Source organism: Bacillus sp. SA1-12 (genome assembly GCF_000981385.1).
Lineage (GTDB): Bacteria > Bacillota > Bacilli > Bacillales > Bacillaceae > Metabacillus.
Genome location: NZ_LATZ01000010.1, coordinates 57,672 through 115,342, shown reverse-complemented (window position 1 = coordinate 115,342; position 57,671 = coordinate 57,672). Strand labels below are relative to the sequence as shown.

At 37.6% G+C, this 57,671-nt stretch carries 44 protein-coding genes (1 of these 44 only partly in view); 13 read left to right on the top strand and 31 right to left on the bottom strand.

What is annotated here, in order from left to right; translation table 11 throughout:
- Positions 1-308: 308 nt before the first annotated feature.
- Entirely contained in the window at positions 309-791 is a 483-nt protein-coding gene (locus WQ54_RS09165) for a hypothetical protein (RefSeq protein WP_046515268.1), read from the top strand.
- A 162-nt stretch (positions 792-953) separates the two neighbouring features.
- Here the strand turns inward: WQ54_RS09165 and WQ54_RS09160 are convergent, their stop codons facing one another.
- Positions 954-1,973, bottom strand: a complete 1,020-nt coding sequence (locus WQ54_RS09160) for a DUF6528 family protein (protein WP_052737725.1) — start codon at positions 1,971-1,973, stop codon at positions 954-956.
- Positions 1,974-2,279: 306 nt separating this feature from the next.
- Here WQ54_RS09160 and ftsZ point away from each other — a divergent pair, with 306 nt between their 5' ends.
- Entirely contained in the window at positions 2,280-3,422 is a 1,143-nt protein-coding gene (ftsZ, locus tag WQ54_RS09155) for a cell division protein FtsZ (RefSeq protein ID WP_046515265.1), read from the top strand.
- 74 nt (positions 3,423-3,496) lie between these two features.
- On the opposite strand, the gene WQ54_RS09150 is transcribed toward ftsZ, so the two are convergent.
- A complete protein-coding gene (locus WQ54_RS09150; RefSeq protein WP_046515261.1) occupies positions 3,497-3,718 on the bottom strand; it encodes a YdbC family protein in 222 nt (73 codons plus the stop codon).
- A 213-nt stretch (positions 3,719-3,931) separates the two neighbouring features.
- Positions 3,932-8,287 (bottom strand): alpha-amylase family glycosyl hydrolase, encoded by a 4,356-nt coding sequence (locus WQ54_RS09145; RefSeq protein ID WP_052737724.1) that lies wholly within the window; start codon positions 8,285-8,287, stop codon positions 3,932-3,934.
- Positions 8,288-8,562: 275 nt separating this feature from the next.
- Between WQ54_RS09145 and WQ54_RS09140 the strand changes: the two genes are divergently transcribed.
- Together WQ54_RS09140 and def are read left to right on the top strand one after the other, a co-directional pair.
- Positions 8,563-8,754, top strand: a complete 192-nt coding sequence (locus WQ54_RS09140) for a helix-turn-helix transcriptional regulator (RefSeq protein ID WP_046515258.1) — start codon at positions 8,563-8,565, stop codon at positions 8,752-8,754.
- Positions 8,747-9,325, top strand: a complete 579-nt coding sequence (gene def / locus WQ54_RS09135; RefSeq protein WP_046515255.1) for a peptide deformylase — start codon at positions 8,747-8,749, stop codon at positions 9,323-9,325. The genes WQ54_RS09140 and def overlap by 8 nt, the downstream gene beginning before the upstream one ends.
- Before the next feature lie 103 nt (positions 9,326-9,428).
- Here the strand turns inward: def and WQ54_RS09130 are convergent, their stop codons facing one another.
- From WQ54_RS09130 to WQ54_RS09100, 7 genes are all read right to left on the bottom strand, one after another.
- Positions 9,429-10,361, bottom strand: a complete 933-nt coding sequence (locus tag WQ54_RS09130) for an aldo/keto reductase (protein WP_046515251.1) — start codon at positions 10,359-10,361, stop codon at positions 9,429-9,431.
- A 162-nt stretch (positions 10,362-10,523) separates the two neighbouring features.
- Complete coding sequence (locus WQ54_RS09125) at positions 10,524-11,390, bottom strand: glycerophosphodiester phosphodiesterase (protein WP_046515247.1); 867 nt, start codon at positions 11,388-11,390, stop codon at positions 10,524-10,526.
- A gap of 265 nt (positions 11,391-11,655) precedes the next feature.
- On the bottom strand, positions 11,656-12,534 hold the full coding sequence (locus WQ54_RS09120; RefSeq protein WP_052737723.1) for an endonuclease/exonuclease/phosphatase family protein: 879 nt from the start codon (positions 12,532-12,534) through the stop codon (positions 11,656-11,658).
- A 540-nt stretch (positions 12,535-13,074) separates the two neighbouring features.
- Entirely contained in the window at positions 13,075-14,457 is a 1,383-nt protein-coding gene (locus WQ54_RS09115) for an L-cystine transporter (RefSeq protein ID WP_046515244.1), read from the bottom strand.
- 143 nt (positions 14,458-14,600) lie between these two features.
- Entirely contained in the window at positions 14,601-15,362 is a 762-nt protein-coding gene (locus WQ54_RS09110; protein WP_046515242.1) for a GTP cyclohydrolase II, read from the bottom strand.
- A 137-nt stretch (positions 15,363-15,499) separates the two neighbouring features.
- Complete coding sequence (locus WQ54_RS09105) at positions 15,500-16,996, bottom strand: triacylglycerol lipase (protein ID WP_046515237.1); 1,497 nt, start codon at positions 16,994-16,996, stop codon at positions 15,500-15,502.
- Between the two features lie 154 nt (positions 16,997-17,150).
- Positions 17,151-18,134, bottom strand: a complete 984-nt coding sequence (locus WQ54_RS09100; protein WP_084821916.1) for a DMT family transporter — start codon at positions 18,132-18,134, stop codon at positions 17,151-17,153.
- 114 nt (positions 18,135-18,248) lie between these two features.
- Between WQ54_RS09100 and WQ54_RS09095 the strand changes: the two genes are divergently transcribed.
- The gene (locus tag WQ54_RS09095; RefSeq protein WP_046515234.1) at positions 18,249-19,652 is read left to right on the top strand and encodes a PLP-dependent aminotransferase family protein; all 1,404 of its coding nucleotides are present in this window, start codon (positions 18,249-18,251) and stop codon (positions 19,650-19,652) included.
- Between the two features lie 135 nt (positions 19,653-19,787).
- On the opposite strand, the gene WQ54_RS09090 is transcribed toward WQ54_RS09095, so the two are convergent.
- From WQ54_RS09090 to WQ54_RS09035, 12 genes are all read right to left on the bottom strand, one after another.
- A complete protein-coding gene (locus WQ54_RS09090; RefSeq protein WP_231597488.1) occupies positions 19,788-21,197 on the bottom strand; it encodes an alpha-glucosidase/alpha-galactosidase in 1,410 nt (469 codons plus the stop codon).
- Positions 21,198-21,376: 179 nt separating this feature from the next.
- Positions 21,377-23,854, bottom strand: a complete 2,478-nt coding sequence (locus WQ54_RS09085; protein ID WP_231597487.1) for a glycosyl hydrolase — start codon at positions 23,852-23,854, stop codon at positions 21,377-21,379.
- A 72-nt stretch (positions 23,855-23,926) separates the two neighbouring features.
- Positions 23,927-25,207: a Gfo/Idh/MocA family protein gene (locus tag WQ54_RS09080; protein ID WP_046515231.1), complete on the bottom strand. Its 1,281-nt coding sequence runs from the start codon at positions 25,205-25,207 to the stop codon at positions 23,927-23,929.
- Positions 25,208-25,863: 656 nt separating this feature from the next.
- The gene (locus WQ54_RS09075; protein WP_052737721.1) at positions 25,864-28,200 is read right to left on the bottom strand and encodes a helix-turn-helix transcriptional regulator; all 2,337 of its coding nucleotides are present in this window, start codon (positions 28,198-28,200) and stop codon (positions 25,864-25,866) included.
- Between the two features lie 143 nt (positions 28,201-28,343).
- Positions 28,344-29,852, bottom strand: a complete 1,509-nt coding sequence (locus tag WQ54_RS09070) for an extracellular solute-binding protein (protein ID WP_084821915.1) — start codon at positions 29,850-29,852, stop codon at positions 28,344-28,346.
- A 71-nt stretch (positions 29,853-29,923) separates the two neighbouring features.
- On the bottom strand, positions 29,924-30,769 hold the full coding sequence (locus WQ54_RS09065) for a carbohydrate ABC transporter permease (RefSeq protein WP_046515332.1): 846 nt from the start codon (positions 30,767-30,769) through the stop codon (positions 29,924-29,926).
- A 40-nt stretch (positions 30,770-30,809) separates the two neighbouring features.
- Positions 30,810-31,787 (bottom strand): sugar ABC transporter permease, encoded by a 978-nt coding sequence (locus tag WQ54_RS09060; protein WP_084821914.1) that lies wholly within the window; start codon positions 31,785-31,787, stop codon positions 30,810-30,812.
- A 642-nt stretch (positions 31,788-32,429) separates the two neighbouring features.
- Positions 32,430-33,320 carry a carbohydrate ABC transporter permease gene (locus tag WQ54_RS09055; RefSeq protein WP_046515227.1) on the bottom strand — a complete coding sequence of 297 codons (891 nt, stop codon included), beginning with the start codon at positions 33,318-33,320 and terminating at the stop codon, positions 32,430-32,432.
- 18 nt (positions 33,321-33,338) lie between these two features.
- Positions 33,339-34,229 (bottom strand): sugar ABC transporter permease, encoded by an 891-nt coding sequence (locus tag WQ54_RS09050; RefSeq protein WP_046515224.1) that lies wholly within the window; start codon positions 34,227-34,229, stop codon positions 33,339-33,341.
- 166 nt (positions 34,230-34,395) lie between these two features.
- The gene (locus tag WQ54_RS09045) at positions 34,396-36,090 is read right to left on the bottom strand and encodes an extracellular solute-binding protein (protein WP_046515221.1); all 1,695 of its coding nucleotides are present in this window, start codon (positions 36,088-36,090) and stop codon (positions 34,396-34,398) included.
- A gap of 187 nt (positions 36,091-36,277) precedes the next feature.
- A complete protein-coding gene (locus WQ54_RS09040; protein ID WP_046515218.1) occupies positions 36,278-37,681 on the bottom strand; it encodes a helix-turn-helix domain-containing protein in 1,404 nt (467 codons plus the stop codon).
- Positions 37,674-39,422: a sensor histidine kinase gene (locus WQ54_RS09035; protein ID WP_046515215.1), complete on the bottom strand. Its 1,749-nt coding sequence runs from the start codon at positions 39,420-39,422 to the stop codon at positions 37,674-37,676. The genes WQ54_RS09040 and WQ54_RS09035 overlap by 8 nt, the downstream gene beginning before the upstream one ends.
- A 228-nt stretch (positions 39,423-39,650) precedes the next feature.
- On the opposite strand from WQ54_RS09035, the gene WQ54_RS09030 reads away from it, so the two are divergent.
- A complete protein-coding gene (locus tag WQ54_RS09030; RefSeq protein WP_052737719.1) occupies positions 39,651-40,589 on the top strand; it encodes a metallophosphoesterase in 939 nt (312 codons plus the stop codon).
- A 52-nt stretch (positions 40,590-40,641) separates the two neighbouring features.
- Here the strand turns inward: WQ54_RS09030 and WQ54_RS09025 are convergent, their stop codons facing one another.
- Entirely contained in the window at positions 40,642-42,843 is a 2,202-nt protein-coding gene (locus WQ54_RS09025) for an alpha-galactosidase (RefSeq protein WP_046515212.1), read from the bottom strand.
- Between the two features lie 405 nt (positions 42,844-43,248).
- Between WQ54_RS09025 and WQ54_RS09020 the strand changes: the two genes are divergently transcribed.
- From WQ54_RS09020 to WQ54_RS09010, 3 genes are read left to right on the top strand one after another with little or no spacing between them, the layout of a single operon-like run.
- Positions 43,249-43,806, top strand: coding sequence for a TetR/AcrR family transcriptional regulator (locus WQ54_RS09020; RefSeq protein ID WP_046515209.1), 558 nt, complete (start codon positions 43,249-43,251; stop codon positions 43,804-43,806).
- Between the two features lie 13 nt (positions 43,807-43,819).
- Positions 43,820-44,176: a multidrug efflux SMR transporter gene (locus WQ54_RS09015; protein WP_046515206.1), complete on the top strand. Its 357-nt coding sequence runs from the start codon at positions 43,820-43,822 to the stop codon at positions 44,174-44,176.
- The gene (locus WQ54_RS09010) at positions 44,176-44,601 is read left to right on the top strand and encodes a YvaD family protein (RefSeq protein ID WP_046515326.1); all 426 of its coding nucleotides are present in this window, start codon (positions 44,176-44,178) and stop codon (positions 44,599-44,601) included. The genes WQ54_RS09015 and WQ54_RS09010 overlap by 1 nt, the downstream gene beginning before the upstream one ends.
- A 91-nt stretch (positions 44,602-44,692) precedes the next feature.
- Here WQ54_RS09010 and htpG read toward each other — a convergent pair whose 3' ends face one another.
- Positions 44,693-46,570 carry a molecular chaperone HtpG gene (gene htpG / locus WQ54_RS09005; protein ID WP_046515203.1) on the bottom strand — a complete coding sequence of 626 codons (1,878 nt, stop codon included), beginning with the start codon at positions 46,568-46,570 and terminating at the stop codon, positions 44,693-44,695.
- Positions 46,571-46,765: 195 nt separating this feature from the next.
- The gene (locus tag WQ54_RS09000) at positions 46,766-47,815 is read right to left on the bottom strand and encodes an NAD(P)/FAD-dependent oxidoreductase (RefSeq protein ID WP_046515199.1); all 1,050 of its coding nucleotides are present in this window, start codon (positions 47,813-47,815) and stop codon (positions 46,766-46,768) included.
- A gap of 199 nt (positions 47,816-48,014) precedes the next feature.
- Here WQ54_RS09000 and WQ54_RS08995 point away from each other — a divergent pair, with 199 nt between their 5' ends.
- From WQ54_RS08995 to WQ54_RS08980, 4 genes are all read left to right on the top strand, one after another.
- Positions 48,015-48,863: an ABC transporter ATP-binding protein gene (locus WQ54_RS08995; protein ID WP_046515196.1), complete on the top strand. Its 849-nt coding sequence runs from the start codon at positions 48,015-48,017 to the stop codon at positions 48,861-48,863.
- Positions 48,811-49,737: an iron-hydroxamate ABC transporter substrate-binding protein gene (locus tag WQ54_RS08990; protein ID WP_046515195.1), complete on the top strand. Its 927-nt coding sequence runs from the start codon at positions 48,811-48,813 to the stop codon at positions 49,735-49,737. Before WQ54_RS08995 ends, WQ54_RS08990 begins: the two co-directional genes overlap by 53 nt.
- A 163-nt stretch (positions 49,738-49,900) precedes the next feature.
- A complete protein-coding gene (locus WQ54_RS08985; protein WP_046515192.1) occupies positions 49,901-50,905 on the top strand; it encodes an iron ABC transporter permease in 1,005 nt (334 codons plus the stop codon).
- Positions 50,902-51,909: an iron ABC transporter permease gene (locus WQ54_RS08980; protein WP_046515190.1), complete on the top strand. Its 1,008-nt coding sequence runs from the start codon at positions 50,902-50,904 to the stop codon at positions 51,907-51,909. Before WQ54_RS08985 ends, WQ54_RS08980 begins: the two co-directional genes overlap by 4 nt.
- Before the next feature lie 152 nt (positions 51,910-52,061).
- Here the strand turns inward: WQ54_RS08980 and WQ54_RS08975 are convergent, their stop codons facing one another.
- The 6 genes from WQ54_RS08975 to WQ54_RS08950 form a co-directional block, all read right to left on the bottom strand.
- Positions 52,062-52,586, bottom strand: a complete 525-nt coding sequence (locus tag WQ54_RS08975) for a GNAT family N-acetyltransferase (protein WP_231597486.1) — start codon at positions 52,584-52,586, stop codon at positions 52,062-52,064.
- A gap of 143 nt (positions 52,587-52,729) precedes the next feature.
- Entirely contained in the window at positions 52,730-53,791 is a 1,062-nt protein-coding gene (locus WQ54_RS08970; RefSeq protein WP_046515187.1) for a Gfo/Idh/MocA family protein, read from the bottom strand.
- A 26-nt stretch (positions 53,792-53,817) separates the two neighbouring features.
- Positions 53,818-54,681: a sugar phosphate isomerase/epimerase gene (locus WQ54_RS08965; protein WP_046515185.1), complete on the bottom strand. Its 864-nt coding sequence runs from the start codon at positions 54,679-54,681 to the stop codon at positions 53,818-53,820.
- Positions 54,682-54,788: 107 nt separating this feature from the next.
- Positions 54,789-56,165, bottom strand: coding sequence for an extracellular solute-binding protein (locus tag WQ54_RS08960; RefSeq protein WP_231597485.1), 1,377 nt, complete (start codon positions 56,163-56,165; stop codon positions 54,789-54,791).
- A 93-nt stretch (positions 56,166-56,258) separates the two neighbouring features.
- The gene (locus WQ54_RS08955) at positions 56,259-57,140 is read right to left on the bottom strand and encodes a carbohydrate ABC transporter permease (protein ID WP_231597484.1); all 882 of its coding nucleotides are present in this window, start codon (positions 57,138-57,140) and stop codon (positions 56,259-56,261) included.
- 11 nt (positions 57,141-57,151) lie between these two features.
- Positions 57,152-57,671, bottom strand: partial view of a carbohydrate ABC transporter permease gene (locus WQ54_RS08950; RefSeq protein ID WP_046515182.1) — the 3' portion only. The gene runs 428 nt beyond the window's last position; 520 of the gene's 948 nt are visible here — the last part of the coding sequence; its start codon lies off the right edge, out of view; the stop codon is at positions 57,152-57,154.

The following is a 57,671-nucleotide window of genomic DNA, read 5'->3' as shown; positions in this document are numbered from 1 at the left end:
TGTTTGATATATTTTAACGCAGTAATAAAGTATTAAAATAAGGTCTTTGAAATCAGACCTTTCAAAGACCTTATTCCATTATTGGTATTTTTCTTTATCATTTTTTTCCTTAAATGGAACGACAAGAATTCAAAAGTTCAATGTAAACCCTGTTTATTTGAGAGAAAATTGATTGTTTTTAGAATAACTGAAGTTTCGTTTCATATGCATTTTAAAATTAAGATAGGATCATGCATTGACATTATTTTCGATATTAAATCATAACAATAAAATTGAGAGTTTCCATTTTTTAAAAAGGAGTTGTTCTTTTGTACACTTACTATGATTATCGTGTTAACAATTGGGGACAGACTTTTCATTTTTTATCTCAAAGTTTATATGCTGAAGAGATGGTATGTGCGATGAGTTCGGAACTTTTTCATATACCCGAAACCAAAGATTTAAAGGGAAATCAAGAGATGCATAATCATCTCGTTCCTGCTTCCTATCACCGAGTTACGGCAGTAGGTTCTGCCCAAAGACTTGTAAATGGCGAGCAGCAGCAAACCATTATCGAAACAATGGTTGCCTGTATAAAAAATGCTGAAAACCAAGATAAAGGAGTACGTGAAGGATTAGTAACAATGGAGAAAAATGCAAGTCCACAATACAAAAGGTTTATTCAAGTCATTATCAAATGGCAAGAACAGGCGGAATCCTCATTAAATCAAGCAAAAGAATCCTTGCGAACGTTGGGAGTTTCATTTTCTGCAAGAAGCGAGCAGCACAGTGAAGAATCGAATTCCTATTAATATTTAGGTTGGTTTAAATAACCAACCGCTTTTTAATTGAAACCATTTTGGACTGATAAAGGATGGTTCATATTCAATCATGAAAAAGTATTTTTTTGACATGAATGGAGCCTAAAATAGCAAAACTATTACTATTGTAGACTCCAAATCTTTAACGGAACATTACTGATAATTGGGATTCCAAATCCGAGCTTTATAGAATGACCCACCGTTTAGCACTCGCTTATCTGATGGTAAATAAAAATCAACGGTATCAGTTGTCCATGAATACTTCGTTCCTGCCCTTGGTACTGCTAACACGACCTGACCTGAAGGCTGATCTCCTATGCTTTTTACCGATTTTCTGCTAATTTCGCTTGCTCCCTCGTAATTCTCCGACCACGTATTCGTCGATTTGCTGTATTGATACACATTTGTGTTTGTTGTCACCCATAATTTATCTATGTCTGAATATACCGGAGACAAATCATGCCCGCCAAAAGTTGGTAAACTGCTTCTACTAATCTCTTCTAGTTTTGGAGCTTCAGGAGTACCTGTGACTTTTAGTGAAACCAAGTAGAGGTCACCCAATGCCCAAAGTACTTCCCGCTTTGGGTCCCATAATACCCCATGCGCACCTTGCAGGTAATACTCTGTGTAATTGGATGAATCTGGTCCTTGTGAAGCAGTATAGACTCTAACGAAGTGCCCATGACTTGAAGCAGCTGCAACATTTCCATCTGGAAGCAGTTCCGCTGCATGCGGATTCCCTCCAACATTGTGACCCCAAACCCGTTTTCCATTAGGATAACTTACCATTGCTACTAATCCTTCTGAGTCTGTTACAAGCATATATTTGCCGCCATCTTCCGCTTTGCGTAGCTTAACGCCGCTCGGTGTTCCCCATGCGGATATGAGTTCTTCATCGAATCCGTTCTCTTCTGTTGGTGCCCATGACCATTTCAAGGCGCTTTTAGCGTTTAAATTAGTTTTTTTCGTATCAAACACAAGAATTTGTTCTGAAGCTTGATCTGTAACAGCTACCCAATAATCACTATGCTTCTTTTCCTCTGCATAAGCTTGACCAAAATCTGTACCAAACAATGTAAATAATGCACAAGTCACTACAGTTGCCATAACCATTAATTTTTTCCTGAAATGAATCAATCTCCCTCTTCCTTTCGTTAAAATATTTTTTGACATCCCCCTAATCCTAATCTATTTCTATTAATTAAATGTAATGGCTTTCTAAAGAAATTGTAAAAATAGACCAATTTTATTAACCAAAAACATACATTGCTTAAGGATCTTACATGGTTCTTCTTCTATCAATTTGCATTTAATTTTCATTGGTATGATATACTCAGAATAAAATAGGAAAATATCTAGTATCTTAGTCTGCAAACCATACAAAAATAGCCAAAAAACTTCGAATACTATTAAGAGTCTACGTTTTTCCATTGAAAAAGTATGAAATAAAGGCATTTGGATGATTGAGGAGGAATAAACATGTTGGATTACGACATAGCTATTGACCAATTCGCAACGATTAAAGTGATCGGTGTAGGCGGCGGGGGGAACAATGCTGTCAACCGTATGATTGAAGATGGAGTTGAAGGGGTAGAATTTATTGCGGTAAACACAGATGCACAAGCACTAAACCAATCAAAAGCAGAGGTTAGAATGCAGATTGGTGCAGCTTTAACCAGAGGTCTCGGAGCGGGAGCAAATCCGGAAGTTGGTAAAAGGGCCGTGGAAGAAAGCAAACAGCAGATCGAAGAAGTGTTACAAGGGGCCGACATGGTATTTGTTACGGCAGGAATGGGCGGCGGTACTGGCACTGGAGCGGCTCCAGCCATTGCTGAAATCTCCCGTAATCTTGGTGCTTTAACCATTGGAGTTGTGACGCGTCCGTTTAAATTTGAAGGGACCAAGCGCGCAGCCAATGCCTCAAAAGGAATTAATGAAATGAGAGAATCTGTTGACACGTTAATTATTATTCCGAACGACCGTTTATTAGAGATTGTCGATCGAAAAACACATATGCTTGATGCCTTCCGGGAAGCTGATAGTGTTCTTCGTCAGGGTGTTCAAGGGATTTCTGATTTAATTGCGATTCCTGGTTTAATTAACCTTGATTTTGCTGATGTAAAAACAGTTATGTCTCAAAAAGGTACTGCTTTAATGGGAATTGGTATCGCTACCGGTGAAAACCGCGCTGCCAATGCTGCCAAAAAAGCGATAAACAGTCCGTTGCTAGAGACATCTATTAATGGAGCCAAAGGTGTTGTTATGAACATTACCGGCGGACAAAATTTAAGCCTATATGAGGTTCAAGAGGCAGCGGATTTGGTTTCTTCATCATCACACGAGGATTTAAATATGATTTTTGGCTCGGTCATCAACGAAAACTTAAAGGATGAAATCATCATCACGGTCATCGCTACTGGTTTTACGGAACAGGATTCACCGACAGACAAAGGACGACAAAAACCAGCAGCAGAAGCAAAACCTGCTGACTATCAAAAGGAACAGCATGTACAACCAGAGGAAAGAGGTACTAGAGAACCTCTTCCCGCTTATAATCAAGAACTTGATTCAGAGGAAGAATTTCAGATTCCAGCTTTCATCCGCAACCGAAGAAAGCGATAGTGAAAAATTGATGGACAAAAAGCGCGAAGCTTACAAATAGGCAATTCGCGCTTTTTATCTATCAATATATTTGGTTATAAATTCATCCCATTTAAAATCTCTCTTAATTGAACCAGCTCATCCTTCGATAACGTAATCCCTTTTCCCATTTTTTCATTATTTTCATCCCAATCCCGCAAATCATATTTTGGATCTCGCCCATTCCAGCTAATTAGATTCAGTTCCTTCTTCCACCCTTTAGCACCCTCGGAAATGATACCAACCTTTTCTTGTATTTCATATTTGATATTCGCCATTATTATTCTCTCCTTTTTATTTCATTTTTTAAATTATTCCCAGGAAATTTTCTTATAGTTTTTGAAACAAATTAAAGATAATTACGTATTTATCTTCCTATTCTTTCCTACCTAAGTTTATTTTACATGAGTATTAATAAAAAAGCCTGTAAACGTGTCCTTAAAAAAGGACTACGTTTACAAGCTTTAAATCTCAACCAGTGAATTTTCCCATCAATTCTTAACCACCGTAAACTCAATCGTTTTTGTATTCTTCGCAATCGCCCCGCCATCATTCTTAAAAATGTCCGACTTATTTTCCTCTGAAGGCTCAATATGAATGGTTAATTTATTTTCACCTTCTTTTAAAGCGATAGTATGAGAGAATGTCATATCATCTTTAATCGTTACCGGTTCACCGTTTATTGTAAGGACACCTTCTTTTATTGCATTACCCTGCAGGGTAATGCTGTCAGATGCAACGAATTGGCCGTCGGTATGTGAAGTTACAACGACAGGCTGGTCGATCCAGCGAAGGATTTTATCTTGAATGATCAGTTGATTCCCGCCTTGGTTTGTTACGACGATCGATAAATCTGTTCCTTGGGCACCGTATCCGTAATAGCTGACATCATCATCATTTGTAATGGTTGGTGTGTGGTCAGCTAAACCCTCTTGATCCCAGGATGCATTTTTTACATATTTGTATGTGAGCACTTCGCCTTCCTGCGCTTCAATGGTATATTCGTAGTCATTCGTGACGGCACCGGCGCGAGTCATGGTCCAGGCCCCAGTGTTCCAGCCGTTTTTGCTGCCTGGTATCGTTATAGTAACGCCCTGTGGTGTGTAAGATGGCGCATTTACTTTAAATGTTACCTTAACCGTTACGAGGTCAGGTGTTACAGAAATGGCATTTGATTTTACTGCATTTCCGGCTTGATCATACAAATGAACCTCGTAGCTATATGAAGTTCCATTTGTAACATTGGTATCTTTGTATGACTTTCTTGCAGGATCAATGATTTGATCGATCATTTCACCATCCCGGACAATGACAGCCATATATGGGTCGTTTTCACTTTCAACCTGCCATGAAAGATTGACCTGGCCTGATTCCTGTGCAGGCTGTTTAAGGATAACTTTGTCAGCAGGCGCTGTCATATCGTCACCTTTTGCATAGGTCACAGACTTCGTCTCACTCCACACCCAATTACGACCAAGGTCGGTTGAGAAGGCGAAGCGGTATTCGTATTTCCCTTCCACTAACGGCAGAAAGCTTGCATTAAATACATTAAATATATCGTTTTGCTCTGCATAAACCGCCTGAGAGGATTTCCAGTTTTCATTACCAGGCTGTTTTACCTCGAGTTTTGCCTGTAAGCCCTCCGCATGGCCTGTTTCTGTTTCACCTTTAATAGACATCCCAGCGGAAACAGATTGCGGCTTTGCAAGATCAATTATACCTGCTTCCAGCTCTGTTAGATGATCAATTGCGTAATTCCCATCTGTTAATGGAACATGCGGTATGACAGCATTCTTCGTTTCGGTTTTTACCGATTCATTGCCGTTTTTATCAAGCGCAACGACAGCAAAATAATAGTTACGCCCATTATCTAAGTCATTAATGCTTACCTTTGTCGAAGATGTTTCCTTCACTTTTTCATAAAAAGCACCTGAAATGGTTGATTGGTAAATGACATATTTCTTTGCATCACCTTTCCATTCTAAGCTAACCGAATGACTTCCCTCTCTTGCTGTTAAATTTGTAACAGAAGTTGGTTTTTTCAGATTTTGCCCTTTATCTGTCACAAGCATGCGGCCGCTCATGGCTGGAATACTTAATGATAGTTTTCCATCCTTTGAGACTGCCTTATATGATTTATCAAGCTGATCAGTTAATCTTATACCATTAACCAGTAAGTCGGTTACCTTAAGCTCAACCGTCTTTTCCTCATTGCTGCGATTGGTGATTACTATAGCAGCATTCTTTTTGTCTGAACGAGAAAATGCAAGAACATCTCCTTTCGCATATAGGTGTTGTAAATCACCATAGCTAAATAATTGATGAAAGTTTGTTCTCACTTTACCAATCGCTTGGTAATGTTTGATTAAATCCTTGTCCTCACTTCCCCAAGGATATATTCGGCGATCATCGGGATCTTTTGAGCCGGTTACTCCCGCTTCATCGCCGTAGTAGATAGTAGGTGCTCCGGCATAGCCCATTTGCAGGATTGCCGCGAGCTTAAGACGCTTTAATCCTAATTTATGATCATAATTTTTATCATGCTCAGCACGCTCAAAGGAATCTGTTCCATTCCCTAAAACAAACGCTGCACGCGGTGTATCGTGTGAACCCATTAAATTCATCAAGGCGTAAAATGCCTCTTTTGGATAATCCTCATAAACAGCATTCAGCTGATTGTGTGCCTCTTCCGCATTGCCATTTTTCAAGTAGTCGATTAGTGCGCCGCGGAAACGGTAATTCATTACGGAATCGTATAAATCACCAAGGAAGTATTTGGACGCATCATCCCAAATTTCGCCAAGAATGAGCGGATCCTCTTTCTCTCCACTTTTTAGTTCTTTACGGAATTCCCGCCAAAACTCGGGATCGACTTCATTTGCTACATCTAAACGCCATCCTGATGCTCCACGTTCAAGCCATGATTTTGCAGCAGAATTTTCGTCATACATGATATAGTTTGCAAATTGTTCATTGTTTAGCTCAGAGTCATAGTTTACCGCTTCCCCTGGAATCGATTTGATTTCAGGCAAAGAATCGAAGCCCCACCATGCCTGATACTTATATACACCATTTACCTTTTGATTTTCAATGTTGAACCAATTATGAAAACCATACGGGCTAAAAATTTGTCCTTCAGCCTTAAATTTTTCCTCAACTTGCTTCTTTGCTTCCTCTTCTTTTACACCTTTATTAACGAGATCATAAATCGCTGACCAATATTCATACGCACCAACTGTTTTGTATTTTCCATAACGATCAAAGTAAATCGAATCATCTCCGACGTGGTTAAATACACCATCCAGAATCAAATGCATTTTTCGCTTCTTTAATTCCTTTGTGAATGCTTTGAATTCTTCTGGTGTACCAAACATTGGGTCAATGGCTTTATAATCAGTTGCATCATACTTATGATTTGAAGCTGCATATGCAATTGGATTTAAATAAAGCGTGTTTACCCCTAATGATTGAATATAATCAAGTTTTTTTTGAATGCCCGCAAGGTCTCCCCCAAAGAAATCATTTGACCAGATTTCATCGCCCTCATATCCTTCAGTACCTGCTTCACGGGGGTTATCAGGAAGCTCGCTCCACTCTTGATGCTCAATCGGCTCCATTCCTCGTGCTGTTTCTTTTTCCTCATCATTCCGTTTATTTCCATTGAAAAAGCGATCAGGGAAAATTTGATAAACAATGGATTCCTTCATCCAATCTGGCGTTTTATATGCGGGATCAAACACGGTCATTTGGAAGAAACCTGCACTTGAGTCAGATGCTGTTCCTTTCCCGCCTTCTTGAATATCTTCACCGTATTCCTTTTGTGTTTCTCCGTCACTGGCAATAAATTTATAGCCGTAAACCCCTTTTTCCTCTGTTTTAACCTTTGCTTCCCAAAACTCAACAGGCGTGCCGCTAAGTTCTACCCATCCAGCATTTATCATCTCAACCATCATGGTGTTCCCAGAATTATAGTTTTTAAGAACAACTTTGGCTCCTGTTAAATCGCCTTTCTTCGCCTGGAGACGAAGCTTTACCGACTCTCCCGCCTTCACAGCTCCGAATGGGGACCTGAAAGCTTGATCCCATGTATCATGTACCAGTTTATCTCCTTGTACATTGCCGTCTGGCAAACCAGAATCATAATCTGTGTACACAGCCTTTGTATCATGATTATAAAAGAATGTAATCGTTGCATCATTTACCACATTCAAAACAAAATTGTTCGCCGGGTATGCCGGTGCTTCCCAATTGTTCCCCAACATAATTTTAAATTCATGCTTCCCTTTTGGAACATGTGCCGTAAATGAGTAGATATTGTCAAGATCCTCATCGTTTAAGATTGCGTTTGATTCATTTGGCGCCCATTCTCCGCCAGCTTGAAGATCTGGCTGGATATCACCGACAATTCGTGGCTTTTGTTCATCCGGGAGTTCAACAGGAATGGATACCTTATGTGTTAAATCATCATAAATAAAGGTTACTTGTTCCTCTTTATCAAGGGTCAGCTTGTAATTCTCGCCATTTGGCGTCCCATTTAGTCCGTAGTTTTCCTCCCAGGAGCCATTAACCGCAATTTTATATTCATAGTTTCCAGCAGGCAATGTTCCAGTTAGTTTATAATCACCGTTCTCCATTAACGTCATTCTTGTAGCTGGATCTTCCGGACTCCATTCTCCTGCTGCCCCAAGTTCATCTTGTAAATTTCCGACTAGTGTTACAACTCTTTCTTCTGCTTTTGTTGGCATTGGATTGACCACTCCTATCCCTGCAAACGTTTGCGCAAATAAGAAAAAAATAGCGGCAAAACTAATATTCCTTTTTAACCTCATCCTTCGCTTACTTCTCATCTACATCCCCCTTTTCGACAATCATTTCGGAAAGCGTTTACAATTTTCGATATTGGGCAAACGCTTTCTTTCTATGATTATCTCATTTTTCTGAATAGGTAAGAATAGGAATATTTCCACAATTTCGCTTTTAACTACTAGGTCTATCTTCTTATTAACCTCATGGGAAAATAGTAAAAACATGTTATTCTCTCTTTCCTATGCAAAAAGTGATTGACAATCATGTTTGAATAATTAAAATGAATATGTCCAATTCTTTTGACACGGGTGATAGGATGAAAAATAAAATAAAAACAATACGGAAGAAATTAGGGATGACCCAAGAGGAGCTTGCCAAGGAGTGCGGGGTCGTTCGCCAAACAATAAATGGTATTGAGAATGATAAATATGACCCTACGTTGGAGCTGGCATTCAAATTATCAAAGATACTAAACATAAAGGTAGATGAATTGTTTATTTATGAGTAAATTTCATTCAAATTATATGATTACGATGAAGGATTTTGTAAAGGAAGGTAAGACAATTCTGCATCAAGCTACACAAGAAGTGATGATTCCCCCTTCTGAAGAAGATAAAGAAATGTTAATTTGTATGTTGAACTTCTTAATAAATAGTCAGGATCCTGTTCTAGCAAGAAAATATAAATTACGTGCAGGTGTAGGTCTATCAGCAAATCAAATTGGTGTTAACAAGAGAATGTTTGCAGCCTATTTAACAGATGAGAAAGGGAAAAAGCATGAATATACCCTAATTAATCCTAAAATAGTCAGCCATTCCGTATCTTTTATTTATTTACCGCAAGGCGAGGGCTGCCTCTCTGTCAACCGTGATATTGAAGGGTTTGTTCCCAGATATGAGCGAATTAAAGTGAAAGGATATACTATTTCCGGGAAAGAGATTATCGTAAAACTAAGCGGGTATCCTTCAATCGTGATACAACATGAAATAGATCATCTAGATGGAATCATGTTTTATGACCGTATTAATAGAGAAAATCCGTTTAAGCTGCCAGAAAACACGAAAAGTTTATCCTTTTAATAAATTCAGACGCTATTTTATAGAAGCTTTTTTGACCTAATAAACAAGATAGCTGCCTATTTACCGGCAGCTATTACATCTAATTTACGTATAAATAACCATTCTATTTAAAGATTCGATCGATTTCATTTACTTCTGCTTCAGTTAGTTGAACATCTAATGTTTTTAAATTATCTAACACCTGATCTGCCCTTTTGGCTCCTGGAATCACGACGTCAATAGATTCACGTGTTAAATACCAAGCAAGAACAACATGGGCCACTTCTGTATTTTTTGCATCAGCGATTTTACGGATTTGTTCGACTTTTTCAAGATTCTTTGCAAACTCATCGCCTTGGAGATGTGGCATATTTTTCCGTAAATCATTGAATGTCATATCCTTGTTGTATTTACCAGCTAACAGACCTGCTGCTAACGGAAAATAAGGGATGAATGAGATTTTATGTTCGTTTGTATATGGGAAGTAATCATGCTCGGCTTCTCGCTGAAGAAGATTATAATTTCCCTGGAGAACATCGACATAGCCATCCTTATTTGCTTCTTTTAATTGCTCAATTGTAAAATTAGAAACTCCAATTGCTCTAATTTTCCCTTCGTCCTTTAGCTGTTTTAGTGCACCAACTGCTTCATCCTTTGGTGTATCTTGATCCGGAAAATGAATATAAAACAAATCTATGTAATCGGTTTGCAGCCTTTTCAAACTATCTTCAACAGCTTGTTTTAAAAATGCAGGCGAGTTATCTATTATTACATCATTACCGACAAGCTTATGTGCTCCTTTTGTTGCAAGGATGAGTTCATTACGCTTTCCTGACTCTTTTACCACTTCTCCTACTAGCTCCTCTGAACGTCCCGGTCCATAGATAAAAGCCGTATCCAGGAAGTTTACACCGTGATTAATCGCAGCTCGAACCAAATCCTTTCCCGCTTCTTCATTTAAATTAAGATAAAGATTATGACCGCCAACAGCGTTTGTCCCAAGTCCAATCGGATTCACAACTAAATCTGTTTTTCCAATACGTGTTTGCTTTGTCATGTTCTACTTCCTCTCCTTCTCAGTTTTTACCATTCTGTCTATATGATTATACCTTGTAAGCTGGGAGAAACTCTAATGATCTACTCAACAATCAGTTTCAAAGATTAAAAAACTCAAGCTGGGTATGCTTGAGTTTTTTTAAATAGAATGAGTTTCGCAGATTTATTTACCTTTTTTTACTTCATGAAGCCTGTCAGGGAAGTTTGTAAACATTCCTGTCACACCCCAGTCGATTAGCTTACTCATTGTTTCTTTATCATTTACGGTATATGGGTGAATTTCCAGGTCGCTGTTAACTACCTTTTGAACATAGTCCTCATTTAAATAAGTATGGTTTGGCCCCACGCCCATTGCATACTCTTTTATCGCTGTAATTTCAGAATCAGTAATAACTGCATTGCTTCGATATGAAAGCAGCTGAACAAGTTTTACAGATGGATCGAGCTCGTGCATCGTTTTCAGGCTCTCTGCACTAAATGATTGAACAAGCAGGGTATCTTTATTGATGTCATATTTATTGATTAGACGTAAAAGCTCTTTTTCCATACCTGGATAAACATCAGGGGATTTCGTTTCAATATAATAGTTTTTGTTTTTTCCAAACGTTTGGAAAACCTCTTCAAGTGTTGGCACCTTTAATCCAGCATAATCAGGGTTTGCATATTCCGGGTATTTTTCATTAAACCAGCTGCCCGCATCCAACTGCTTAATTTCTTCTAATGTATAATCTTTTACAAGTCCTGTTCCGTTTGTCGTGCGGTCAACTGTTTCATCATGCATGGCAATTAGCTTTCCATCGCTAGTCATTTGCAAATCAACTTCGATATAGTCACCGTGCATTTTTTCTCCCATTTTATATGCGGTAATCGTATGTTCTGGTGCATGCCCAGAAGCTCCGCGATGGGAAACATTGACGATTTCATTATACTTTTCCTTTGCTGATACCGTTCCAGCACTTACCGTTAAACTAACTCCAATTGCTAGTGCTCCAATCGCTGATAACCATTTTGTTTTTTTCAATTTTCGCATCTCCTTCTTCTTATAAACTACTTTTCAAAAATACCAAAATAGTATTAATTTTCTTTTACATATAAGTAAAAACTAAAGTTGCTAGTTTACAAGATCTTAAAAGACGATTCATGGTTTTAACAAAAGATCAAAGACAGATTCTCGCAAAAAGAGGATCTGACCCCAAATACACAATATAGGAACGACAAGTTGCAGAAGTCCTTTATATTGATGTTAGATGAAGGGGTCAGACCCTTGTGAGAATGCCTATTTTATTATAACTTAATTACTTATTTCCATTAGAAGACGGTTCTTCACGATCCAATACAATTTCTGCCGTGATTGGAAGGTGATCAGAAGCCAAGGTTTCAATCACTTGAGTAGAGACTGTTTCAACGTCTTTGGATATAAATATATAATCAATTCGTTTCGTTGGATTTTCTGCAGGATACGTGTTAGCATTGGCTGCATTTGCAAAAACATCGAGATAATTTGTCAGCATTGGCTTCATTTCATTGCTTTCCGGAACTGCATTTAAATCCCCCATGATGACTTTCGGACCTTTTACTTTACTGGCAATTGCATGAATTTCGTTAACCTGTATTTCCCTTTCTGCTGAAGTTAAGGCAAGATGAGTATTAAAAAAGTGAAGATGATTCCCTTTCACATTGATCGTTGCATCCAACAGGCCGCGCTGCTCTGTATTGCCTATTTTCGTTAATAAGTGATTTTCCGATGAAATGATCGGATATTTACTTAAAATGGCTGTCCCATACTGACGACGATGCTCACCTTCATTTAATGGATCAAGATCTAGGTTTGGAGCATATGTATAAAACATTCCAAGACGTTCTGCCAGCCATTTCGCCTGATCTTGAAAGTCGCTGCGTTCTGACCAATGGTTGTCTACTTCCTGTAAGCCCACAATTTCCGTATTTGACTCTTCAATAATTTTAGCAATTCGTTCCAAATCCAAAACACCGTCAATTCCTTCAGCATGATGGATGTTAAAGGACATCACCTTTACATTTACTGAGTTATCGTGTTCTTTGGCAAATGATTTGTTGCCTAGATCTAACTGGGAATTCATCAAAAACGCAATTACCGCAATAAACAATATTTTTCCAACTTTCCCCTTACCACTTTTCTTCTTACGTATTCTCATTAGCTATTCTCCTCCTATTAAAAGCTTTTTCAAAAAAAGAATATCAAATGAACTCATAGCCATTATTGCATTTATGTAAAAAAGAGTATAGATTTGATTACTTTTTTATTAATTCAATCCAATTATCCTATGATGAAATTCTCATTCAATTAAAGAGATCGTCTTTTCTCTAAAGACTGCAGCATACAGAAATTGCTCTTATCAATTTAGGGCCATTAGATTATTTATTGAATAAGCGTTATAATAAGAGAAATAGGTAAACTTATTTAGGGTGGTGGCTTACTTGAGAAATCGTCACAAAAGACAAAAGCGGAAACGTGATCTCGTGAAGGATTATCTAAAAAATAAATTAAAGAATTTGCTTCCAAAACCTAACAAAAACCCTGTATCAAATCACAAAAATAATTAACGTTAGCAATCGGCTAGAAAGAGTTCACATGATCTGTTACCATAAAATTTTTTCACTCTATAAAAAGAGGCTATCTCCAAACCAAAGGGTCAACCCTTGTGAGACAGCCTCTTTTCGTATTATTTATCTGATTAAGCTTCAGCTAACTTCTCTTGCTTGTAAGTCTCTTTATCTAACTCACCTGTTGCTTTTGCTGTTAGAACCCCTGCTGTCATACTTCCGCTGACATTTAATGCAGTACGTCCCATGTCAATTAATGGCTCAACTGATATTAAAAGACCAACAATCGCAATTGGCAGGTTTAAGATCGATAGAACAATTAGAGCAGCAAATGTTGCACCGCCGCCGACCCCTGCGACACCAAATGAGCTAATGGCTACAACTAAAATAAGAGTTGCGATAAAGCCAGGACTTGTCGGGTCGATACCTGCTGAAGGAGCGACCATTACCGCCAGCATTGCTGGATAGATCCCTGCGCAGCCATTTTGCCCGATTGATAGTCCGAAAGAACCTGCAAAGTTAGCGATTCCGTCTGATACACCAAAACCCTCTGTCTGTGTTTTAATATTCAATGGCAAAGTACCTGCACTTGTACGTGAAGTAAAGGCAAACGTTAATGTTGGCAACCCTTTTTTCACATACTTTGCCGGGCTGAGCTTAACAAGTGCTATTAAAAGAAGATGTACAATAAACATTGCGATTAACGCGACATAGGATGCGATGACAAACTTTCCTAATTTCACAATCGCTGCATAATCACTTGTTGCTGTAACCTTTGTGATAATTGCAAGAATTCCATAAGGTGTCAGACGAAGAATAAGTGTTACAATTCTCATCGTCATTTTGTACAGCGTATCAATAATCTTGGCAAAAAATTCACCATGCTCCGGTTCCTTACGCTTTATCCCTAGATAAGCCATTCCTACGATTGATGCAAAAATTACGACCGCAATTGTAGAAGTCGGACGGGCACCCGTTAAATCCTGAAACGGATTAGCAGGGAACAGCTCAATGATTTGTTGCGGTATGGTCATATCTTGTACGCCAACAACTTTTTCTTCTAATTCTGCATTTCGGGACTGTTCTGCCTCACCTGCTGTTAGCTCCATACCATCAAGGCCAAAGCCTAAAGCAGAGCCAATTCCAATTGCCGCAGAAATCGCCGTTGTTCCAAGTAAAATTCCGATCACCAGAAAACTGATTTTCCCAATGTTTTTTGTCAGCTTTAACTTCGTAAATGCTCCAACAATGGAAACAAATACAAGCGGCATAACAATCATTTGCAATAGCTTCACATAACCGCTGCCGACAACGTTAAACCAATCTATGGTAGTCGTTGTTACCTCAGATGTTGCTCCATAGATTAATTGAATAATAAGACCAAGTACAAGGCCTAAGCCTAAACCAGTGAACACTCGTTTTGAAAAGGACACATGTTTTTTCTGCATAGTGTACAGTCCAAATAAGAGTAAGAGAAATACTATGATATTAATAATAACTAGAAATGTATTCATTCTAATTCTCCTTTCTATTTGCTTTTACAAAATAAAACTATAAGTCAATTATTCCAATGCGTCAAGTAGGAATTACTGAACATCAATTTTTATTTTTTTACAAAGGGAGATTGCATTCTGCTCTCCCTATCAGCTTATCGTTTTTACTCATCTGGACATCCCCCTTTTAAATGACCAGAACGAATAACCTTTGTTTCCAAGTATTTTTCATTAAACTCAGAAACATCCCCCCATAATGGAATCCTGCCTGCGACATTTGCGCCAGATGTTTGCAGCGCATCTAATTTCCTCGGATTGTTGGTAATGAGCGTTACCGGGTTTGAACGCAACGTTTTCAGGACGCGAATCGCATCATCATAATTTCGTGCATCATCGACAAAACCGAGTTCCAGATTGGCTTCCACTGTGTCCAAGCCTTGTTCCTGAAGGACATAAGCCATTGCTTTACTAAATAAGCCAATCCCTCTGCCTTCGTGATTCGCTAAATAAAATAAAGCACCTGATCCGTGAGCAGCAATCATTTTCATTGCCTGCTTTAATTGAAAACCGCAGTCACAGCGCTTGCTGCCAAAAATATCCCCAGTATGGCAGATGCTGTGCATGCGAATTAAGGCATCTTCAGAGTGTTGAAAATCTCCATATACGAGCACACTCGATTGCTGCATTTCTGCTAAATTGGAGGAGGCTAAGGTTTCAATGATGCTTTCCGTATTATATGACCCGTCATCACAAAAGTGACCTGCCATATTGTCGCAGCGCAGCCAGCAGTACCATTGAAAGAGCGTTGTTTCACCGTCCAGATTAACAGGCAATTTGATTGGGCCGACTAAATAGATCGATTTCTCGCCGCTTTTGATGACATTGATTTTCTCTTCTAAGATAGATGTCACTTTTTTATTTACCATGAATCCTTCCTCCTGATTATGTCGTTCGGAACTGTTTTCTTATATTATTACCCATTAAGAGACATATAAATCTCTTTCATTTGTATTGGGGATGAAGAAGGCGCTTGGCTAAATAAAGGGAAAGCCCCATATAGCAATTACTGATAAAAATGAACCTGACCCTTAGCGTCAATATAAACCGTTTTGATCATCGTTCTTTGAAACCTTTGTTTATTCAGAATCCCTGTCATATCGATCGTTATATTATAAACCCCTTCACCGATTTTAGGAAGTTTAAAGCTTCCATCTTGTTCCTCCTTTATCATGATGTTTCCCATTTTTAATTTCCCATCTTTATAGTATTCAATCGTCATCGTTGATTTTATCTGTAAACTGTAGTCTTTTGCTTTAAGCTTTATGTTATTGTCTGTTAGGTCAATTTTTAGATTCTCGTGAAGGGGACTATCAAATGTGATGTTTAGCAAGTAGTGTGCCAGCTGGTCCGACTCTGCGTTTATCGACCACTGTCCTGCCTGAGGATTTTTAATACTGAGTGAATGATGATAGGCATTGCTAAAATATCCTGTTGCATCCTTTTCTATCGTAAATGACGCATATGACTTATTTGTTGGATCTTTAAGCGACAGCTCTGTTACTGGTACGCTGCTGATCCAATTCATTGTGATTTCTTTTACCCCTTCTTCAACAACAAATGATTCCTGCTGTTTCGTTGTATATTCTCCTCCCCTAGTATAGGAAGCTAGTTCATTAAAAGCGGCGGCTGCTTCATCCTCTGCTTGAGGGCTAATGGCTGCTGCTACATCCAGGTCATTTAAATACGGTTTAAATAAGTGGAATGTGGAAGTGCCTTCTTTTATGGTTGTATGGTTCCATTCACCGACTGTTAACTCAGTACCATAAGTTAGCTTCGAACTGTTTACCGTGACCGCTCCATCATTTGGGCCATACCCACTTAAATATAGACCACCCCAATAAAGCGAGGTGCCAAAATCTCCCCATTTTGTTCCGCCTAACGTATAAAAGGAGTTTCTATGAACATTTGCATGTTGATCTGTTTGAGAGCGAAAATAATTCATATACCCTGTTTGCAAGGAATAGGTTGCATCATTTTTACTGCCGATTATTCCGCTTAACCATTCTGCCCAGCTGCTATAAGCAAGATCAGCCAATTGTGAACCATAATGTGGTGCTGACAAGGTGATCACTCGTTCTACATACGGAAAGGCCCCGTAATGAACAAGAGCTGACTGAGCATCAATCCCGCCTTTGCTATGGGAAACAATTACAAGCTTTTTACCAAAATAATCATACATCTCATGAATTTTTTCAGCTAATAGCTTGCCATTATCCCACATATTTTTCGTTGGGTAAAGATCGATGAATACAGTCTCATAACCATTTTGATAGGCAGTATCATACATATTATTTTCATTCCACCAGGTATTTGATGAGCTGTTTAGTCCGTGGATAAAAAGAATTGGATAGTTTGAAGGTGATACATAAGAAGGTTTGGTGCCAACATACCACTGCCCAGGGATTCCCGAAGGATCATCTTTTCCAAAAGAGCCTGCATGACTTAATGGCGGCAGCAAAAAGGACATTCCGACAAATGTAAAAATCAACTTTCTAACCATTACCCACTCTCCCTTTCATCATTTAAGGGCTAATAAAGGTTCGTCTAAGAAGAAAGCTGCTGTTTTTACCCTTTCCTTATCTTTATGATATAACAGAATAGAGAAGATTAAAAACCCCTCTCATAAAGAATATGACTTAAGAGGGGTTCTGCACCTATCTTTTTGTTTTTCTTGCTTTTATGACTAAATTGATTCCAGAACCTTTCGTTAACGTCAAAGCGGTCACACCCTGAAAAGGCAGCCGCCGTCCTCTGACCAGTTCCCTTATTGTTTCATAGTTAACCAATACCGTACCTGCGATGATTGTTAAGGCACCTAACCCAGTAATCCACGAAAAATATTCATCATACACAATGACACCTAATATAACCGCAATGATTGGTGAAATATAGAGCCAAGTAGACGGAAATACCGGATTTGTTCGTGACACAAGCCAATAATACAGAGTATGGCCAACCATGGATCCAAATAAAATTAAATAGAGAAGCGAGCCCAACGAGGCATAACTTAAAAATGCATCAAGCTGAATCGTCTCAGTACATAATGATAAAAAGAGCAATAATAACCCGCCGTGCATCATTTGTGCTGCATTTAATGCGATCGGTGATGAAGCTGTAAATTGCTGAATCACACTCTTCGAATACAGGGTTCCAGAAGCATAAAAGACTTCACCAATTATGATTGCAGCACAACCAATCACCCAGAACACGCTAATTTCAATGGAAAAGCTGGGGATAATTAATAGCAAAACACCAGCTACCCCGATCATGCAGCCAAAAAATGAGCTTCCTGCTGCTTTTTGTTTTAATACGAATGACTGCATCATCATAATCATCATCGGACCTGTTGCTGATAACACCGCAGCAATTCCTGAGGTTACATATTGTTCAGCCCAATATAATGTAGCAAATGTTCCAAAGGTTAAGCCAACTCCGGTTAAAAACATTTCTTTCCGAAATAACAGTCGAAATGTCGCTTTGTCTTTCCATGTCATAAAGCTAAATAACAGCAATCCAGCTAAAAAAAAGCGGAGTCCTGCAGAAAAGAGAGGCGGCAAACCTGCATCCACACCAATTTTAATGGCTAAAAATGTCGTTCCAAAAATAAAACACATAAGTACATAATTGATTATGATCATCTAAACTCCTCCTTTTATTCCATCATAAAAGGTAGAGAATAGAACAGTTTGATTTCTATAGAACAGATTAGACATCATCGATGATACAATAAAGGAATAAAAGGGGGAGTCAATGTGAGCAAGGCGGTTCATCAAAGTGATTTTCTGTTCAAACAGGTCTATGATTATGTGATTCATAGAATTGAACGCAAAGAATGGAAGGAACATGATAAGCTTCCCTCTGTAAGGAAAATGGCAGCTGATCTGAAAGTTCATCGCTTAACAGTATTAAAAGCATACCAATTGCTAAAGGAACATGGAAAAGTGTATGTAAAGGATAAATCAGGTTATTTTGTCCAAGCATGTGAAAAAACCACTCCTGAAATGATTGACCCTCCGATTCTTGCTGCAAGTGTACAGAAAAATCATTTATATGACATTCATCAGACACCAGGATTATTTAATTTTTCCCAAGCATTGATTGATCCAAATCTCCTGCCGAATCATTTTTTATCGGATTATGTGAAAAAAGTGTTTGACTTGTATCCAAAAGTGCTTGCAACCTATTCAACTGTGCAGGGTGATGAAGAACTTCGGGAAGCGCTAACGAACTATTTTATGAATAAGTATAAAACATTTTTAGGTGCTGAGGATGTAATGATTACATCTGGGTCACAGCAAGCGATTCATTTAATCTCACAAGCTTTTATTAAACCTAGAGACACTGTTCTTTTTGAAAGACCCAGCTATAGTGCGGCAATTGATATTTTTAGAGCACAAGGAGCCCATATCGTAACTGTAGATATTCATGCAGAGGGCTATGATTTAGAGCAGGTGGAAGCCTGTATGAAACGATATAAACCACGTCTCTTTTATCTAAATCCAACTTTTCATAACCCGACTGGTTATACAGTTCCTGCCTGGCAGCGAAAAAAATTAGTCGACTTAGCTGAAAAATATCGTTGCTTGTTAATTGAGGATGATGCCTACCATGACATCTATTTTACCCAGGCCCCGCCATCGCCAATTTACACGTATGATACGGCAGGAACAGTGATTTATATCCGCAGCTTTTGCAAATATATTTCACCTGGGTTGAGAATTTCTGCGGTTATTTGCCAATCACCATTAATCAGATCATTACTGGCAGCAAAATCATTAGCAGATAACGGCTCACCGCTTCTAAATCAAAAAATCTTTCTTCATTATTTTTTATCTCTTCGGATGCAGCAGCATTTGGAGAAGCTTCGAATTGCTCTGCAGATTCGCAAGGAAATCATGGAGGAAGAACTTTCACCAACGGGCTGGCAATGGACCTGTCCGAACGGAGGCTTAAATTTGTGGGTAAAGCTTCCTGAGCACCTGTCAACTGAATGGCTGGTGGAGCCATGCATTGAGCAGTCAATATCCTTTGTGCCAGGCGTGGTTTGTGATCCATTAAAACAATCATCATCCTGGATTCGCTTGAGTTATTCATATGTAAATGAGATCCAGATTAGGGAAGGAATTAGGCGATTAGTAAAGATTGCGGGCTATTGAACTTGTTCCTTAAGCATTTAAAAGGGGACAGTCCCTTCGTCAAACATTCCTATTTAGAAGTATAGTTTTATAGTTTCTATTCTAAATATTATGTTTAAAGATGACTGTCCCTGAGTTTTCATTTTTTATCTAACCTTAACTTGTAACCGTTTGCTCCAAGTTCCAGCCCGGTAAATATTTATGGGTATTTACAAGCATTTGTTCAAATAGTTCGCTTGCCTGATCCGGACTAAGCTGACTAACAAGCGGGTCCTGGACAAAGGCTTGAAATGCAAGATCTTTATCTTTTGTTAAGGCTGCTTGCAAGGTCGTTTCTTGATTATGAATATGTCGCGAGACCATATTTTGAATTGGTCCCGGCAATTGGCCCGCAAAGATAGGCTGAATGCTGTCATTTCTGAATAAGGCATTTGTTTCAACAACAGCATCAAAAGGCAATCCCTGGATTTGCCCTCTATTTGGCAGGTTCACATTTGTAACTAAATCTCCTAAGCCAAGTAATGCTTTAATCATATCAACGCCTTCTTCACCTGTTGAACGAAGAACAAATTCTTCTTTGCCTTCTGAAAGTCTCTTGCCTTTTTCAAGTAATTCTTGTCTGTTATCCATTCTCCATTGAACGTTTGTCAGCCCGAATTTCCATTCTTTTACTCGGTCAGGACTGTGCAAATACCATGAATTTGGCATAAATTCTGCTAAGTGCCGATCTCCCGCTGCAGCAATTAAACCAAATTTTTTAAATAAATCGAATTTCACCCTTTGAGCAGAGGCAAAATGGTTGTTCATCCAGTGCCCTTTTTCTGTTCCCTCATAGCCCTCTTCATAATATTTATCAACAAACTCTCTATATAATGGGAATAGATCGATATCTTCATAGGTAGCCTTATTAATCCAAGTAAAATGATTGATTCCAAGTACATTAACCTTAATGTCATTGTAGCTGACACCTTCAATTTCCTTCATATCTTTAAGCATAGAAGCTAGCAATTTTTGCGTACCGAATACCTCGTGGCAGCAGCCTATTGCTTTGATTTCCGGGAATGTTGCATATAAAGTACGGACGCATAGACTCATTGGATTTGTGTAATTGATAACCCATGCATTTGGAGCCGACTTTTTAATATGCTGTGCAATATCTACAAAGATCGGAATCGTACGTAATGCACGGACCAATCCTCCTGGACCTATCGTATCGCCTACAGATTGATAGACTCCATATTTTTCAGGCTCATGAACATCAGAAGCCATTTCAGCAAACGATCCCGGAAGAATGGAAATGATGACAAAATCTGCTCCTTGCAGCGCTTCATCCATTGTGGAAACGGCTTCATATTTCCATTTGCCAACAACATCCTCACGGTCGTATAAGCGATTTCCTATTGTTGCATTTGCACATGCAGCCTCATAATTAATATCATACAACTTTACTTTTCCAGATAAACTACCTTCAAGGGCAAGATCGCTCATTAGTCCCCATGCCCAGCCTCGTGAGCCGCCTCCTATGTAGGCAATTTGCAAGTCTTTTCCCTTCGCTTTCATATTCATTGAAAAAATCCTCCTTTTCATCTTGTAAGCTATTAATTTAATATTCGAGAAAAAGAAATAATTACCTTGTTATTTTTGCAAATGTTACTTAATTGTTATAACCATTGCCATGCCATGGAATCCATTCCTTAAAATAAGTCTTTTTCGTTTGTTATCCTATTTTGTTTATCTTACACTTTCTACTCCTTTATTTTTTCACGCAAAAGTTCAAGTGAAACTGGACCAAGTAACCCTGAGCTTAGTCGTGCATGATCCATTTCATTTGCACGATTGTTAGTCACATCCACAGTCAGTTTATTAACACCCATTACAAGATAAGCTGGGTTAACTTCAAAGCGATAAGGTGCCCACATTTTCACACCAACTTCATGTTCATTTACCGTCACCTTTACGATTTCATAGGCTTCACCTAAGTCTAGAGAGACTTTTGTGATTGAATCCATCTCTTCTATCGTAAACTGATTCTCATAGATTACAGTTCCCGAGAAGGATTCCATGCCATTCCAACGAAGCCATGATTCCAATGGAAGATTCCTTTTGTTATTAATCAACCAATTATGATCGAGTTCAATACGTTCTGTTTTAAATCCAGATATTCCCTCTTCCTCAACGAAAGGCTTTTGATCCATATCAACAGCAAACACAATCGAAGATCTTCGTTCGATATTTAATGGAGCAACCATTTTACCATTTTTATGTTGAAGGTTTACTTGTTCTATTTCTCCTGTCCAAGCATCCCATTTTTCTACTTTCCCCTCTTCTTTTAAAGAAAAGGACCCTGTATAGTTTGCTTCGCCTTCATTTACATAAAAATAAAAGAGCTTTCCAGCTTTAACAATTTTACTGACTCTAATATCCTTGCTGACAGGCGAGATCATCACTTCTTCTCGATGGTTTTTAGATAGTGTATCAACGACATCTTCAGGTCCCTGAATAACTTTTGTTCCAATAATCGGAGAAGATTCATGTTCTTCCTTCAAAACAATAACCTCTCCTCCGCTTTGAATAAAACTTTCCAGCTTATCTATGACATCGGATCCTAGTTTGGAGCTAATCTCAATAATCACAGTTTGATAAGATTGACTCTCAATCTTAATTTCCCCATCAATAAGCTGACTTGGTGATAAAAACAAAGATTCCTCTAAATAATTGAACTCTATTTGATTTTCAAATAAAGGCTTTGCAACCTTCCATGGCAAATGGTCCTCTCCGCATAAAATAGCCACAGCTGTTTGATTCGTAGAATCAGTCATTAACCAGCTTAGGCGCTTCATGTATTGAGCAAATTGTTTGTAATACGGCCACCATAAATTATTCGGACCAACATCTGGCGGACGTTCGTGACTTCTCCGTTCGCCCTCAATTGAATAATAAAAGGCGTGTGGACATAGGAGGTTGACCCCTCTGACCAGCAGCCAATCCATATACCACTTCATGTCACCTGGAGAAAGTGCCCATGGACTTTCTTTAGAGCAAACTCCTAGAAATTCATTCAAATTTTTCCGCCTTCCTCTATGTCTTGCTGCATCGGCTGAGCATTTTCCAGCTGTAGAATGTTCTCCTTCTAACGCCTTTCCATCCTCTGGTGCAACCCAACGCCACACAACATCCTGACCAGGAATTTGGAAATGTTCGAGTAAGCTAATGTCACTGCTTTTCGCTGGATGACCTGTTAACGCAATACCGCGGCTTACACACCAGTCACTAATTTGTTTATAATAAGTTTCAGTTAGTCTTTTATTGACGGTCTTGCTAAAGTTACTTTTATGTGTTTCTGTTTCTTCACCAGTATTAAACCATAAGGAAGCTAAATGCTCTTCTTCGTTTCCATGCTGTTTATAATAGGAGAGAAAATCTCTGGTCCAAGGCTTCAAACCTGAAGCTGACCCTCTTCCCAAAATATCTGGCTCATCAGTAAACATAGCAATGACCGTATTTCCAAAATAGTCTTTCAATTGATCGTAGTATCGATCATGTGTGACTCGTATAAATTTTGCGACTGCATCAGGATTTAATAAATCAGCAGATGCTGGTGCATTCTCTTCACCATCGTCTTCACCAAAATGGATACCGCGGATGTTTCCTCCTGAATAGGTTTCAACGAATACAAGAATAGACCAGTTCCCATCAGCTGGAGGACGAAACGATACCTTTCCATTGTGGACATTTAACAAGTTGGATGCAGACAAGTCTATTGTAGTATTGGATGAATCTTTTTTCACGGCTTGAGCCGAAACGATTGAATCTCCGTCCAAAAGATCTATCCTAATTTCATTATCCAAGTTACAAGGATATTCGATCATTTTTAATCCTCTGCTGGCATATTCCGGATTATCTTTAACAACGAATCCTTTTGCTGCACCAGAAGGATACATTGCTTCATCATATAAAATAACCAACATTCCTAATCGTTTTGCTTCTTCTACAGCAGTTTGAACCAATTCCATAAAATAATCCGATAAATATACGATTTCCTCGGGAATTCCAATTCTGGGATGTAAAACGAATCCTGTAACCCCTTTGTCATAAAAATCATTAATTTGTCTTGTTATTTCCGCTTTCGTTAAGTGATCATTCCAAAACCAGAAAGGAATTGGAGTGAATTCCTCTGAAGGATGCAAGAATTGTTGATGCAACGAGCTAACCACTTTTACCACAACCCCTTTCTCCATGGCGTAAATTCGGGAATAATTCCCTTATCCTATCTGTACATGTATTGTTATGTTTCCTTAAAACTTAATTAGTTCGTCTACTTTTACTGCCTGGCCTGTATTAAGCGAAATGTTTCCTGCAATACCAGTTAAAATAGACATCGCTCCATCAACATGGGATGCTGCACGTTTGAACTTGTCTTCAACTGGAATCCCGAAAATATCTTGTAAAAGGATAGGATCTCCACCACCGTGTCCGCCTTTTCCTTCAACAACCTCAACCTCATAAGGCTGGCCAAACATCGGCATCACCATGATTGATTTCTCTTTTACTTTACCTTCGTCTTCTTTACTGCCGCCTGAATTAATATAAGACTGTTCACGAATGCGAACTTCTATTCTTCCTTTTGTTCCATTAAAGGAAACCATATATCCTTCCCATGGTAAATAAGCATTTAACGAATAATTTAGGATTGCTTTGTTTTTGTACGTGACCAAAACACCTAGTGTATCTTCAATATTAATTCCGTCTCCAAACACACTTTGATCACGCTGGTAACCATCATCTTTTTCCGCATCCAAATACATTGCTTTCAAATGCTCATTTGCTTCAAGGTCAATTGCAAATGGGTCATCCTTTGCATAATCACTGCCATATGCACGTTGATAAAATTGTGTAACGCCTCGCGATTCGGCATTTTCTCTACCGTAGAAACGAAGTCCTCCTGATGCATAAACAGTTTCGGGGGTTGTTCCCAACCAAAAGTTAACTAAATCAAAATGGTGGGTAGACTTATGTACAAGCAATCCTCCGCTATTGCGCTTATCGCGGTGCCATCTGCGGAAATAATCCGCACCATGCTGCGTATCCAGCGCCCATTCAAAATTAACCGAATTTACTTGACCAATGACATCATTCATAATAAGCTCGCGAATTTTCGTGTTATGCGGGGCATAACGATAGTTAAAAGCAACACGAACTTCTTTTCCAGTTCTTTTTGTTGCGTCAATAATTGCTTGGCATTTCTCAGCGTCCACTGTCATCGGTTTTTCGGTAACAACATCACACCCTAGCTCCAATGCTTTAATAATGTAGGTATGGTGTGTGCGGTCAACAGTCGTTACGACAACCGTATCCGGTTTTTCGATTGAGATCATTTTTTCAAAATCAGTGTGTAAGTATGTGTTAATTTTAGGATGATTGTATCGTTCTTCAAGTAAACGATTTGCATAATTCAATCTAGTTTGATTCAAATCACAGAATGCAACTAGATTACAAGTATCCTTAAAATCACTAACAATTGCTCGATAAAAAAATTCAGCTCTACCACCAGTTCCTACTAATACAAATCTTTTCATTTTATTCTCCCCTTTGATTTTTTAAGGAATCAATTCCTTTGTATCGCAAATACAAAATTCTACCTTCCACTTGTAAACCCTTTCAAAAATTCGAGTATTTTTTCACTGATTTCTCTATTTTTCATATTCTGAAAAAAGTCTTGCTCTATTACAACTCATTTCACCTCATTTATTGGATTTATGACTTAATATAGTTACCTAAAAAACCAGAATGGAGTATGCTCTCTCTTCCTACCTTAATATCTTGATGACTTTCCGACAATAGTACTTTTTTGAAAAAGGTTTGTAAGGGGTAATATTTTATAAAATAGATGATACTTTTTTATATTCGAAGATTAACTGTTAGGTTTGTGGAGGAATTGTTAGTTGAATTGAAAAATCATTAGGCACTTAACAAGCACACTAAGAAAAACGCAAGGCTCTTAGCATTCGGCGACAAGCATAAGGCGAATAGGAATAGCAGGTGTTCTTTACCTTCAATTCCTATTTGACTAGACCCTAGATGCAGCCAAAACGCGACGTCCTGTCGCATTGACTGCACTTGCACGTCCTGTGCTTCGCCGATGGCGCCTGGAGTTAGACACAAAAACTAAGTAAAAAAGTTATACGTTCTTAAACTTCAAAAAAAAGACAAGGGTGCCTAACCCTTATCCCAGCTATATGATATTTCTGCGGTTCATTTCTCTAAATTCGCTTGGTGTAATTCCTTCTTGCCTTTTGAAAATACGATTGAAATAACTGTGTTTATAGCCAATGCCTTCAGCAATATCCTTAATCTTTGTGTCAGTCTCCATAAGCAGTTCCTTCGCTTTTGTTAAACGAATATGTGTTAAATAATCAATAAAATTCCATCCTGAAAAATCTTTAAATACCTTACTCAAAAACGAGGGATTTAAGCTTACTTCATCTGCACAAAAATCTAGAGATATATCATCCATATATTTAGCTTCTAAAATGTCCATTACCTTCTGGACAATGAAACGAAGTCGTTGATCTTGCTTACTGGAAAGCTCTTCAATAATAGGTATGACTACTTTCTTCTCAAACCAATGACTAATTTCCTCAGGATCTTTTAATTTATATAGCTCATCATAAAGGTTTGCACCTTCTTTTATAAAATCTTCAATCAAACCGGATTGGAGCACGATATGAAAGATACTTCCTAATAGCTTCAGAGCTCCCTGCCTCATCACTGATTCGCTAACGTTTTGGTCAGCAAGCGTCGTAAAGAATTTATTAACTAGATTGATAGCTTCCTCTTGATTCTTTAAACGTATCTCATGAGTTATTTCTTTTTCATAATCAAACGGATACTCAAAGTTATGATGACTATAAAAAAGACTATCAATCTTCTTCATCTCAATAATTTGATTATCTTGCTGCAAGTTACGGAAGCTTAACGATGCCTTTGTCTCCTCAAAACAACTGAGAACAGATTTCAGCGAATCGGCAATTCTACTTACCCCAACCGATAATTTCATATTACAAATTTTGTTTATATAAGCGATTAACTCTTCGCTAAACCCAATCACTTTTTCATCTATTTCCTCAACAGTTGTTTGATTAGGAAAAGAAAACAAGATTCCCAGTGATAAATCGTGAAAGTTAATGACATCTGCTTCCGACTCAGAGGACTGAAGTAATTCTTCAGCAATATTAACAGCTATGAAAGTGACCAGCCCTTCGTCCCCCTCCATGAACTTTCCCTTTAATTTTGAAAATCCGAGTAATTGCACAAATACAATAACGTGCTTTTTGTTGGTCTGATCAGAGCCGAACTGTTGCATCCGGTCCTGTAAGTCCTCTTCTCTGTATGAATACAAATATCCTTGCACCAATTGAAGGATAAATCCTTCTCGCAAATGGGGAAGTTGCTGCTTTAAACGATTTTGTAAGTCCTCACTTTCGGTAGACAGGTGGTTCAAATGTGTTTCAATCAAATTGAACTCATTGGAGTGAACACGATTGTTCCCACTGATCTTACGCGTTAACTTCTCGATCGGAGCATATAACTTATTTGATGCAAATAATGAAAGGAAGATCGCAAACATAAATACAAACAAACTTAAGTATATAAATATCTTAGAAATAAAAACGACTGGAGCGGTGATATTTGTCATCGGAGCAAGCGATACGTAGTACCACTTTTCGCCAAGTCTTGAAAAATAATCATACGTAACTGAGTATTTTATATCATCATAGTCAAACACGAACGGTTTAGGGTTGTCTGGCCGTTTAACAATTTTATCCATTACTGCAGTCTGCAGTTCGTTGGGTTGTGTTTGATTCTCTCTACCAAACAGCCATTGATCATGATCTCTTAATAAGAAAACCGAACCATCCTCATAAGGGGATAATAGGATTTGCTCCAGCTTTTCTTTATTTAAAAAAACAATCAGCGAACCGAATGGATCGAATAAATTGTTATCTAATTTATGAACCATGACTAATGGTGCATAGCGTTCTTTGTAGTCTTTATCAATGCTTGTATAGGAATGATCCCAAAACATTTTTTGATTCTTTGTTAATAATTGACTATACTTTTCTATCAGCTTTTTATCTTCTAAAATCTTATAACCAGTATTAGTATAAACTGTTGGGTTCGGTCGATTTAAAAATAACTCCACTCGACCGATTAACGGATTATACCCTTCCATCGCATTAAGTGTATCAAAGATGTCTCTAATATTCTTATAGTCACGCGCAACATCTAAATCGCTGTAATCTTGCATATTCGCTTGGTAAGCCCAGTTTGCCATTAATTTTTCTAAATCAGAAAATTGTTCTTTAATTGAATCGATCGTGTAGTTCAAATGGTTTTGATGGACCGTTTGTAATTCTTTTTCCATTTGTGATTTACTCACAAAAAATAGTAAAAAACTGCAGATGATTCCTGGAAAACTAGCAAGTAAGAGAAAAATAACTAGATTCTTTCGGTAATTACCACTAATATGTAAAAAACGTGGCAGTTTTTTTTGCAATCTTTCTTTCAACTAGACCACCCCGGATATATGAAAGCGTTTTATTAGTAGTTTACCATAATATACTTTCCACTCAAATAACTTATAACAGATTTAACACCCTCTAAAAAGGAAGTCATAAATCTTTAGAGGGTGTTTTATTTAAAGATAAGAGCTTATCTATTTTGATAAGATTCGTTTATTTCTTTTGTTAATTGTTGCATCTTAGGATCGTTTTTCAACTCTTCAATAAAGTCATCCCATGCTGTAATTGGCTCACTGCCAAGGATAATCTTCGTTTTTAAATCTGTAAGATCTTTTCTAAGCTCTGGTAAGTACGTTACTCCTGTTTCAGACTCAAGACCAGTCCCAATATCTACAACACTTGATTTTGCACGTTCATCTTGAATATAGCTATATAATTGTTGCACATCTTCCGGGAATGTTGGTTTTACAGTACTTGCATACGGATCAGACACATAAACAATTTGGTTATATTCACCAATTGCCTCTTTTATTGTCTTCTCTGTATCTATAACAACTTTACCATTCTCAACTGTATGATGAATTCCTTCTATACCCTGTTTTTGATAAGTAAATACATCATCTTCCATCCAGCGATCGATCATCTCCAAAATCTTTTTCATTTTTTCTTCTGGAACTGATTTAGGAATTGCGTTTCCTCCTGAAAACCCGGTACCTTTTGGATTGTAGCCATTGATGCTAGTTAATGGCAGTAAATTTTTAAAATCAAAACCAGATTCGATTTGTGAAATTGGATCATAAACCTCTTGAAGCGCACCAGATTTTTCTATGAAGATCCCTGCTTTACCAGCTATGAAATTTTCCTTTGTCTGACTAATCTGTAATGAGGCAAAGTCTGCAGCAATTAATCCATCTGAGTAAGCCTTAGCCAAATATTCAATTGCATCCCGTGTTCCTGGAAGGAAAGCACTATGTACCAGCTTACCATCTTGTAATGCCCACTCTCCATTCACACCGGTAAACATTCCCTCAAAACTTGCAAATCCCCCCATGCCTGTATCACCAACATAACTTACGAAGCCAACAGTATTGTCCTTACCATCTCCATCAGGATCATTATGAGTAAACGCATTCATTACTTTGTACAGTTCATCTGAAGTTGTCGGAACATCTAATCCCACCTTATCTAACCAGTCTTTTCTAAGGATGAAAAATGCTTCTCCATCAGTTGGCCTTGGGCGTGGAATCACATAGTTTGCACCATTCATTTTCGTCAAATCCCAAGCGATATCATCAATTCCTTCTTTTATGTTCGGATAATCATCTATATATGGTTTAATGTCCCAAAACGCTCCTTGTTCAGCAGCTTGCCGAAATACTGGATTAAACGGGTCTGGCACTAACATTAAGTCTGGAAGCTCACCAGAAGCTAACATAACATTAAACTTGTCTCCGTAATTGTTTGCAGACACCCATTCAATATTTAACTCTGTGTTGGTTCCTTTCTCAATTTCTTGTTCGATCTGACTATCTTTACTTGGTGGTGTGGGACCGAAGAAATGACTGATAATTTTTACTTCAGCTTGTTCCTTACCACCGTTACTTGAAGAACCATCAGATGTTGCTTTTTCTCCCCCATTGCTACATGCCGCCAAAAAGATGACGAACAATAGCCCCATCATTAATAATAACTTTTTCATTGCCATCCTCCCCCTCATATCTTAAAAAGAATAAAAGAAATTGCTAAACTTTTTGTTAAAAAGACTAAATACTACTCCTTGATTGAGCCAATCATCACCCCCTTAGCAAAATGCTTTTGTAAGAAGGGATAAACTATGATGATCGGTACAATTGCTATCACTACAGCTGCCATTTTTAATGTTTGTGTTGGCGGCGGTTTTATGAGTGGGTCGACTTCGCCAAGGCTGCTGCTAGATGAATCTATTAACATATTTTGCAGCAATACTTGGATCGGCCATTTACTTGCATCATTTAAATAAAGCAAGGCATTAAAATATTGGTTCCAATACGCAACAGCAAAAAACAGTCCAAATGCTGCAATCGACGGTAGTGATAACGGTAAGATGATCCGAATCCATGCAGTAATATCGTTACAGCCATCAATCATAGAAGCTTCTACTAATGTATCAGGAATACTATCATAAAACCCTTTCATTAATATAACAAACCAACCGCTTGTTAACGATACTAGAATAACAGCCCATATATTATTGATTAGTCCCAGCTCTTTTACTAACAAATAGTTTGGGATAATTCCAGGACTAAATAAAATGGTGAAAAGGACTAGCATTAATATAATTCTTCTACCTTTAAACTTTTTCCTCGATAATGCGTAGGCAAAGGATGAGGTAATAATCAGACTGCAAAGCGTACCAACTACTGCTAAAAATGCACTAACACCGATAGCTTGCAAAAAGGTAGGGGCAGATAACAAATAGCGATAAGAGGCTAACGACCAATTATCAGGCCATAAAACAAATGTTTTCTGCAAATATTCTGCTGGTTCCGTAAAAGAAACAACAAAAACATAATAAATTGGAAACATAGATACGAGAGCGACCATTCCAAGAAAAATAACATTTATTACATTAAACATTTTATCACCTAGGCTAAGTTTCACTAAACATCACTCCTCTTTAATAAAGTCCTTCTTCACCAAACCGTTTTGACATCCGATTGGCTATAACCACCAGGAGCAATCCGACAAAAGACTTAAATAAACCAATCGCTGTACTATAACTAAATTGTCCCTGTTGAATTCCGACACGGTACACATATGTATCAAATACTTCGGCAACCTCGGAAACTGCACCATTATACATAAGGAAAACTTGCTCAAATCCTACTTCCATGACATCGCCTAAACGTAAAATTAATAAAATTATTATGACATTACGAATCGCCGGCAAGGTTACATGCCAAATTTGCCTTAAACGGTTCGCACCATCCATTTTCGCTGCTTCATATAACTCTGTGTTTACACCGGCAATTGCAGCTAAGAATATAATCGTACCCCATCCTACTTCTTTCCAGATAGATTGCCCAGTTAATAGAAACCAGAAAGCATCTGGATTTGTTAGAAAATCGAATTCAAATCCAAGCCTGTTAAGGAGATAGGTAATGATTCCATCTGACTTGCCGAATAACATAAAAGAAAGACTAGCAATGATTACCCACGATAAGAAGTGCGGCAGGTACACCAATGACTGAACGGTTCTTTTATAAAACTGATTCCTTAATTCGTTTAATAAAATCGCGAGAATAATGGGTAATGGAAAGAAAAATAAGATATTCAGGACACTAATGGCTAATGTGTTTCTTAGTAACATCCAAAAATCTTCACTTGTGAATAATTGTTCAAAGTGTTTAAATCCTACCCACGGACTTTCTGCAAATCCAATAAATGGTGAATACTCTTTAAACGCTATCGTAATCCCATACATTGGGACATATTTGAAAATAATAAAATAAATAATCCCTGGTAAAGCCAGTAAATATAGGTACTTATCCCTCTTTATCTGTTTTAAAAATTTTTGTAGCTTACTTTGTTTACCAAGCTCTCTGTATCCGTTTACATCATTTTGTTTTTGAATACTTATTTCATTATCTATCATGGTAATGATCGCTTCCTTTCTTAGGTTGTTTTTTCTCCTTGATTTCCTCTGGTAACTATTCCAAACTTATAAAACGAAAAGATTTCTAGCAATAATACTATTTTTAAATACAGGAATACCCCATTGCACTTTTTTTATAAAATAAGATTTTTTTAAAAAAAATAGTGTAAATCCTTATTATGACGGCATTTTTGAAAGGTACTACGTTTTATATATCAAGGCAAAATACCAATAACCATATAAGTTGAAAATACGATATAGCTCCATATAAAGGGAATGCGTAAGGTATTCAAACCAAGCGAATGACTTCTATGTAAAAGACATGAATACAAGACTTTTGTCCATCCTTCTCTATGCATAGGTAACAGACCATAATAAGCCATTACCTATAATGGGCTCATTGACCTTAAGAGGCTAACAGCCTCAATGAACTTTTCGTTAGAGTTTGATAGTATGAACTTAACGATAGTAAATGGCATTTAGATTTCAAATCAATAAAAAAAGGCTTCAGAATAAATACATTCTGAAACCTTACAAAAAACTAAGTGTTATCTTACACACAGCCATTTCAATGTTAATTTATAAGTACTGTTTCTTTAGATCTTTCATTAATAGCTTCGAGTTAAGGTAAATAACATTCCCCTATTCCTTTACCGACCCTAATGTAATCCCATGTATAAAAAACCTCTGCAAAAAGGGATAGACGACTAAAACAGGCAGCATGGCGATAAATATTTTCGCTGCATTTAACGTTCTATTTGACAGTTCACTCATTCGTTTATACTGGTCCTCTGTCATGCTGGCAGGATCAAGAACAACGGTGAGTTGTTGAATATACGTTTGGAGCGGATAAAACTCTTCCCTGGTCATAAAGATTAATCCATACAAAAATTCATTCCAATGATAAACGATACTAAACAGTGTAACGGTTGCAAGCACCGGGATCGAGAGCGGGATATACAATTTAAATAAAATATACCAGGGACCTGCTCCATCCACGAGTGCTGCCTCCTCTAGTTCCTTAGGTAAATTTCGAAAAAAGTTGATCGCTAAGATGACATTAAAAACTAACGTTTGCGCTCCTCCGACAAGTACAAGAGACCAAATGCTATTTAGCAAATCATATTCTTTAACGGTTAAATACAATGGAATTAACCCGCCATTAAATAACATGGTAAAAATCAACGCCCACATTAAGATATTTCGCCATTTAAAATCCTTCACTGTTTTTGATAATGGGTAGGCCATTAATGGAACGATGATAAAATTAAGACCAGCTCCTAAAATCACCCGTTTTACAGAAATCCAAAACGATTCAAAGAATTGGGCATCCCCAAGTAATTGCTTATAAGAGTTAACGTTAAATCCAATAGGCCAAAAAGTAACTTGGCCGGCACTTGCCGCAGCTTTTGAACTTAGTGATAGAGCTAAGGTATACCAGAGAGGCAGAATACATGTGATGGAAATACAAACTAGAATGATAATGAGAATAATATCAAGGGATCTTGATCCGACCGTCCTGTCCTTGACCATCTTTCCTCACTCCTTTCTTTAGAAGATCCGGTAATTTGTCGTTTTATAAGCCAAATAATATGAAACACTAATCAGAATAAATCCAGCTGCAGATTTTAACAGACCAACTGCTGTTGCCAGTTCATACTGCAGATCTAACAAACCAGTTCGATACACCCAAGTATCAATGATGTCACCAGTTGAATAAACGAGCGGATTATACAGGTTAAAGATTTGGTCAAACCCAGCATTCAAAATATTTCCGAGGCTTAGTACGGCTAATAAAATAGCCGTTGTTCTTATGCCAGGAAGTGTGACATGCCATAAGCTTTGCAGCCTTGTAGCACCATCAATTGCAGCTGCTTCATACAAAGCCGGATTGATTCCTGTTAAAGCTGCAAGATAAATGATCGTATTGAAGCCAAACTCCTTCCAAATATCGCTCCCCACAATAAGAAACGGGAACAGGTCAGCTCTTCCGAAGAAAAGAATTGGATCGACACCAAACAGTGATAAAATCTGGTTAACCGGCCCGACATAAGCAAAAATATCTAAAAGAATCCCGCCTAAAATAACCCAGGATAAAAAATGGGGCAAATAAACGACTGTTTGGATCCACCTTTTTAAAGCGAGCAATCTTAATTCATTAAGCATTAATGCAAATATTAAAGGAACGATCAGATTACCGATAATTTTCATGAATGCAATGAAAATCGTATTAAAGAAAATCTCCATCGTATCATCTAATGTGAACATATATTTAAAATGTTCAAGACCAACCCATTCGGAGCCAAAAACTCCATCTACCGGACTATAATTTTGAAAAGCTATTGCTATTCCAAACATCGGCACGATGCTGAAGAGGAAAAGCCAAATAAATCCCGGTAATAGCATAAGGTAATAGTGCTTAGCAAAACTTTTGCTTTTCATAACAAGACCCCCTTCTATCTCATTAACTAACTAGACTAATAGAAGAGAGCTGTTTAAAAAGGGGCTTCACCACCAACAAACACCAATATAAGGATCTTCCTGCACACTTAATCCCAAATATAGTATTAGTGGATCTGCCATTATTTAACAGCTCTCTATCCGAGATTTACTGCTTTGCGATCTCCGCTACTTCTTTTGTAATTTGTTTCCCGCCTTGTTTTTCCCAATCCTCTACAAACTCATCGAATGCATCAAGTGGTGCTGCACCCATCACAATTTTTAGGAAAATTTCGTCTTCCATTTTCTTAAGATTTACCCATCTGCTTTCCATCGTCTTTGTTTGTGCATAAGTGAGACTGTACACTCCATTCATTTCTTGATCAACAAGTGGTGTGCCGCCTACCATAAGTGCATAGACACGTGTCCATGCACCTAAATCTGCCTTAGGATCCCAGTATTGCATATCCAATTTGTCATATGGCTCCAGCTTAACCGTTTTAATTTTTTCAGCATCTGAAACTAACAGCTTATATTCAGGTTTATCCTTAAAATCTTCCGCTGTTTTTGTACCTGCCAATACTTCTCTAAGCGCTTTAACACTATATTCCGTTTCATCTGACGGGGCAAATACAAGTCTTAGCGGATAAAACCCTGGTCCGCCTTTACTTGGATCAAATGTCGCTTCATTTGCTAACAAGTTATTTAACATTTTCATTGCTGCTTCCGGATGCTCGTATCCTTTCCGTACAACCACGAAACGGCTGGACGGTGTGCTTAAATGAGGACTGTATTTTCCTTCAGCATCAAGCGGCAGCGCATATGCTTGCCAATTTGCTTTTGGATTTGTATTCACAGCATCTGTTATAGGTCCATACGGCATCCACCATGGAGCAAAGAACATTCCTGAATTTCCGCTAATAATCGATTCACCAGAATCCTCTCGGACACCCATTTCTTGGTCAATTAATCCTTTATCGTATAAATCTCGTAATCTAGCTAGCGCTTCTTTTGTTTCCGGCAGGGTCGATCCATAAACTGGTTTCCCATCTTCTCCTTCCAGCCAGTAGCCAGGATAAGCATTGTATGCAGAAAAGATGCCATCAAATCCATATAAATTGTTTGTCGATTCAAGGAAATTTGCGTAAAGTTTGTTATTTGTATCAGGTCCAGATAAGCCAATCGTATCAGCTTTTCCATTCCCATCCGGATCCTGTTCAACAAAAGCTTTTGCTACTTTTTCTAAATCCTCAACGGTTTTAGGCGGTTTCAGACCTAATTTATCAAGCCAATCTTGACGTACCCATAATAAATGGACTCCGTCAGCCTGCAATTGCACGCTAGGAATGGCCATCATTTTCCCATCAAATGTCACACTCTTTTTTGCCAGTCCATCCGTGCTTTCCAGGATCCTCTTTATTGCAGGAGAAGCATATTGCTCATAAACCTCTGTTAAATCCTCAAGCTGTCCAGCTTCATACATTTGTCTTAATTCCACAGGCCCAACGATCATCGCATCTGGTAAATCATTACTTGCAATAGCTAAGCTGACTTTTTGATCATAGTTGGAAGGTGAAGCTGTAAAGTGATGTTCCACATTAATATTTAAATTTTCTTTTACACTTCGCGTATATTGGTTATCTAACGGTGTATCGCCTGCTGGCAAACTTGTATCACTCGGATCAACTTCTTGTCCAATTTGAATGGTAACCGGTTCTTCATATTTTCCGAATGGATCAGGCGGATTTTTTGAATTTGTTTCTGAAGTTTGACTCGTCTCCTCTGATGAAGAATTTGCACACCCTGTAACAATAAACAACATCATTGTTAGTAAAATAATAAAAGCTTGTTTAAACCTGTGCATGTGTTTTCCCCCAATTTTGTTTGTTTTAAAATTGACAACCTTACTATAACATGAATGAAACCGCTTCCAAGATAGAAAGCGGTTTCTAATTTAGGGTGAATAATGTATGAAATATCGCCAATAAAATCTTTTAGTTTTCTTTTTCTCTTCGTTATCAAACATCTATCCTACCATTAGAGAACAAATATCAACCTTTCTTACATCTTTTACGATATTCACTAGGTAAAACACCTGTTTCTTTTCGGAAAATTCGGCTGAAATATTTCTCATCCATATAGCCTGTACTTTCAGCAATCATATTGATTGTTATATTGGTATGGCTTAAATACTCCTTTGCCTTTTCAATGCGAACATGACGGACATATTCATTAAATGTCATTCCTACTGTTTCTTTAAAGCATTGACTAAAATAACTGCGGCTCATATTGACTCGTTTTGCAATAGCAGATGCATGAATCTGGCTGGATAATTCATCATGAATGATTCTCATTGCTTTTGTTATGCTTTCATGAACACCTCCACTAACAAAATTGCTGCTAATGGTTTCATTAATTATATTCCTAACCTTGTAAATCCAGCTATTCACTTCATACCAGCTATTAATTTCATCTGGTAATGTTAATGTTATTTTGACCAGGGGATACATCTTGCTCCATTCATTTACAAAACTAAATAATAAGTTCATTAATTTTGTAGTTGGCAAATGCAATTCTTTTAATTCTTGAACAAGCTTTTCAAAAACAGCAATCTGCTGAACCCATTTGGTACTCATCCACTGTTCCTTTATGTCGGTAATTTTTTTCTTATCAATCGGAGTAGGTTCCCTTACCAAGTCATGTAAATAAAGTTCTATAACTTTATGATCTGGATGATATTCATAAAAAAAATGTTTTTCTTTATAGTCTATTAACAATTGTTGAATCTCACTTTTTTGCTTTCCTTTAAGCCCTTTTAGTTTCATCATCACATAACAGGTATTTTCGAGCTTACTATTTGCTCCAACATAGTCAACTACTTGTTGGCTATTCCTATCACATCTCCAAAACCACACCCCCATCCCAATTCTGCTTGCAGGTAAGTCCAATTGATATTCTTCTATTTTTATTGTATTTAGCTCATCTGAACTAGTTAATGATAGAATGGCAAAGCCTTCATCGATATCAAGCCCCTCGAGTCTTTCCCATGTAACACGCGGTCCAGCTTTGCTTTGTGATTCAACCATTCGGCTTAAGATTCTTTCAATAACCTGATCAAAAGATTCTGCTTCCATTTGAACCTTGGCAATATAATCGATTGCCCCTAAACGCAATGCATCTTGAATGGATTCAAATTCCTGATGCATCGTTAAAACAACGATTGAAATATGGGGATGACTCTTGCTGACAACCCTCATTAATTCAAGTCCTGACATCACGGGCATCGCTAAATCGGTCAGCAGCAAATCTACTTCATTTGATTCAATAAACTCTAATGCTTTTACCCCATTGTTGGCTTCTCCAACAACCTTCAGCCCATATTTATCCCATGGCATCGTTGAAATAAGCCCTTTTCTCACTAATTTATCATCATCCACGATAAGAACATTAATCACGAGCTTCCACCTCCAAAACTGGTATCGTCATATAGATACTCGTCCCCTGTCCTTCAACACTTTCAATCTCTAAGTTTGCTTTGCCTTCATAAAAATTTTCTAACATTCTTTTTACATAGTTTAAGCCGATCCCCATCCCGGCTCTTTGCTGTTCCACTTGATTATAGTTTAATAGCTGATGAATAAGATTATCAGAGATTCCTGCACCATTATCGTGAACACCTATTTGAATATGGTTATAAAGATCTTTTACTTCAATATGAATGTATCCTTCATCTCCAAGTCCATGATAGATTGCATTTTCAACAAGCGGCTGAAGAATAAAGCGTGGTACAGGTGTATTCATTTTTTTTTGATCTTTCAGGCTCATTCTGACTTCAAAATCCAGGTCATATCGGAAAGTTTGAATAGCTAAATATTGCTTAATTATTTCAATCTCTTCCATAATTGATGAAGTTTGTCCAGCTTTTCCTAAATTATAATGCAGCAGCTTATTTAACGATGAGACAAGTGAACTAATTTCTTTTTGATCATTCATAACTGCCAGCCAATTTGCCGTATCTAATGTATTCATGAGAAAATGCGGGTTGATTTGATACAATAGTTTTTCTACCTCAAGGTCTGCTCTTCGTTTTTCTTTTTGTTCCACCTCTCTAAATAAGAATGAAATTTGTGTTTTCATCTTGTGAAACTGTTTTAGCAAATAATCAAATTCAGGAATCCTCATTTTGACAGTTTGTGATTGAAATTCATTTTGAATCATCCCATTGATTTCCTTATCAAATTTCTGCAGGGGCTTATAGACCATCATCCATAACAACCAAGCAATACTCAGACTCAGCACACCAAAAAGAACCGCTAAATAAATCATATGAACAATCCACTCATTCTTCTCTTCATTGTACTTTGCTGAAGGAATTAACGATATTATGCTCCATCCCTGCTTACTCGTTTCCTTAAACCAATAATAATCTTTCAGCAATCCTGAATTTCCAGTGGGATTTTCAGCAGCAAAACGTGCATGCTTTGGAAATAGTTGAGCTAATTCGCTGTAAGCGATCCTTCCTTTATTATCTAAAATTAAATAATGATATTGATCATCCGGTTGATTTCTTTGCAAAATCATTTGCGTTTGTTCTAAATTAGATTCTATATAAACATACGCATCATCCCTATCAGGCAAATCCACCTTCCGTAAAACGGAAAATACATAGTCATTGCTATGAAGTTCATGACTAATATGCGGACCATTGGTTGCGATTTTATAATGATCAACCAGCAAAGGCAAATGGTTTATAGATATGCCGTTTTTCACACCGAAGGTATTAAAGAGATACCTGTTTTCTTTTTCAAAGTAATACATCGTTAAGCCAATGCCTGGATTGGTGAAGGTAATTTCATTCAGTTCTGTTTTAATTTCATGGTAAAGATTCGCACGATTGTATGGTTCATCGGAATAGTAATACGAGGCCAATTTGGTTCCAACACTTCCTGGAATAGCAAGCTGCTGTGAAACGTGGTTTAAGTTGTCTATTGTACTCTCTATTGATTGTTGCACATTTTTTAAATGACTTCTTATACCCGCATCCAGTTTACTGCTAAGGATTGTGGTCATTGCATTGTAGGAAATGAGCACTGTACAAATAAAAGGAATTAGCGTACCGACAGAAAAAATAAGAACGATTCGTTTCTTTAAAGTTAGTTTTTCTAATAGATTTGATACCAACCTTTTGATCACCATACAAAACATCCTCTATTAAATAATCTTAATCTTCTGTTTTTAATCATACCATTACACATGTTGGGAGAGAACGCTTACAAATTCAGATTGTTTCATGTCTTTTTTAAAGAAATGTAAATTCATTAAACTATTTTAAATGTTTAGTAAACTTAATCACTAGTATTCTTTTTATACGTTATTATTGATGAGAACTTGTTATTAAAAAATTTTTTTGAAGGAGATATGAGGATGGAATTTGTAAAGAAACTGAAAGGGATTTGTACAGCTACTGTTCTTGGATTATCGATTTTTGCCTTAAATCCGACATCAGATGTAATGGCTAAAGAGGCGGATAAAAAACCGAGCTTTGAATTTGGACTTGTCGCTGATGCTCAATATTGTGATTGTGATGCACCTGGAACCAGGTTCTACCGAAATTCAGTGGACAAGCTAGCAAGTGCAGCACAAACCTTCAATCAGCATGATTTAGCCTTTACTGTACAGCTCGGTGACATAATTGATCGTGAGTTATCTAGTTTTTCTACCATTCTTCCCATCTATAATCAGATTGAAGGGCCTAAGTACCATGTGCTTGGAAACCATGACTTCCCTGTGACGACAAATCAGGTTGTCGATATTCTGGGGATGTCCAATCAATATTACGATTTCAGCCATAAGGGCTGGCGTTTTGTCGTTCTAGATACAAACGACCTAAGCTTCTATGCAAATCCTGAGGGTTCTGTAAAGTACCAAGAAGCGCAAACAATGTATACTTCCTTAAAGGAAAGCGGAGCAGCCAATGCCCAGACTTGGAATGGCGGTCTAAGCCAGGATCAAATGATATGGCTGGACGAAGTCCTTAATGATGCGAAGAAAAAGAATCAAAAAGTGATTGTCTTCTCACATATGCCAGTCTATCCAGAAAATATGCACAATGTTTGGAATGACGAGGCAATTATTGAAAAGTTCGAAGCTGCTGGTAATGTTGCTGCCTATTTCAATGGTCATAATCATGCTGGAAATTACGCAAAGAAAAATGGTGTTTACTATGTTAACTTCCAAGGAATGGTGGAGACACCGAATACAAACGCTTATTCCATTATCAAGGTTTTCAAAGACCGCTTAGAAATCGATGGCTTTGAACGTGAACCAGATCGTGTGTTAACGATTGAGAAGAAAGTCAAATAAATACAGGAAGCCCTGCACTAAGATAAACAAAGTGCAGGGCTTATAATCGTTACTATTCATTTTCTACGGCTTTTAAATGCCAGACATAGCTTTGGAAGTCGCCTTTTACTTCTGCAGGAACACTTAGCCCTGCATACTCAAGCTCATCTCCGCCATATTTTTCATCTGTGTTTTCTACTTTATACACCTTTGATGGATCCAGTCCATTCACTTTAAAGCTCTCAAATGGACTATTGGCTTCTGATAGGATACGGAAATAAAAGACAACCGCTTCATCCTTTTCTTTATTCACAAATGCCCATGCTGCTTCATTTCCTTCGAAAGGATTTAACAATCGGTAGAAGTCACCAAATTGAATCAGTTTTCTAATTCCCTTATACTGAGCGACCTGTTCTATAACTGCTTCTTTTTCTTGATCCGTTAATTTGGTCAGGTCTAGTTCATAGCCGAGGTTACCCGACATTGCTACATCTCCTCGAATATCGATTGAGGTAAAGCGATGAACTTGGTGGTTCGGAACATCTGATACATGGGATCCCATTGAGCTAATCGGGTAGACAAGACTTGTGCCATATTGAATTTTCAAGCGTGAAATGGCATCCGTATTATCACTTGTCCATGTTTGCGGCATATAATAAAGAATACCGGGATCAAATCGTCCGCCTCCGCCTGAACAGCTTTCAAAAAGAACGTGCGGAAATGCTGTCGTAATCTCTTCCATTACTCTGTACAGCCCAAGCATGTACCGATGTGCTGTTTCCTTTTGCTTTTCAGCAGGTAAAACAGCGGATCCAATTTCTGTCATATGACGATTCATATCCCATTTTACATATGTTATTGGTGCACTGCTCAAGATATCAGACACCATTTTAATAATTGCATCACATACTTCTTTTCTAGAAAAATCAAGAATTAATTGGTTTCTGCTTTCGGAACGTGTGCGATTAGGAACATGCAGACACCAATCTGGATGCTCTCTGTATAGATCACTATTAACAGATATCATTTCAGGCTCAAACCATAATCCAAACTCCATTTCCATATTACTGACACGTTTTACTAAGTCTTCAAGGCCGTTCGGCAATTTATTTTTATCAACAAACCAATCACCAAGTGATGATGTATCATCATCACGTTTACCAAACCATCCATCGTCTAATACGAATAGCTCGATCCCTAATTCTTTTCCTGCTCTAGCAATTTCTTCAATCTTTTCTGCGTTGAAATCAAAATATGTCGCTTCCCAGTTATTAATGAGTATTGGACGTTCTTTATCGCGGAATTCTCCTCTGCAGAGACGTGAACGATAAAGATCATGGAAAGTTCTTGACATTCCGCCAAGTCCTTCATGTGAATAAACCATTACAGCCTCAGGGCATTGAAAAGCTTCACCAGGCTCTAGTATCCAATTAAAGTCAAATGGATTAATACCTAAAGAGACCCGCGTGTTTTTAAACTGATCTACCTCTGCCTGTGCGATGAAATTACCGCTGTATACAAGATTAAAGCCAAAAACCTCACCATTATTTTCATCTGTCCCTTTTCTTAGTAAAGCAATGAACGGATTTTGCTGATGACTGCTGGCTCCTCTTCGGCTTTCTACAGATTGGACCCCTGATCTGAGCGGCTGCCTTTCAACGTGGCGCTCTCTTCCCCAGGCACCAGATAAATGAAGAAAATCAAAATCGGCATCACGGAAATCAATATTTACACTTAATGCACGGCGCAAGTTAACCGTTTTCGAACCATTATTCATTATTTTTGCCGTTCTGGTGATAACATTACGGTTTTCAAAAACGGTATAAGTCAATAGTACTGTTATATCCGCAATAGCATCTTCCAATGTTATTTCAAGGGTTTCTGCTTCATTCTCATTCTCCACGTATACGGCTGGCAAGCCCTCAAGTCCTGGTTTCCCATTATAGATAAGATGGGATTTGTAGCGCAAGTCTGTCACGGTTGTCCCATTATCTAATTGAATTTGGTAGGCTGGATGCCTGAAATCTGTATTCCCGTAGCCAGGATATTCCTGTGGCAGTGTATCTAATGAAAATGTCCGATCCTTTGAAGGATAAGGATTCCCAGAAAAAGCCCGGTCTACAAACTGGAGCTTATTGGAATGATTGAATTGTTTTACCTTTCTCCCCCAATAAAGTTGTGATAAATACCCATCGCGGATAATTTGCATCACATAGCTTGTATCTTTTGCTTGTAAATGAAATAAATTGTTTTTTTCATCAAATTGAATACCCATTTGTTTTTCACTCCTATTTTTCAGGTAAAACGATCCTTTATTTTATTGACCTTATATTTTTTAGTAAACTTTACTTAAGAAAAATAGTGAAACGCTTTCTTTTTATAATAATATCAAAGTATCTAGTAGATAACAACAATATTTTTATGATATTTTACTATTTTTACTGAATATGCAGCGGTTTCATTCAGTTATATTTACTAAAAAAGTTCATTGGTTGGAACTTAACAATCATTTACCACGTCCTCCTATTTTTGAGCTATTTTGAAATTCATATTCATTTGTCGTATTTTATCTGGATGGGATCTTCTTGGGAAAATTTATTGATATTTCATAAAAAATCCAATAAAATACTAATGAAACCAAGTAGGTTTTATTGGTACCGAGAGGGGAGGAAGGGTAACTTTGCAAGATAGGATTTTAAATGAAGCAATCTCACTCATTCAGCAAAAAGGATTTACTTTTACAATTAGTGAATTGGCCACAAAGCTCGGAACAAGCAAAAGAACAATTTATGATCACTTTTCATCAAAAGACCAAATGATTGAGATGATTATCGATAACCTTATTTCACAAATAAAAGAAAAGGAAAAAGAAATTGCAGAAAATGATGACTTGGAGCTGCTTGAAAAAATTAATCAAATTCTCTGCTGTACGCCCAAAGATTTTGAAATAATGGATATGCGTTTATTATCAGATTTAAAAAAGCATCACTATCATCAATGGGAAAAGCTGGACTACTTTATAAAAAAGGAGTGGTCTATTGTCCTTCAGTTAATGGAGCAAGGAATTGAGCAAGGATTGATTCGTCCAATAAATTTACAAGCCTTTATTGAGCTCTATTTAGGGGCTATTAATCAAATCTATGATCCGATTTCTTCTAATCAGCGTCAGCAAACATTTGGAGAGAGACTGCAAACTGTTATGGACATCCTTTTAAACGGGATAACGATTCGATCATAAAGGGGGACCAATCATGGCATGGATTTTTTTGTGCCTTGCTATCTTACTTGAAGTAGCTGGAACAACAAGTATGAAATTATCCGAAGGGTTTACCAAGCTTTTGCCAAGTATTCTACTGCTAATCTTCTATGTTGGCAGTCTCGTTTTTTTAACATTGACATTAAAGACAATCGATGTCTCAATTGCATATGCCATTTGGTCTGGTATGGGCATATTACTTATTACATGTATAGGTGTTTTTTATTTTGGCGAAAGCTTTAATAAGCTTAAAGTTCTTTCCATCATTTTGATCATCGTAGGTGTAACAACATTAAACTTAGCTGTTGAGCACGAAAAAGCGTATAGTCAGCAGGTGACCGAAGGGAAATGATGAAATATTTAAAGCCATTTTTCTTAGTAACAGATATAGGGTTTATTCTTTATTGGATTGCTACATTTTTTAATATTATTCCTAAAAGCTGGGCGTTTAAGGATTATAATCATTCAATTATCATCGCATGGAACTGGTCATTTTTCCCTTTGGATATTTTGATTTCCATTACTGGGCTTTCCAGCTTGTACTTATATAAAAAAGGCAAAGAACTTTGGAAAACATTCGCCTTGATCTCTTTAGTATTGACCTTCTGTTCTGGCTTACAGGCCATTGCCTTTTGGATTTACAGCAAAGACTTTGATTTCACATGGTGGGCCATGAACTTGTATCTTTTAATTTACCCGCTGTTTTTCCTAAGAATGTTTATGAAAGAAGATAAAAGAAATGTAAACGAGTCTTCCGAACGAGTGACATCTGTTTAAAAGCGACGCCATATGATATTTTGAGATATGCTTATATAAAAAACCCACCAGCCTAAAGCTTTAAATAAAGCCAAGGCTGATGGGTTTTAGTTTACACCATTACTTTGCATATATCGTTTGTAAACTCAACTGGATCAATAATAGGCAATCCTTCAATTAAAAGAGCTTGATTGTACAAGAGATTCGTATATAGGTTTACCTTCTCTTTATCTGTTTCATATGCATCTTTTAATGAATTGAATACATCGTGATTTACATTTATCTCTAGAACTTTTTCCGCTTTAATATTTTGGTTATCAGGCATGGCATTGAGGATTTTTTCCATTTCAATGGTAACTTCCCCTTCTGTTGATAAGCAAACTGGATGAGTCTTTAAACGCTTAGATGCTCTGACATCTTTTACTTTTTCAGATAGAATGGATTTCATATAGTCAAAGAGTTCTTTGTTCTCATGATCATTCGATTGGTTGTTTTCTTTCTCATCTGCTTCTATTCCTAAGTCACCGCTTGAAACAGATTTGAATTGCTTCTCTTTGTAATTCATGATCATTTTGATTGCGAATTCATCGATATCTTCTGTAAAGAATAAAATTTCATATCCCTTATCTGAAACGAGTTCTGTTTGCGGCAGCTTTTCAATTCTTTCAATTGATTCACCTGAAGCGTAGTAAATATACTTTTGATCCTCAGGCATTCTTGATACATATTCATCTAAAGTAACCATTTTCTTCTCTTTTGATGAATAGAACATCAACAAATCCTGTAAAACTTCTTTATTGCTTCCAAAATCACTGTATACACCGTATTTTAACTGTCTGCCAAAGGATTTATAAAACTCTTCATACTTTTCTCTTTCATTTTTCAATAAACTTTGCAATTCATTTTTGATCTTCTTGTTAATGTTCTTTGCAATAAGCTTTAATTGGCGATCATGTTGCAGCATTTCCCTTGAAATATTAAGAGAAAGATCCTCAGAGTCAACCATTCCTTTTACAAAGCTAAAGTAATCAGGAAGCAGATCAGCACATTTGTTCATGATTAGTACACCATTTGAATAAAGCTCTAAGCCTTTTTCATATTCCTTTGAGTAATAATCAAATGGCATCTTTTCCGGAATATACAAAATCGCATTATATCTTATTGTCCCATCAACACTAACATGGATATGTTTTAGCGGTTTATCGAACCCGTAATGCTTCTCTGTGTAAAACTTCTCATAATCCTCATCAGTCAGTTCACTTTTATTTTTTCTCCAAATCGGAACCATGCTGTTGATTGTTTGCTCTTCTTGGTACTCTTCTAATTCATTTTCGCTGTCTTCTTTCGGTCTTTGTCCGGAAACATCCATTTTAATAGGGTAGCGAATAAAGTCAGAATATTTTTTAATAATCGATTTTAAACGATATTCCTGTAAGAACTCATCATAGTTTTCATCTTCTGTGTTCTCTTTGATCTTCAAAATAATTTCCGTTCCGACAGCAGCTTTTTCATGTGGTGTAATTGTGTAGCCATCAGCTCCGGTAGATTCCCACATATAAGCTTCTTCACTGCCTAGCGCCTTACTAATAACTGTTACAACGTCAGCTACCATAAAGGCGGCATAAAAACCAACTCCGAATTGCCCAATGATATCATGGCCATCTTTTAATTCATTTTCATTTTTAAATGCTAAAGAGCCGCTTTTGGCAATCGTTCCAAGATTCGCCTCAAGCTCTTCCTTGGTCATTCCAATCCCAGTATCTATGATGGTTAACGTTCTATTTTCCTTGTCTGCAGATACTTTAATATAGTAACTATCTTTAACAAAGGTTAATGTATCATCTGTTAAAGCCTTATAATAGATTTTATCAATCGCATCACTTGCATTTGAAATTAACTCCCTTAAAAATACCTCACGCTGTGAATAAATCGAGTTAATCATCATTTCTAATAGTCTTTTAGATTCTGCTTTGAATTCCTTCTTAGCCATTACAGTCTCCCCTTTCTAAATGAAAACAACGTAAATTTAACCATGTATTTATGTAACGATAAATTAGCACTCTAATGACGAGAGTGCTAATCTCTACTTATTTTTGATACCACATTCTTCTTTTATTGTCAATAGTGAAGCCAAACAGGGCAGTCCTAGAGAATTGCCATTCCCTAAAACTGCCCTGTTTTGTACTTATTTCATCATTTCCTTCACGATTTCCCGATTACGTTGTTTAAAAACTTCATTATGAGAAGAAACCATTCCGACTTTTGCTGCATCCGGCTGAATAAATTGCTTTGCTTTATTTACAGCGTTAGCAGCATCTTGAAAAGCACCTGCAATTAGATTCAATTTCCCATCATGCTTGAGGATATCACCTGCAGCGTAAATTCCTTCAACTGAAGATTCACTCACAGCATTTCCTGCAATATAGTATTGGTCCGCCAAGGAAATATTCACTTCACTATTTGTGAGCAATGTTGCATCCCGTTCATACCCGTGATTAATGATGACTTCATCAATGGCCAAATAAGAAACCTCGCCTGTTTCATGGTTTCGTAATTCAATTCGTTCAATCACATCATGATCATCACAAGCGATTAATTTTGAAATAGATGTATGAAAGAGACAATCTGCAGAACTATTCATTAGCTGTGTTGCCTGTGCCTCATGACCTGTCAAAGTTCCTTTGCGATAGACAAGATAAACCTTTTTAGCGATCGGCTCCAATTCATTTGCCCAATCAATCGCAGAATTTCCTCCCCCGGAAATAATCACCGTTTTGTCCTTGAAACGCTTTAAGGATTTTACTGTATAATGCAAATTTGTTACTTCAAATTTCTCCGCTCCTTCAATTTCAAGCTTTTGAGGGTTCAAGATCCCGCCTCCAACAGCAACAATCACTGTTTTTGTTAAATGCTTTTGACCAGAAGCAGTATGTAACACGAACATGCCTTCCTCATTGCGGTCAATCGATTCTACCTTTTCATTTAAAACAACTGTTGGGTTAAACGTTAGTCCTTGCTTGACAAGCTGTTCAATTAACTTCTCACCTAGAATTGGAGTTTGACCTCCAACATCCCAAATCATTTTTTCCGGATAGACATGGATTTTTCCGCCTAATTGCGGTTGGTATTCGATTAACTTCGTTTTCATTTCTCTCAGTCCACTGTAAAAAGCTGAGTAAAGCCCCGCTGGCCCTCCTCCAATGATGGTAACATCAAATAATTCATGTTCATTCACGATCTGCTCACTCCTCTGGCAACCAATTATAATTGATTATCATTCTCATTTAAATATACTCCGTCTTTTCTCCTTTGACAATAAAAATCAGGTTGACAATAGAAAAAGTTCAATTTATAGTAATGACAGGATCGATTTTGATAATCATTATCATTTATCTTCCTTTTTCTTACTATTCAAAATAAATGGAGGTTACATAATGGTTCGCCTATATACAAAAAACGTAAAAATTGGGTATGGTGAACGTCTAATTGTGAATGATCTCAGCGTAGAAATTCCAGATAAAAAGATCACAACCATAATTGGTTCTAATGGCTGCGGGAAATCTACCCTGTTAAAAGCAATCACTCGTATTATTCCACATCAATCCGGAACAATTATTTTAGATGGAGAAAATATATCAAAAGAGAATACGAAAATACTTGCCAAAAAGATGGCGATTCTTCCGCAAACACCTGAAAGTACAAGCGGATTAACGGTTGGCGAACTAGTATCCTATGGCCGCTTTCCTTATCAAAAAGGATTCGGCAGGTTAACGAAAAAGGATTATGAAGTGATTGACTGGGCACTGGAAGTAACTGGGACAAAGGATTTTAAGTTCCGTCCGGTTGATGCATTATCAGGAGGACAGCGCCAAAGAGTATGGATTGCTATGGCCCTTGCACAGGAGACAGAGATTATCTTCCTTGATGAACCAACAACCTATTTGGATATGGCTCATCAACTAGAGGTCCTTGAGCTTTTACAAAAGCTTAATATCGAGCAGGAACGTACGATTATCATGGTTCTGCATGATTTAAATCAAGCGGCCCGGTTTGCAGACTATATCATCGCGTTAAGAGATGGTGAAATTGTCAAAGCTGGCGATTGCGAGGAAGTCATGACTCATGAGGTACTAAAGCAGGTTTTCCAAATAGATGCTCAAATTGGGCGTGACCCGCGAACAAATAAACCAATGTGTATAACATACAACTTACTAAAAGGAGAACACAATAATGAAGAAACAACTACTGATTCCTCTTACACTACTCTTGCTGTTAATTATTAGTGCCTGCGGCAACAACTCAGCCGAAAAAGAAGGCAGTTCAGCACCAGAAGAGAAAAAATCGGAAACAATCACCTATCAATCTGAAAATGGACCGATTGAAGTACCTGCTGATCCGCAGCGTGTAGTCGTTCTTTCATCCTTTGCAGGAAACGTCATGGCTTTAGATGTAAATCTTGTTGGGGTTGACTCATGGTCTAAAGCGAATCCTCATTTTGAAGAAAAATTAAAAGATGCTGAAGTTGTAACAGATGAAAGTTTAGAAAAAATTATTGAATTAGAACCAGATTTAATCATAGGTTTATCTAATATAAAAAATGTTGATAAATTAAGTGAAATCGCACCTACTGTCACATTCACATATGGAAAAGTTGATTATTTAACACAACACTTAGAAATTGGTAAACTATTAAACAAGGAAGAAGAAGCACAAGCTTGGATCGATGATTTTAAGAAGCGTGCACAAGAGGCTGGTCAAGAAATCAAAGCAAAAATCGGTGAAGATACAACCGTTTCTGTTATTGAAAACTGGGATAAGCAATTATATGTTTATGGAGATAATTGGGGACGCGGAACTGAAATCCTTTACCAGGAAATGAAATTGGCAATGCCTGAAAAAGTAAAAGAAATGGCGTTAAAAGATGGATGGTATGCTTTATCTCTAGAAGTATTGCCTGAATTTGCCGGTGATTACGTTATCCTTAGCAAGGATGCAGACACGGATAATTCATTCCAAGAAACAGAGACTTATAAAAACATTCCAGCTGTTAAGAACAATCAAGTATTTGAAGTTAATGCAAAAGAATTCTATTTTAATGATCCACTTACATTAGATTACCAACTTGACTTCTTCATTAATAGCTTTCTAGGCAAATAATATTTTTTCAGGAGGCTGTCTCAAAGCGAACCCCTCAGCAAACTTTATAGGATCTTAAACTAGTAAAAGTTCCGTATATTGTGTTTGTTGGAGGGTAAGGTCTATTAGAGACAGCCTCTTTTCCTTTTATCCTACTATATAAAAGAAAAGATGAGAGACTGTGATGACTAAACTAAATAAACTCCCGTTTATATTTAAATTGATTGCTTGCCTTATTGTATTTATAGGTATATTTATTGCGTCCATGGTTTTTGGGGCTGCAGACACAACCATCAAGGATGTATGGCTCGCAGTCACTTCGACTGTAAAAAGTGACAGCATATCCATTCTTCGTGAAATTCGTTTGCCACGTGAAATTGCTGCCATTTTTGTCGGCGCCGCACTCTCCGTTTCCGGAGCGATTATGCAGGGACTTACCAGGAATCCGCTCGCAGATCCTGGCTTACTTGGACTGACTGCTGGGGCTAATGCGGCACTTGCTATAACCCTTGCCTTTTTCCCTACTGTTAATTACTACGGTATTATGATTGCATGTTTTATTGGAGCTGCCGTTGGAACATTTATGGTCTTCGGTATTGGCGCCATGAAAAAAGGCGGCTTTTCTCCGCTGCGCATCGTGTTAGCTGGTGCAGCTGTTTCTGCCTTCCTCTATGCCATAGCAGAGGGAATTGGAATTTATTTCAAAATCTCCAAGGATGTCTCCATGTGGACATCTGGAGGATTAATCGGGACTTCATGGAGCCAGCTTTATGTGATCATCCCATTTATCGTCGTTGGCATTTTGATTTCCCTATTCTTTTCAAGACAACTGACCATTCTTAGTTTAAGTGAAGAGGTTGCTGTTGGCTTAGGTCAAAAGATCGTCTATATTAAATCCATTCTTTTTATTGTCATCATTTTATTAGCCGGTGCAGCTGTGTCGCTTGTCGGAAATATGGCGTTCATTGGGTTAATGGTTCCCCATATCGTTCGAGCCATAGTTGGAACAGATTACCGTTATATTATCCCAACTTCAGCGATCATTGGTGCAACCTTTATGCTATTTGCTGATACATTAGGCCGGACGATCAATGCTCCATTTGAAACACCTGTTGCAGCTATTGTTGCAATGATGGGCTTACCTTTCTTCTTATTGATCGTGCATAAAGGAGGCAAAACTTTCTCATGATCCAACCAGCCTTACTAAAAAAACAACGTTTCATTTTATGTGTTTTATTTGCACTCATTCTCTTAACGATCGTCATTGGGACGGGATTAGGCTATGCATCGCTATCGTATGACAGATTATTGCCAACACTCCTCGGCCAAGGCACCTTTAAAGAGGAATTTGTCTTATTTTCAGTACGTTTGCCGCGAATTTTGATTACTTTATTGGCAGGGATGGCACTTGCCTTATCCGGAGCCATTTTACAAGGAATCACCCGCAATGATTTGGCCGATCCCGGGATTATTGGGATTAATTCAGGTGCTGGTGTGGCAATTGCTATTTTCTTTTTGTTTTTCCCTATCGAGGCAGGTTCATTTGTTTATTTGCTCCCGATTGTCGCTTTTTTCGGTGCGTTAGTAACTGCATGCTTAATCTATGTTTCTTCTTACAATCGAACAACCGGCCTGCAGCCGGTAAGATTAGTGTTAATTGGAGTCGGATTTTCCATGGCGCTCTCTGGGGTGATGATCGTCCTGATTTCATCTGCAGAACGGACAAAGGTTGACTTTATTGCTCAATGGTTAGCCGGAAGTATATGGGGAACAGACTGGCCATTTATTTTAGCTATACTCCCCTGGCTGGTCATTCTGATACCTTTTACGATCTATAAAGCCAATCGCTTGAATCTGCTAACCTTAAGTGAGCCTGTAGCAATCGGTGTTGGAGTTTCCATTGAAAAGGAACGCATTACCCTGCTTTTAACTGCCGTTGCCCTTGCCGCATCAGCTGTTTCTGTCACAGGGGGAATCGCATTTATTGGTCTTTTGGCGCCGCATATCGCAAAGGCTTTAGTTGGGCCAAGGAATCAACTGTTTATCCCGGTTGCCATTCTAATAGGAGGATGGCTGTTATTACTAGCAGATACAATTGGCCGCAATGTGATTGAACCTGACGGGATTCCAGCAGGAATAATGGTCGCTTTAATTGGTGCACCATATTTTATGTATCTATTATTAAAGAAATAGGTACGCGGCTTAGAAAAGAAGGATGTTTTAAGATTAAAGGGTCAGACCCCTCGAACACAATATATTGGATCTTAAATAGGTAGAATCCATATATTCTTGTTTGTTGGAGGGGTCTGACCCTGTTTAATTACTAAAAATTGAAAGATAAATTTTTAGCCTTTAGATAGCTGTTTCGTAAAAAATAACACCAATTCATCATCTACTGGTACAGTATTTCCAGGTTTCACTTGCTCATTTTGATAAAATACTCCATTTCCATCAGGAATATATTGCTTTTTGCAATACAGCCTTTGAGCACTTCCATAATCCTTGTATAATCCTACTCCAATTCCAATGATTTCATGAGTTTCAGAGGCAATTCTCTCAAACTCGTCTAATAAGTTTCCCGCAATTCCTCTTCTTCTGTATTCAGGGAAAACGTTTAGATCATTAATCTCTGGAATCCTGTTTTCAAGGAAGAAAGGATAACTTGATGTGTTAATTAAATGACCGCACCCAGCTAAATTGCCTTGATAGTAGGCCAATAACGTTACCCTTTCACCAATGATATTTTCGTTGAAGCATCTTTCAAAATAAGTGTCAGTTCTTTCCATCCCTCGATTGGAAAATTCACTTTTGACTTCATGCACATACTCTATGGTATCAAATCTTTTTATTTCTAATCCTTTATTCATCATTGGCTCCTAAAAAAAAAAAAGAGGATGGCTCAAAAGGGTCCGTTCACTCCTACAAACATAAAGTTTATAGAGATTTAGATTCTATATTGTGTTAGAGGGTCTTACCCTTTGGTTTTGAACATCCTCTTCAAATTTTCTAAAAGTTAGTCAAAGCTGATTTCAGTGCCTTTTTGACTAGACTCATAAATCCCGCATAAAATTTTCATCATCTCGACACCATCTTCTACTGGACTTAATGTTTCAGTTTCACCAAGACAGCTTAGGACAAAATGGTTAATCTCATTTTGGAACCCTTGAACAAAATCGAATGTTAACGAATCTACTTGCGGGGTAGCATTTAGAATCGTATTATACTTTTCCGTAATAATGGATAGTTCGGGCTCGATCTCCACTCCGCCCTTATCTCCATATAGCTTGACAGCAATTTCATCTTTTTTAGCGTGAAGGGTAAAACTTACATCAACCATTAAGGAAGCACCATTTTCGAAACGAATCAATGCATTCGCCAAGTCTTCAACCGAGTTTTTATCTGGATCATAATCTGCAGCTTTATAGAATGATAGATTTTGAACATTTGCTCGGTTCCCCAGCTTAGAATATGTATTGCCGGATATTGTTTTTACCTTTGGTTTCCCCATTAAATACCAACAAATATCGATAACGTGAACACCTAGATCAATAAGCGGCCCCCCGCCGGATCTTTCTTTGTCTGAAAACCATCCGCCTGGATTTCCTAATCTTCTTAAGCATGAAGCTTTTGCATAATAAATTTCCCCAAGTTCGTTTGCATCTATAAATTCCTTTAAGATCTTCGTATTTGAAGCATATCTGCGGACAAAGCCTACTTGAAGAACCTTTCCCGTGTGTTTTACGGTTTCTTCAATTTCCTTAGCCTCTTCAACCGTTGTACATAACGGCTTCTCAACTAATACATGTTTGCCAGCTTTTAAGGAAGCAATCGCAATTTCTGCATGTGAATGATTCCATGTACAAATACTGACTGCATCAATTGTTTCATCAGCCAATAATGATTGAAAATCACTATAATAGGTTGAAGCACCATAGCGGGTTGCTTTTTCTTCTGCTCTTATAATATTAAGATCACAAACAGCGACTAGCTCAACGTTTTCATTTTTTTCATACGATTGTAAATGCATATCTGAAATCGAACCGGCACCGATAACCCCTACTCTAAGTTTACTCATATCTTATCTTCTCCTTTTCTATTCTATTAAACTTGTTCCCAAATTCTGCGGACATTGTCCATGCTAATTCTTGAACCTTGCTTACACTCTTCCATTCCTTCAAATTCAATCGAAATATAGCCATCATAATGTGAATTCTTAATAACCTTAATAACTTCATATATATCAATATCGCCATGACCAACTATTGAACCTCTTAAATAATTTCCTGCGGCTGTTTGAAACCAGCCTTCCCCGGGATCTTGTTTTCCAGTCCGGTAATAAAAATCTTTAATATGAACCATAGAAGCATCGGAAATATTTTTCTTTATTGCTGAAATAGGGTTCTCATCCACACATAAAAAATTCCCTGTATCCAAAGTCGTTTTAAAATTTGCCTTATTGACGTGATGAAGCAGTGTTTGTACACGGTCACTTGCTTGAACAAAATATCCATGGTTTTCAACACTCGTGGTAATATCATAAGCTGTCGCATAATCGGCTATACGTTTGCATGCATCTGCAAGCTTTGGCAAATCCTCTTCAAATTGCTGGATTGAGATCTCTCCAATCGGCCGCCAAGCTACATCATGACGCATACGTTTTACCCCAAGACGATTTGCGATATCAACTTGTTTTAATACTCTTTCTATTTCCTGTTCATATTGACCTTCATCTGATGTGATAAAATTTGCGCCTATCGCATAATTCGAAATCTCAATCCCAACCGCTTCAGCTTTTTGACGAATTTCATCTGTTAATGATGGATTATCGTCTAATGAAAAACCCATTGGTACAATTTCAATATGCTCTCCGCCTTGTTCAGCAATCCATTCAATCGCTTGCAAAATATCTAATTCCTTTGACTTTAAAGCCGAATATAAACTATATGAGCTTAAACCTAGTTTCATGTTTATCCTCCTGTTTAATTGTTTGATAGAGTTGTTATATTGTTAATGTAAAACAATAGATACCCAATAGAGAGGATCATACTCTTCTCTATTGGGTAAAAAGCAATTTACTGATTTGCAGACCATTTTTCGGCTCTTGATTGTAAATCATCTAAATAGGATTGAATATCAGGTGCATTGCCGTTATGTGCCTTACTAATAAATCCATTAATAGCAGGCACAATTTCACTTCCGAAGAACGGATTTGCTTCATCTAGTAATGTTGATTTTGAAATTTGAGCAATTTCCATTGCTGTTTTCATGTATTTATCATCTTCCTCGACAAAACTAGCATCTGCAAGGGTTGGAGTACTTTTAAAATTCACATAGTTCCATTCTTGAGTAATAGGGCCTGATAGGAACTTCAAAACCTCCCACGATGCTTCAACATTCTTTGCATCTTTAGCCATTACAAAAGGATCAACCGCAACCCATCCTTCACCATTTGGTCCAAGATTTAGAGTTGATTCAAACCGGTCAAGCAACTCTTTATTTCCTGAAGCTTTAACTTCTCCCATTGTGCTGGCCCCGGTAGCATCAAGATGAATCCCAATATTATTTTTTTCTAATCCAAAGTTTTCATTTCCTTGTGTATTTAAAATACCAGGAGGAGCATATTTGGCTGCCTCTTTTAACCATTCAAATATTTTGACCATTTCTGGCGAATTCAATTTCCACTTAATATTTTTTAAATCATTTAATGTCCCTTCTCCTCCAGTTGCACCAAAAGCGTGACTTAAAGCAACAAAGGATGAAGCATTTAGAGATTTTCCATCCCACCAAATGCCGAAGTTTTCTTCTCCAGTTTTTGGATTTTTTCCAGTCATTGCTTTAGCTTTCTCTAATACTTCTTGAGGTGTTGGGTTTTCAGATAAGTACTCTACTCCCCACTCATCAAACAGCTGTTTATCATACATGATAATTCTTCTGCCTAACACAGCAGGAATGCCAAAATGAACTTTCTTATCATAGGATTTTGTACTATAAGAGTTTTCCCAAACACCTTTTAAATAGATATTAGGATCAAATGCAGAATCATTTTCAATTAAGTCATCTAACCCTCTTAATAAGCCCTGTTGCTGCCATTGTGAAGCAAAAGCTCCTCCCGTATAAATAATGTCTACATCTCCTGACTGTAACATGGCCGTTTGTTTTGCCTGAGCATTTTCCCAAGGTACCTGGTAAACTTCTAGTTTAATATTTGGATATCTTGGTTCAAATTCTTTTTTAACAAAATCATTAAATCCCATATTTTCAATGCCTGTAATAGGATCAATTCCACTTTCTAACTGCCAGCCAGCGAGAGAGACACGAACAGTCCCCTCAACTTCAGAAACAACATCAACATCGCTTTTTTCAACCTCACTGCTAGAGGAAGAAGAACAAGCGGCCATTGAAACAAACATTAGCAAAGCGATAATCATAATCCAAATTTTTTTGATCATTTTTTTACCCCCTCTAATTTGTTTGATTCCGCTTCTGTAAAAACAAAGATGATCATCAACTTGCTTTGTTTCACCTCACCCCCTCAAAAAGTTTTATTGTTTAATACCGGAAAGAGCTATGCTTTCTACAATAAATCGTTGCAGGAACAAATAGAGAACAATGACGGGAATTAAACTTACTGTCGTTGCAGCCATAATAACAGAAGGCAATGGCAAATCTTTATTGTAGGAAAACATGGCTAATCCTAATTGAATTGTGAATTTATCTGGCGTTTTTAATGCTAATAACGGCCATAACAAATCATTCCAAACGGCTAAGAATTGGAGAATGACCATTGTTGCAAGGATTGGGATACATAAAGGTAAATATACTTTTATAAAAACGGTTAGTTCACTAGCGCCATCAATTATTGCAGCTTCTCGTAAACTCCCTGGAAGCTGGTCGATAAAAGATTTCGCTAAGAACGTTCCAAATGCATAATTTAATGCAGGCAAAAAGAAAGCCCAATACGTATCTAAAAGCTTAAACTCGCCAAACATTAAATATTGTGGGATCATCGTCATTTCAAAGGGGATCATCATGGTACTTAATGCCAATATAAGTACGATATTTGCCCCTTTAAATTTCAGCTTTGAAATCGCATATCCTGATAATAGCGCCGACATAAGGCTGACCAAAATAACACCTACTGAAACGATTAGAGAGTTAATCATATACTTTAGCATTGGGATATTTGTGAAAGCCATTTGATACGTTCTAATAGAGAACTCCTCTGGCCAAAATCTTGGCGGAAATGGGATCTTTAGCCTTGCAGCCCAGTCAAAGCTTGTTAAAACCATCCAAATGAAAGGAATAATCATAACCAACGAACCCACTAGTAATACCGATGTTAAGATCCAATCTGCTATGACTTTTGAATGTTTCAGAGATTTATTATTGATAGGAACATTTTCTTTCATAGACGCTGCTTTCATCCTATTCCCCCTTAATCAAAGTTACTTTTTCTATTTGAATATTGTAAGAAAATCGTTAACACGAGAATAAAGAAGAATAAGATATACGAAGCTGCGGTCGCTATTCCCATTTGAGAAGATAAAAATCCATTTCGATAGATATATAGAACAGCTGTCATTAATGAGCCTGCAGGGTTACCAGCCGTTCCTCCAATTAACCAGACATCTGTAAATCGTTTCATAGCATTAATCGTTCCGATAATTACCATGAAAATAATGATTGGTTTTAAATATGGCACGGTTATATAAAACCATTTTTTTAGCCAGTTTGCGCCATCTACTTCAGCCGCTTCGTATAAATCCCTCGGAACACTTGTTAATGCAGCGATAAATATAATCGTGTTATATCCAAGCATCCCCCAAAGTGTCATTAAAACAATGCTGAACCGGGCATATTTCGGATCTGTAAACCAGCCAATTGGCTCAATACCAAACAATCCAATCACATAGTTTAATATTCCCTCACTACCAGGATTAAATAGAAAAGAGAAT

Bases quoted from the DNA above. Each gene is read 5' to 3' on its own strand.
- WQ54_RS08970 (WP_046515187.1), bottom strand. From the start codon at position 53,791: ATGAGTAAACTTAGAGTAGGGGTTATCGGTGCCGGTTCGATTTCAGAT.
- WQ54_RS09055 (WP_046515227.1), bottom strand. From the start codon at position 33,320: ATGGTCAAGGACAGGACGGTCGGATCAAGATCCCTTGATATTATTCTC.
- htpG (WP_046515203.1), bottom strand. From the start codon at position 46,570: ATGGCTAAGAAGGAATTCAAAGCAGAATCTAAAAGACTATTAGAAATG.
- WQ54_RS09030 (WP_052737719.1), top strand. From the start codon at position 39,651: ATGGAATTTGTAAAGAAACTGAAAGGGATTTGTACAGCTACTGTTCTT.
- WQ54_RS09035 (WP_046515215.1), bottom strand. From the start codon at position 39,422: ATGGTGATCAAAAGGTTGGTATCAAATCTATTAGAAAAACTAACTTTA.
- WQ54_RS09120 (WP_052737723.1), bottom strand. From the start codon at position 12,534: ATGAGAATACGTAAGAAGAAAAGTGGTAAGGGGAAAGTTGGAAAAATA.
- WQ54_RS08955 (WP_231597484.1), bottom strand. From the start codon at position 57,140: ATGAAAGCAGCGTCTATGAAAGAAAATGTTCCTATCAATAATAAATCT.
- WQ54_RS09110 (WP_046515242.1), bottom strand. From the start codon at position 15,362: ATGGTAAATAAAAAAGTGACATCTATCTTAGAAGAGAAAATCAATGTC.
- WQ54_RS09065 (WP_046515332.1), bottom strand. From the start codon at position 30,769: ATGTTTAATGTAATAAATGTTATTTTTCTTGGAATGGTCGCTCTCGTA.
- WQ54_RS09025 (WP_046515212.1), bottom strand. From the start codon at position 42,843: ATGGGTATTCAATTTGATGAAAAAAACAATTTATTTCATTTACAAGCA.
- WQ54_RS09105 (WP_046515237.1), bottom strand. From the start codon at position 16,996: ATGGTTAGAAAGTTGATTTTTACATTTGTCGGAATGTCCTTTTTGCTG.
- WQ54_RS08995 (WP_046515196.1), top strand. From the start codon at position 48,015: ATGGTTCGCCTATATACAAAAAACGTAAAAATTGGGTATGGTGAACGT.
- def (WP_046515255.1), top strand. From the start codon at position 8,747: ATGAGTAAATTTCATTCAAATTATATGATTACGATGAAGGATTTTGTA.
- WQ54_RS09070 (WP_084821915.1), bottom strand. From the start codon at position 29,852: ATGAAAAAGTTATTATTAATGATGGGGCTATTGTTCGTCATCTTTTTG.
- WQ54_RS09045 (WP_046515221.1), bottom strand. From the start codon at position 36,090: ATGCACAGGTTTAAACAAGCTTTTATTATTTTACTAACAATGATGTTG.
- WQ54_RS08980 (WP_046515190.1), top strand. From the start codon at position 50,902: ATGATCCAACCAGCCTTACTAAAAAAACAACGTTTCATTTTATGTGTT.
- WQ54_RS09140 (WP_046515258.1), top strand. From the start codon at position 8,563: ATGAAAAATAAAATAAAAACAATACGGAAGAAATTAGGGATGACCCAA.
- WQ54_RS08985 (WP_046515192.1), top strand. From the start codon at position 49,901: ATGACTAAACTAAATAAACTCCCGTTTATATTTAAATTGATTGCTTGC.
- WQ54_RS09130 (WP_046515251.1), bottom strand. From the start codon at position 10,361: ATGACAAAGCAAACACGTATTGGAAAAACAGATTTAGTTGTGAATCCG.
- ftsZ (WP_046515265.1), top strand. From the start codon at position 2,280: ATGTTGGATTACGACATAGCTATTGACCAATTCGCAACGATTAAAGTG.
- WQ54_RS08975 (WP_231597486.1), bottom strand. From the start codon at position 52,586: ATGATGAATAAAGGATTAGAAATAAAAAGATTTGATACCATAGAGTAT.
- WQ54_RS09145 (WP_052737724.1), bottom strand. From the start codon at position 8,287: ATGAGAAGTAAGCGAAGGATGAGGTTAAAAAGGAATATTAGTTTTGCC.
- WQ54_RS09115 (WP_046515244.1), bottom strand. From the start codon at position 14,457: ATGAATACATTTCTAGTTATTATTAATATCATAGTATTTCTCTTACTC.
- WQ54_RS09050 (WP_046515224.1), bottom strand. From the start codon at position 34,229: ATGAAAAGCAAAAGTTTTGCTAAGCACTATTACCTTATGCTATTACCG.
- WQ54_RS09160 (WP_052737725.1), bottom strand. From the start codon at position 1,973: ATGTCAAAAAATATTTTAACGAAAGGAAGAGGGAGATTGATTCATTTC.
- WQ54_RS09060 (WP_084821914.1), bottom strand. From the start codon at position 31,787: ATGATAGATAATGAAATAAGTATTCAAAAACAAAATGATGTAAACGGA.
- WQ54_RS08965 (WP_046515185.1), bottom strand. From the start codon at position 54,681: ATGAAACTAGGTTTAAGCTCATATAGTTTATATTCGGCTTTAAAGTCA.
- WQ54_RS09015 (WP_046515206.1), top strand. From the start codon at position 43,820: ATGGCATGGATTTTTTTGTGCCTTGCTATCTTACTTGAAGTAGCTGGA.
- WQ54_RS08990 (WP_046515195.1), top strand. From the start codon at position 48,811: ATGAAGAAACAACTACTGATTCCTCTTACACTACTCTTGCTGTTAATT.
- WQ54_RS09090 (WP_231597488.1), bottom strand. From the start codon at position 21,197: ATGAATATGAAAGCGAAGGGAAAAGACTTGCAAATTGCCTACATAGGA.
- WQ54_RS09100 (WP_084821916.1), bottom strand. From the start codon at position 18,134: ATGATCATAATCAATTATGTACTTATGTGTTTTATTTTTGGAACGACA.
- WQ54_RS09010 (WP_046515326.1), top strand. From the start codon at position 44,176: ATGAAATATTTAAAGCCATTTTTCTTAGTAACAGATATAGGGTTTATT.
- WQ54_RS09080 (WP_046515231.1), bottom strand. From the start codon at position 25,207: ATGAAAAGATTTGTATTAGTAGGAACTGGTGGTAGAGCTGAATTTTTT.
- WQ54_RS09150 (WP_046515261.1), bottom strand. From the start codon at position 3,718: ATGGCGAATATCAAATATGAAATACAAGAAAAGGTTGGTATCATTTCC.
- WQ54_RS09125 (WP_046515247.1), bottom strand. From the start codon at position 11,390: ATGCGAAAATTGAAAAAAACAAAATGGTTATCAGCGATTGGAGCACTA.
- WQ54_RS08960 (WP_231597485.1), bottom strand. From the start codon at position 56,165: ATGATCAAAAAAATTTGGATTATGATTATCGCTTTGCTAATGTTTGTT.